The sequence below is a fragment of the Hyalangium gracile genome (assembly GCF_020103725.1).
Lineage (GTDB): Bacteria > Myxococcota > Myxococcia > Myxococcales > Myxococcaceae > Hyalangium > Hyalangium gracile.
Genome location: NZ_JAHXBG010000005.1, coordinates 1 through 57,671 on the forward strand (window position 1 = coordinate 1; position 57,671 = coordinate 57,671).

General features: G+C 69.1%; 39 protein-coding genes (1 of these 39 running past the window's edge). 21 read left to right on the top strand and 18 right to left on the bottom strand.

What is annotated here, in order from left to right; translation table 11 throughout:
- Positions 1-356: 356 nt before the first annotated feature.
- The 6 genes from KY572_RS11145 (at position 357) to KY572_RS11170 (ending at position 7,445) form a co-directional block, all read left to right on the top strand.
- A complete protein-coding gene (locus KY572_RS11145; protein WP_224242547.1) occupies positions 357-2,405 on the top strand; it encodes a methyl-accepting chemotaxis protein in 2,049 nt (682 codons plus the stop codon).
- Between the two features lie 87 nt (positions 2,406-2,492).
- Entirely contained in the window at positions 2,493-2,990 is a 498-nt protein-coding gene (locus tag KY572_RS11150; RefSeq protein ID WP_224242548.1) for a MarR family winged helix-turn-helix transcriptional regulator, read from the top strand.
- Positions 2,987-4,333, top strand: a complete 1,347-nt coding sequence (locus KY572_RS11155; protein WP_224242549.1) for a S41 family peptidase — start codon at positions 2,987-2,989, stop codon at positions 4,331-4,333. The genes KY572_RS11150 and KY572_RS11155 overlap by 4 nt, the downstream gene beginning before the upstream one ends.
- 205 nt (positions 4,334-4,538) lie before the next feature.
- The gene (locus KY572_RS11160; RefSeq protein WP_224242550.1) at positions 4,539-5,828 is read left to right on the top strand and encodes an amidohydrolase family protein; all 1,290 of its coding nucleotides are present in this window, start codon (positions 4,539-4,541) and stop codon (positions 5,826-5,828) included.
- 126 nt (positions 5,829-5,954) lie between these two features.
- A complete protein-coding gene (locus KY572_RS11165; protein WP_224242551.1) occupies positions 5,955-6,779 on the top strand; it encodes an OmpA/MotB family protein in 825 nt (274 codons plus the stop codon).
- Positions 6,780-6,806: 27 nt separating this feature from the next.
- Complete coding sequence (locus tag KY572_RS11170; protein WP_224242552.1) at positions 6,807-7,445, top strand: hypothetical protein; 639 nt, start codon at positions 6,807-6,809, stop codon at positions 7,443-7,445.
- A 44-nt stretch (positions 7,446-7,489) separates the two neighbouring features.
- Here KY572_RS11170 and KY572_RS11175 read toward each other — a convergent pair whose 3' ends face one another.
- Together KY572_RS11175 and KY572_RS11180 are read right to left on the bottom strand one after the other, a co-directional pair.
- On the bottom strand, positions 7,490-8,005 hold the full coding sequence (locus KY572_RS11175) for an FHA domain-containing protein (RefSeq protein ID WP_224242553.1): 516 nt from the start codon (positions 8,003-8,005) through the stop codon (positions 7,490-7,492).
- A 179-nt stretch (positions 8,006-8,184) separates the two neighbouring features.
- A complete protein-coding gene (locus KY572_RS11180; protein ID WP_224242554.1) occupies positions 8,185-8,808 on the bottom strand; it encodes a TlpA disulfide reductase family protein in 624 nt (207 codons plus the stop codon).
- A gap of 57 nt (positions 8,809-8,865) precedes the next feature.
- On the opposite strand from KY572_RS11180, the gene KY572_RS11185 reads away from it, so the two are divergent.
- Positions 8,866-9,735 (top strand): TraB/GumN family protein, encoded by an 870-nt coding sequence (locus tag KY572_RS11185; protein WP_224242555.1) that lies wholly within the window; start codon positions 8,866-8,868, stop codon positions 9,733-9,735.
- A 4-nt stretch (positions 9,736-9,739) separates the two neighbouring features.
- On the opposite strand, the gene KY572_RS11190 is transcribed toward KY572_RS11185, so the two are convergent.
- Positions 9,740-11,668: a hypothetical protein gene (locus tag KY572_RS11190; protein WP_224242556.1), complete on the bottom strand. Its 1,929-nt coding sequence runs from the start codon at positions 11,666-11,668 to the stop codon at positions 9,740-9,742.
- Positions 11,669-12,058: 390 nt separating this feature from the next.
- Positions 12,059-13,114 carry a ribonuclease T2 family protein gene (locus KY572_RS11195; protein WP_224242557.1) on the bottom strand — a complete coding sequence of 352 codons (1,056 nt, stop codon included), beginning with the start codon at positions 13,112-13,114 and terminating at the stop codon, positions 12,059-12,061.
- A gap of 141 nt (positions 13,115-13,255) precedes the next feature.
- Here KY572_RS11195 and KY572_RS11200 point away from each other — a divergent pair, with 141 nt between their 5' ends.
- The 6 genes from KY572_RS11200 to KY572_RS11225 all read left to right on the top strand — a co-directional run bounded on the left by KY572_RS11200 (position 13,256) and on the right by KY572_RS11225 (position 27,133).
- Positions 13,256-17,881 (top strand): molybdopterin cofactor-binding domain-containing protein, encoded by a 4,626-nt coding sequence (locus KY572_RS11200; RefSeq protein ID WP_224242558.1) that lies wholly within the window; start codon positions 13,256-13,258, stop codon positions 17,879-17,881.
- Between the two features lie 34 nt (positions 17,882-17,915).
- Positions 17,916-19,427: a hypothetical protein gene (locus KY572_RS11205; protein ID WP_224242559.1), complete on the top strand. Its 1,512-nt coding sequence runs from the start codon at positions 17,916-17,918 to the stop codon at positions 19,425-19,427.
- Positions 19,428-19,474: 47 nt separating this feature from the next.
- Positions 19,475-21,160: a multicopper oxidase family protein gene (locus tag KY572_RS11210; protein WP_224242560.1), complete on the top strand. Its 1,686-nt coding sequence runs from the start codon at positions 19,475-19,477 to the stop codon at positions 21,158-21,160.
- A 153-nt stretch (positions 21,161-21,313) separates the two neighbouring features.
- Entirely contained in the window at positions 21,314-24,253 is a 2,940-nt protein-coding gene (locus tag KY572_RS11215) for a carbohydrate binding domain-containing protein (RefSeq protein ID WP_224242561.1), read from the top strand.
- A gap of 283 nt (positions 24,254-24,536) precedes the next feature.
- A complete protein-coding gene (locus KY572_RS11220) occupies positions 24,537-26,480 on the top strand; it encodes a hypothetical protein (RefSeq protein WP_224242562.1) in 1,944 nt (647 codons plus the stop codon).
- A 206-nt stretch (positions 26,481-26,686) separates the two neighbouring features.
- On the top strand, positions 26,687-27,133 hold the full coding sequence (locus KY572_RS11225; RefSeq protein ID WP_224242563.1) for a hypothetical protein: 447 nt from the start codon (positions 26,687-26,689) through the stop codon (positions 27,131-27,133).
- On the opposite strand, the gene KY572_RS11230 is transcribed toward KY572_RS11225, so the two are convergent.
- The 3 genes from KY572_RS11230 to KY572_RS11240 form a co-directional block, all read right to left on the bottom strand.
- Positions 27,127-28,107 carry an aldo/keto reductase gene (locus KY572_RS11230; RefSeq protein ID WP_224242564.1) on the bottom strand — a complete coding sequence of 327 codons (981 nt, stop codon included), beginning with the start codon at positions 28,105-28,107 and terminating at the stop codon, positions 27,127-27,129. The genes KY572_RS11225 and KY572_RS11230 overlap by 7 nt on opposite strands.
- A gap of 90 nt (positions 28,108-28,197) precedes the next feature.
- Positions 28,198-29,001, bottom strand: a complete 804-nt coding sequence (locus KY572_RS11235; protein ID WP_224242565.1) for an ABC transporter permease — start codon at positions 28,999-29,001, stop codon at positions 28,198-28,200.
- 5 nt (positions 29,002-29,006) lie between these two features.
- Positions 29,007-29,753 (bottom strand): ABC transporter ATP-binding protein, encoded by a 747-nt coding sequence (locus tag KY572_RS11240; protein ID WP_224242566.1) that lies wholly within the window; start codon positions 29,751-29,753, stop codon positions 29,007-29,009.
- Positions 29,754-29,861: 108 nt separating this feature from the next.
- Here KY572_RS11240 and KY572_RS11245 point away from each other — a divergent pair, with 108 nt between their 5' ends.
- A complete protein-coding gene (locus KY572_RS11245) occupies positions 29,862-30,722 on the top strand; it encodes an SIR2 family protein (protein WP_224242567.1) in 861 nt (286 codons plus the stop codon).
- A gap of 7 nt (positions 30,723-30,729) precedes the next feature.
- Entirely contained in the window at positions 30,730-31,278 is a 549-nt protein-coding gene (locus KY572_RS11250) for a non-canonical purine NTP pyrophosphatase (protein ID WP_224242568.1), read from the top strand.
- Between the two features lie 169 nt (positions 31,279-31,447).
- Here the strand turns inward: KY572_RS11250 and KY572_RS11255 are convergent, their stop codons facing one another.
- Entirely contained in the window at positions 31,448-34,510 is a 3,063-nt protein-coding gene (locus tag KY572_RS11255; protein ID WP_224242569.1) for an ATP-binding protein, read from the bottom strand.
- A 310-nt stretch (positions 34,511-34,820) separates the two neighbouring features.
- On the opposite strand from KY572_RS11255, the gene KY572_RS11260 reads away from it, so the two are divergent.
- Positions 34,821-35,642: a hypothetical protein gene (locus KY572_RS11260; RefSeq protein ID WP_224242570.1), complete on the top strand. Its 822-nt coding sequence runs from the start codon at positions 34,821-34,823 to the stop codon at positions 35,640-35,642.
- Position 35,643: 1 nt separating this feature from the next.
- Here KY572_RS11260 and rnr read toward each other — a convergent pair whose 3' ends face one another.
- Together rnr and KY572_RS11270 are read right to left on the bottom strand one after the other, a co-directional pair.
- On the bottom strand, positions 35,644-38,562 hold the full coding sequence (gene rnr, locus KY572_RS11265; RefSeq protein WP_224242571.1) for a ribonuclease R: 2,919 nt from the start codon (positions 38,560-38,562) through the stop codon (positions 35,644-35,646).
- A gap of 117 nt (positions 38,563-38,679) precedes the next feature.
- Positions 38,680-40,074, bottom strand: a complete 1,395-nt coding sequence (locus KY572_RS11270; RefSeq protein WP_224242572.1) for a protease inhibitor I42 family protein — start codon at positions 40,072-40,074, stop codon at positions 38,680-38,682.
- A gap of 158 nt (positions 40,075-40,232) precedes the next feature.
- Here KY572_RS11270 and KY572_RS11275 point away from each other — a divergent pair, with 158 nt between their 5' ends.
- From KY572_RS11275 to KY572_RS11285, 3 genes are all read left to right on the top strand, one after another.
- On the top strand, positions 40,233-41,465 hold the full coding sequence (locus KY572_RS11275) for a molybdopterin molybdotransferase MoeA (protein WP_224242573.1): 1,233 nt from the start codon (positions 40,233-40,235) through the stop codon (positions 41,463-41,465).
- 111 nt (positions 41,466-41,576) lie between these two features.
- Positions 41,577-42,245 (top strand): GTP cyclohydrolase II, encoded by a 669-nt coding sequence (ribA, locus tag KY572_RS11280; RefSeq protein WP_224242574.1) that lies wholly within the window; start codon positions 41,577-41,579, stop codon positions 42,243-42,245.
- Positions 42,246-42,426: 181 nt separating this feature from the next.
- Positions 42,427-43,167 (top strand): MBL fold metallo-hydrolase, encoded by a 741-nt coding sequence (locus KY572_RS11285; protein WP_407659950.1) that lies wholly within the window; start codon positions 42,427-42,429, stop codon positions 43,165-43,167.
- 24 nt (positions 43,168-43,191) lie between these two features.
- Here KY572_RS11285 and lipB read toward each other — a convergent pair whose 3' ends face one another.
- From lipB to lipA, 4 genes are all read right to left on the bottom strand, one after another.
- Positions 43,192-44,274 carry a lipoyl(octanoyl) transferase LipB gene (gene lipB, locus KY572_RS11290; RefSeq protein WP_224242576.1) on the bottom strand — a complete coding sequence of 361 codons (1,083 nt, stop codon included), beginning with the start codon at positions 44,272-44,274 and terminating at the stop codon, positions 43,192-43,194.
- Complete coding sequence (locus KY572_RS11295; protein WP_224242577.1) at positions 44,271-46,001, bottom strand: ClpX C4-type zinc finger protein; 1,731 nt, start codon at positions 45,999-46,001, stop codon at positions 44,271-44,273. The genes lipB and KY572_RS11295 overlap by 4 nt, the downstream gene beginning before the upstream one ends.
- A 47-nt stretch (positions 46,002-46,048) precedes the next feature.
- The gene (locus KY572_RS11300) at positions 46,049-47,332 is read right to left on the bottom strand and encodes a dihydrolipoamide acetyltransferase family protein (protein ID WP_224242578.1); all 1,284 of its coding nucleotides are present in this window, start codon (positions 47,330-47,332) and stop codon (positions 46,049-46,051) included.
- A gap of 62 nt (positions 47,333-47,394) precedes the next feature.
- Positions 47,395-48,324: a lipoyl synthase gene (gene lipA, locus KY572_RS11305; RefSeq protein WP_224242579.1), complete on the bottom strand. Its 930-nt coding sequence runs from the start codon at positions 48,322-48,324 to the stop codon at positions 47,395-47,397.
- Positions 48,325-48,487: 163 nt separating this feature from the next.
- Between lipA and KY572_RS11310 the strand changes: the two genes are divergently transcribed.
- Positions 48,488-49,300 (top strand): DUF72 domain-containing protein, encoded by an 813-nt coding sequence (locus tag KY572_RS11310; RefSeq protein WP_224242580.1) that lies wholly within the window; start codon positions 48,488-48,490, stop codon positions 49,298-49,300.
- On the opposite strand, the gene KY572_RS11315 is transcribed toward KY572_RS11310, so the two are convergent.
- From KY572_RS11315 to lpdA, 3 genes are all read right to left on the bottom strand, one after another.
- Positions 49,263-52,430 carry a hybrid sensor histidine kinase/response regulator gene (locus KY572_RS11315; RefSeq protein WP_224242581.1) on the bottom strand — a complete coding sequence of 1,056 codons (3,168 nt, stop codon included), beginning with the start codon at positions 52,428-52,430 and terminating at the stop codon, positions 49,263-49,265. The genes KY572_RS11310 and KY572_RS11315 overlap by 38 nt on opposite strands.
- Positions 52,431-52,447: 17 nt before the next feature.
- The gene (locus tag KY572_RS11320) at positions 52,448-53,443 is read right to left on the bottom strand and encodes a sugar ABC transporter substrate-binding protein (RefSeq protein ID WP_224242582.1); all 996 of its coding nucleotides are present in this window, start codon (positions 53,441-53,443) and stop codon (positions 52,448-52,450) included.
- A gap of 249 nt (positions 53,444-53,692) precedes the next feature.
- Positions 53,693-55,090, bottom strand: coding sequence for a dihydrolipoyl dehydrogenase (gene lpdA / locus KY572_RS11325; RefSeq protein WP_224242583.1), 1,398 nt, complete (start codon positions 55,088-55,090; stop codon positions 53,693-53,695).
- 72 nt (positions 55,091-55,162) lie between these two features.
- Between lpdA and KY572_RS11330 the strand changes: the two genes are divergently transcribed.
- A complete protein-coding gene (locus KY572_RS11330) occupies positions 55,163-56,344 on the top strand; it encodes a hypothetical protein (RefSeq protein WP_224242584.1) in 1,182 nt (393 codons plus the stop codon).
- A gap of 1,202 nt (positions 56,345-57,546) precedes the next feature.
- Here KY572_RS11330 and KY572_RS11335 read toward each other — a convergent pair.
- Positions 57,547-57,671 carry the 3' end of a sensor histidine kinase gene (locus tag KY572_RS11335; protein ID WP_224242585.1) on the bottom strand. 1,225 nt of this gene lie beyond the right edge of the window, so 125 of the gene's 1,350 nt are visible here — the last part of the coding sequence; its start codon lies beyond the right edge, outside the window; the stop codon is at positions 57,547-57,549.

A 57,671-nucleotide genomic window follows, 5' to 3' on the forward strand; every position in this document is an offset into this window, starting at 1 on the left:
GCGTGCTCCTGTTTTCGATGCCGACCGCTTGGGGTCGGTGAGTATGGCTGACCCCTACTGCACCCCCCATGCCATGACATGAAGGGAGCTGGCGACCAAGGTATCCCCCAAGGGTTTCAAGGGTTTGGGCACGAATTGGGAGAAGCCCCGCGCGCCGGGTGGAGACAGCAGACACCAGGAGCCCCTGGTGACTGCGGTCACCACCGGTGACAACCGTCATCGGGGGGCTGGCCGGCCACCCGTGGCCATCGTCGCCCGCAGCCCATGCGGGCGGGCGCTCCCCGCTCGCGCGATCGCCAGCGTGCGCCATGGTCTACTGACGGGCCCCCCGGCATCTCCGGTCGACACACGAGACCATGGCCTTCCGAAACAGCATCGCCACCAAGCTGCTCATCGCCCTCTGCGGCGTCATCACCCTTGCCCTCTGCCTCCTCGTCTTCGTCGTCAACGAGCGGTCTTCCCAGGTCGCCGAGGCGCAGGCGACGCAGACCGCGACCGAGGTGGCCGAGCGTTACTCGGTCATGATCAAGGCCCGGCTCGATGCGGTGATGATCCCCGTCAGGACGGTGGCGCAGGCCTTCATCGCGCAGAAGGTCACTGGCGCCACCGATCGCCGGCATGGCGACGCGTTGCTGCGGAAGGTCGCCGAGGGCAACCCCGGGCTGCTGGGCACCTGGACGGTGTGGGAGCCCAACGCCTACGACGGGCGGGATGCGAGCTTCGTGAACACGCCCGGCACGGATGCCACGGGGCGATACATCCCCTACTGGAACCGCGGCACGGGAGAGATCCGGCTCGAGCCCACCGTCGACTACCACCACGAGACCCTGGGGGGACCGAGCGACTACTACCTGCTGCCCAAGCAGAGCGGGAGGGAGATCATCATGAACCCCTTCAGCTACACCGTCGCCGGCAAGCCGACGCTGATGACCAGCGCCATCGTTCCGCTCCTGCTCGACGGCAAGTTCCTCGGGGTGGTGGGCGCGGACCTCGCGCTCGATCAGATCCAGCAGGAGATCCTGAAGATCCACCCCTTCGAGAAGGGCCACCTGCTCCTCGTCTCGAACAACGGCGCGTACGTCTCGCACCCGTCGCCGGAGCTTCGCGGCCAGCCGCTGGGGAGCTCACGTTCCGAGGAGCTGGTGAAGTCGACGCTCGCGAGTGGCGGCACGACCACGGCCCGGATCGACTCGGAGCTCCTGGGGGGCGAGGCGATCCAGGTCGTGATTCCCTTCCGGGTGGGAAACACCACGACACCATGGGCGCTCGCGGTGCTCGTGCCGCTCGACCAGGTGCTCGCTCCGGCGCACGAGCTGCGCCGCTTCACCATCACGCTGGGCGTGCTCGGGATGGGGGCTCTCGGCCTGGCGGTCATCGTCGTGGTCCGCCGCATCACCCGTCCCCTGAGGACGATCTCCACCGTCGCCGAGCGCATCGCGGAGGGCGATCTCACCGGGAAGCTCGACCACCGCTCCAACGACGAGATCGGCGTCCTGGCGGAAGCGTTCCGGTCGATGCAGCAGCGGCTGGCCCAGGTGATTGGAGAGGTCCGCACGGGCGCGAGCGCGCTCTCGTCCGCGTCCGCGCAGCTGTCGACGATGTCCCAGTCCCTCTCCACCGGCACGAGCGAGCAGGCCGCGACCGCCGAGGAGGTGACGTCGAACCTCCAGCGGATGAGCACCTCCATCGCCCAGAACGCCGAGAGCAGCCGTCGCGTCGAGACGATCGCGCGCGAGGGGGCGACGAGCGTCGAGGCGTGCAACCGGGCGGTCACCGAGACGGTGGAGGCGATGAAGCAGATCGCCTCGCGCATCTCCATCATCGAGGACATCGCGTACCAGACGAACCTGCTGGCGCTCAACGCCTCCATCGAGGCCGCGCGCGCGGGTCCCCAGGGGAGAGGCTTCGCGGTCGTCGCCTCCGAGGTGCGCAAGCTCGCGGAGGGGAGCCAGGCCTCCGCGAAGCAGATCATCGACCTGGCCTCCAGGAGCGTGAAGATCGCCGAGCGCTCGGGGGCGATGCTCGGCCAGCTCGTCCCATCGATCGGGAGCACCACCCAGCTGATGAAGGACGTGGCCCTCGCGTCCAACCAGCAGGCATCGGGTGTCGGCCAGATCAACCACGCGATGCTGAGCCTGAACCTGGCGACGCAGCGCAACGCCTCGGCCGCCGAGGAGCTGTCGAGCATGGCGGAGGAGCTGGCATCGCAGGCCGAGAGCCTGCTGCAGCTGATGGGCTTCTTCCGCGTGAGCGAGGCCGCGCGCCAAGGCCCCATGGGAGGCTCCGTCGCCCCGCCGGGCGCCGCGAGCCAGCCCCCCGGCACGCCCAGGCCCTACCCACACCCGCCGCCCGAGAGCGCGGCGGGTGGGCTGGGGCCCGCGGCCATGCGTCGCTGGCGACGGTGACGTCAGCCCCATAGGGAACGCCACCTCCGAAGGGGGAGGGGCCGCCTGGGCTTGCCGAATTATAACAGCACTTATATATCCGCCCCGATGTCAGCGCCTCAGCCCCCTACGCTCGGCACACTCCTCAGGCACCTCGTCGAGACGCTCGACGACGCCGTCGAGCAGGCCTATGCCCACGCCGGTCTGGACTACCGCCCGCGCTACACCCCGGTCGTGCGGGCCCTGCTGGCGCTCGGGCCGACCTCGCTCCGGGAGATCGCCCAGCGCGCCGGAATCACCCACTCGGCGGTCAGCCAGACGGTGTCGCAGATGGTGGCGCGCGGCCTGGTCAGCCTCCAACCCGGGAAGGACGCGCGGGAGCGGATCGTCTCCCTCACGCCCGCCGCCGAGGCGATGCTCCCCGCGCTCGAGCGCCAGTGGGCCGCGACCAATGCGGCCGCCGCGGGCCTGGACGGCGAGCTCTCCGCCCCGCTCTCTCGAGTGCTCCGCGAGGCGATCGCGGCCCTGGAGCGCCGGCCGTTCTCGGAACGGATCGACGAGGCGGCGAAGCGACTGGAACCTCACCGAAAGAAGGTGCGCTCATGACCCCGTGCTTCGTGTCACGCTCCCTGCTGCTGGGGATGCTCGTCCTGGCGGCAGTGCCCTCCCCGGCCCTGGCGCAGCAACGCGTGCCAGCCCGCCCCGCGGCATCGGCGCCCGCCCGGCTCACCACCGCCGATCGCGCCGCGGCCTTGAAGGGCATCCAGGCCGCCATCGAGAAGTCCTATGTCTTTCCCGAGCTGCGGGCGCCGATCATCCAGCGGCTCCAGCAGGCGCGGCAGGCCGGGCGCTATGAGCAGGACGATCCGATCCTCTTCGCCGAGCGGATCACCGAGGACCTGAGGGCCGCCAGCCGCGACGGCCACATGTCCCTCAGCGCTGCTCCAGGGCAATACGCCGCCGCCCTGGCGCCTCCGGCGAGCGAGGAGGGTTCGGAGGCGTTCCATCGGCGCCGGGCCATCCGCTTCCATCACGGCCTGGCCGAGCTGAAGCTCCTTCCCGGCAACATCCGCTATCTGAGGATCACGGGCTTCGAGTGGGTCCGCGACGAGACAGGCGCCGCCTATGACGGCGCGATGCGGTTCCTGCGGGACGGCGATGCGGCGATCATCGATCTGCGCGGCAATGGCGGCGGCTCGAGCGCGGCGGTCCAGTACCTGACCAGCCACTTCCTGGACGAGGACACTCTGCTGATGACGTTCCTGCAAGAGTCCGAGCCGCCCAATCAGTCGCGAACCCTGAGCCACCTCCCCGCCGGACGCATGAAGGGCAAGCCGCTGTACGTGCTGATCGACGGCGGGGTGGCCTCCGCCAGCGAGGAGTTCGCCTATCACGTGCAGCAGTTCAAGCTGGGCGAGCTGGTCGGAGCCAGGACGGCTGGCGGGGCCAACAACAACGCGCTGCTGCCCATCACCCCGGGCTTCATCCTCAGCATCTCGGTGGGGCGCCCCGCGCATGCGCTCAGCAACACGAACTGGGAAGGCGTCGGCATCCAACCGACGGTGGAGGCTCCGCCCGAGCAGGCGCTGGACGTGGCCCTGTCGCTGGCCTTGACCCGTCTTTCGCGGGAGCGCGCCGCCGATCCCGTGGCCCTTGCTGAGTACGACTGGGCGCGCATCCAGGTCGAGGCGCGCCGTCATCCGCCCGTCGTCGCCCCGACCCGGCTGAAGACCCTGGCCGGCCGCTACGGCGAGGTCAGCGTCACCTTGCGCGACAACGCCCTGTGGCTGACCCGGCCCGACCGCCCGACACGGCGCCTGTCACCCCTGACGGCGGACGGCCTGTTCGCGGTCGACGGCATGGACTTCCTGCGTGTGCGGTTCACGGCGCGGAGCCTGGAGCTGCAGTGGCAGGGAGAGCCCGCGCCTCGGGTCTACGAGAAGGGCTGAGGCGCGTCACGCTCCGGTCCCCGGAAATGCAAAACAATTCCCCCGGGCGCGTCCTCTCCGGTGACAGCCTTGCTCCCTGACTCTGCAAGGGGTTGCACCGATGGTCTGTCCCTCCACGATCTCGCCAAGGACACTGCCGATGACGCTGCGCCCCTGAGAGCCTCGGGGTGCTCGGGGAGTGCTACCTTGGCTCACAGGAGGTGTCATGAGCCGGTTCGTCAGCGTGTGGTCGTTCCTCTTCCTGGCCGGAATCTCGGCGGCCCAGCCCGCGCCCCAGAGCGCGCCACCGAAGCCTCGGGTCGTCCGCGCCGCCCGGCTGCTCGATGTGCGCACCGGCGCCTTCCTCCAGAACCCGGTCATCGTGATCGAGAACGAGCGGATCTCCGCGGTGGGCTCCGGGCTCGCGATTCCGGAAGGCGCGGAGGTGATCGATCTCGGCGGCGCCACCGTGCTGCCAGGGCTGATCGACGGCCACACGCACCTGCTGGCGCGGATGCCCGAGACGCCCGAGGGCTATGCGCAGGATCTCATCACCAAGTCCCAGGCGTTCCGAGCCCTGGAGGGCGCGGCCAACGCCCGGGCCACGCTGCACGCCGGCTTCACGACCGTCCGGGACGTCGAGAGCGAGGGCGCCTTCTACGCGGACGTCGCGCTGCGAGATGCCATCCGCCAGGGGCTCGTGGAGGGCCCCAGGATGCGGGTGTCCACCCGGGGGATTGGCGCGGTGGGCACCTACTACCCGACGGGCCTCTCACCCGATCTGAAGGACCGGCCCACCGGCGCGCAGCTCATCAGCGGCGCCGAGGAGGCGCGACGCGCGGCACGGGAGCAGCTCGGCCATGGCGCGGACCTCCTCAAGCTCTACGCGGACTGGCACCACCCTACCCTCACCGTGGAGGAGATCCGGGCCATCGTCGAGGAGGCGCACAAGGCCGGCCGCAAGGTGGCCGCCCACGCCGTGACGAGTGAAGGCATCCGCAACGCCCTGGCAGCCGGCGCGGACTCCATCGAGCACGGGCATGAGGCGGACCGCGCCGCGCTGGAGCTCATCAAGAAGCACGGGGCCTTCCTCGTCCCCACCATCGGCTACTTCGAGGCGTCCGTGGCGGAGGCGACCAGCGAGCAGGCACGGCGGGCAAGCGACCAGCGGCTCCAGTCCCTGCGCAAGATGGTGTCGCTCGCGCACAAGCTCGGCGTGAAGATCGTCAGCGGCTTCGACGCGAGCTCGGCACGCAACCAGGGACGCAACGCCTGGGAGGTGGTGGCGCTCCACCGGGCCGGGCTGCCGCCCATCGAGGCGATCCGGGCGGCCACCACGCGGGCCGCGGAGCTGCTCGGGATCCAGGAGCACGTGGGCACGCTGGAGCCCGGCAGGTACGCCGACCTGATTGCGCTCTCTGGCGACCCGCTCGCGGACGTGACGGAGCTGCAGCGCGTGCGGTTCGTGATGAAGGGTGGACGGGTGGTCCGAGACGAGCTCCGCCCCCGGCCGTGAGCATTGGGGCACAGCGAAGTTGAAGGACTGCGATCCCATTGCGTCATTTCATCCATGGCACGCACTCCGGCCCGTTTTCGCGCACATGGGGACTCTGACAAGAGTCGGCCCCCTGAGGAGGAACGCATGAACCGGACGATCGTGTCGTTGGCTACCGTGGGGCTTCTCGTCGGTTGTGGCGTGCCGAAGTCGCAGCTCGACGCCAAGGCCATGGAGGCGGAGAACCTCCGCCGGCAGTACGGAGACGAGTCGGAGAAGGCGAAGTCGCTCGAGGAGAAGGTGGCGAAGCTCTCGGCGGAGCTGGAGGCCGCGCAGAAGGAGCGCTCGAAGTCCGACGAGGCGCTCGCCGCCAGCGAGGCCCGCACCCGCGAGCTCCAGAAGAAGGTGGAGGAGCTGTCTGCGCTCAACGAGTCGCTGGCGCAGAGCAAGGACAAGCTGGAGAAGGCCCGCGCGGAGCTGGAGAAGAAGTCCGAGCAGTACGAGTCCCTCGCCAAGAGCCTCAAGGACGAGATCAACGCCGGGAAGATCGAGCTGTCCGAGCTCAAGGGCCGGATGGTGGTGAAGATGAAGGACAAGATCCTCTTCTCCTCCGGCAGCGTGAAGATCAACCCGGAGGGTCAGGCGGCGCTCGCCAAGGTGGCCGAGGCGCTCAAGGACGTGCCGGGCAAGCTGGTCCGCGTGGAGGGCCACACGGACGACGATCCCACCGATCCCAAGGGCCCCTTCCCGAGCAACTGGGAGCTGTCCACCACGCGCGCCCTCGCGGTCGTGAAGCTGCTGCAGGACAAGGGCGTGCCGGCCGACAAGCTCTCCGCCGTGGGCTATGGCCAGTTCCACCCCATCGCCTCCAACCGCACCGCGCAGGGCAAGAGCCAGAACCGCCGCATCGAGATCGTCCTGGCACCCGAGGATCAGGCGCCGGGCACGAAGACGAAGGCGGCGAGCCGGTAGGCCAGGACCACCACGGGAGACAACACCATGAACGTTCGACTCGCCTGGACCGCCGCGCTCGCGGCGGTGTGCGCGTCCGGCTGCGCCGCGCAGAACTCGAAGCTGCCGACGCTGGACATGCGCTTCTATGAGACGCCCGCCAACGCGATGCCCAAGGAGCGCATCCACGAGCAGTTCATGCTCAACGCGACGCTGCTGGGAGACGCCAACCTGCGCTACCTCAAGCCCGCCGAGCTGCTGAAGGCGGCGGAGACGGGCTCGGCCCGGGGCGATCCCCAGAAGCTGATGCGCGCCGCGCGCACGCTGGTGCCCGGGGATGGCGTGGTGCTGCTGGGCACGGTGCGCAACGCGGCCACCGGCGGAGGCAGCGCGAACATGGCCATCTACTCGCTGGCGCTGGCCTGCGAGAAGGCGAACCTGGACGAGCCGGGAGACCTGCGCGGCTGCAAGGGCTACGTGCTGCGCGTGACGCGCACCTGGCCCGCGGAGGTCTACGAGCTCAAGGACGCCACCGTGTCGCTCATCCCCGAGGGAGGCACGGCCCACGGCCGCATCCGCGCGAAGAGCGAGCCGGGCGCGTTCAAGGCCGAGCTCGAGGGCGAGTTCGCCGCGAGCCTCGTCGAGCTGGGGACGGGGAGCCCGGTCGCCTCGGACTCCGCGCCGTAGGGCATGCCGCCGGGAGGCCAGCGCCACGAGCCGCGTGGCCTGGCCTACCCGTCCCCCGCGACCGTGCGCGTGAGCACCCAGCTCGCGAAGGCCTCGGGCTGCAGGAAGAGCACCTTCACCTCTCCGAAGCGCAGCCGCGTGCCACTGGCCAGCGGCGCGGGGATGCGCGCGTCCACGCGGGCGTCACCCACGAAGGTGCCGTTCTGGCTCTCCGCGTCGTGCAGGTGCCACACCCCCGTGCGCTCGTCCTGCTGGAAGGCGGCGTGGAAGCGGCTCACCGTGGGATCGTCCAGCATGATGTCGTTGTTGGCGGCCCGGCCCACGGTGATGCCGAAGCCCAGCCCCGTGGGGCGCGCATGCACGCCCTTGCGCACCTCGAAGATGAGCGGCTCGGAGGCCGCGGAGCGCTCCGGCGCGCTCCCCGGCTGCGTCACCCACGCCAGCTGGTGTGCTTGCGCGGGCGGTGTCTCCCAGATCAGCAACGGCGCGCGCACCTGCACGATGAAGCCCGCGGGATCGCGCAGCGCCGTCCGCGTCAGCATGGAGAAGTTCAGTGGCAAGGCCCCGTTCCTCCTCGACGTCCCCGCGGCACCCTTCGCCCGGGCAGTGGCTCCACTCTGAAGCCTGCGCCCCGGGCCTCGCAAGCGCGGCCCCCGTGGAGGTGTGCGCTCGTAGGCATCGCTTCTCCCTGGAGTGCATTTTCACCGTCGTCTGGAAGTCTGCGGGGGGTTGACGGGAGCTACTTGCGCTGCCGTACCCGCTCCACCTCCTTGCGCAGCTCCTTCACGATCTCCTCGTCCTTCTCGGCGGTGATCCTCGAAGGCTGCTCCATCTTCTCGAACTTGCGCGAGAAGAGGAGGAACGGCGGAAGCGTGAACGTGTTGCGCTCCATTCCCTCGGGGCGAAGCCGCTCGTTGGACAGGGCCAGGAGCTTGAGCTCCTTGTCGATGAGCATCGGGTACGTGACCCCCATCTCCTTCGCGATCTCCCGAATCACCGCCATGTCGTCCGCGTTCTTCGGCATGTCCACGTTGATGGCGAGGACGACCACGTCCTTGCTGCCGCGATAGCTCTTGTGGAGCCCCTCCAGGTACTTGAGGACCGAGTGCTCGGGGGAGATGGTGCTCCAGAGCGAGACCACCACCACCTTGGCGTCATGGTCGCCCAGGCGCACGTCCTTGCCGTCCAGCGTGGTGAGGGGGATCTGCGCCGCCGGGATGGTGACCTTCTGGCTGGCCAGCTTGACCACCGTGGGCGCGTCATCCGCCGGAGCAGTGCTGCTGGAAGGCTCAGGTGCGGAGGTGGATTGCTGCGCATGCACCAGGGTGGTGGTGAGCAGGCACAGCAGGAAGGTGAAGCGCATGAGCGACCTCTGAAAGGGGGAGGCGCATTCTATGCAGCCAGACGGTATGAAGCCGGCATGGATCATGTCCGCCGGCTGCTCCTCCTGGTCCTCGTGTCCGCTACCGCGTGCCGCTCCGCGTCCCCCAAGCCCGCGACCGCGGAGTCCCCTCCCCCTCCTCCCGTCACGACGGCCGCGGAGCCCGCGAAGGTGGAGCCGCCTTGCGCCGACGGCTTCATCGACCTCGAGCGCTGGCTGTCCGAAGGGCTGCTCGTGCTCGGGGAGTACCATGGCACCGAGGAGCTCCCCCGCGCGGTGGCGGAGACCGTGTGCGCCGCTGCCGCCAACGGAAAGAGCGCGTGGCTCGCGCTGGAGCTCCCTCGGGACGAGCAGCCCCGCATCGACGCCTTCCTGGCCGCGGGGAATGAGGCGCCGCTGCTCGAGGGCCCTTTCTGGCGCCGTGACTACCAGGATGGCCGGAGCAGCCAGGCCATGCTCGGACTGCTGCGCGAGGTGAGGCGGATGCGCTCGGCGGGACGCGACGTGCGCGTCCTGGCCTACGACATCCCCTCCACGGGAGGCACGGCGGGAGAGGATCGCGATGCGCAGATGGCCGCGTTCGTCGCGCAGGCGCGCACCCAGGCCCCCGCCGAGCCGATGGTGCTCCTCGTGGGCAACATCCACGCCACGCGCCGGCTGAAGATTCCCCGCTCGATGGTCTGGCACCTGGTGAAGCTGGGGGTGCCGCTGAAGACCTTGAACGTGGCCTCTCGCGGCGGCACCGCGTGGATGTGCGGTGCCACCTGTGGCGTCGCGCAGCTCGCGGGCGAAGATCTCGGTCCCGACCGACGTGTCCTCGAGACGCCCGAAGCCGCGAAGGCGGGGTACGACGGGCTCTGGTACGTGGGTACCGTCACCGCGTCCCCGCCGGCCTGGAAGAAGCCGTGAGCGCTCAGGCGGCGGCGCGAGTGGCCTGCTCGCGGGCCTCGCGCGCCACGCGGAGGGCCTCGTTCATGTTGCGCTCGGCCTGAGCGGCGTTGACGACGGAGCCCGCCGCGGCAGGCGGCGCTCCACCGGGCACCCAGCCGATGCCCGCCGCCGGGTCCGCTCCCGTCTCGCGCAGCGCGTCCTTGGCCGCCTCCTGGGCGCGCTGGAAGGCCTCGACGGCCCTGTTGGCGGCTTGCTCCGCGCGGGCTGCGGCCTGGGCCGCGCGAGCCGGATCCCCCGAGGCCGCGGCCGCGCGAGCCTCACGGGCGGCCGCCTCGGCCTGAGCGCGGGCGAGCGCGGAGTCCGACTCGGCCTGACCTGCCCGGCGACGGGCCGCCTCGGGGCCCGACGGCGGCGCGGGGCTGTAGTACGCGGCCTCGCCCTCGTGGCCGGGCACGTTGAGCACCGGGCTGGCGCCGGAGAGATCCGCGTTGCTGGCGTGGCCCTCGTTGAAGGGCATGCGGTGCGCCATGTAGCCCTGGTTGAAGTCGTGGGCGGGGATCAGCTCGCCGATCTGGGTCAGGTTGTTCTGCAGGAGCGGGTTGGAGGTCCGCGGATCGTCGTGGATGAAGTGGAAGGTGGCGCGGTCGCCGCCGCCCTGCATCTGGCGCAGGTAGGCATCCGTGTAGCTGCCCAGGCCGGCGTTCATCGGCACGGTGTCGAAGGTGTTGATGTAGTGCACGTACTGCGGGCCGTAGGGGTAGCTGGCCGCGGCGCCGCCGAACGTCTCCACCTTGATGCGGCTCATCATCTTGTCCACCGCCGCCTCGCTGAGGGGCGGCTGGCGCTCGTGGAGCAGGTACTCCTTGGTGGCGGAGAGCGCATTGGAGGTGACGAGCGCGCCCTGGCTGTGGGCCATGAGGTGGACGGGGCGACCGGCCTCGAGATCCTTCACCACCTGCAGGGCCAGCGCGGAGGTGGCGCTGTTCGGCACCCTGCCCGTCTTGTCCGTGAGGCACTGGACCAGATCCCCGACGAAGCTGCCGAGCGGATGGTCCTCGGCGGTGGAGTTGTGGATGCCGTAGACGTTGGCGCCCAGCTCGTTGGCCACGGTCTGCATGCTGCCGTACTGGACGTTGGCGGTGTTCTGGATGCCGTTGACGTAGATGACCGTCTCGGTGGCCGGCTTGCCGTTGGTGGGGCCCACGGGCGTGGTGGAGTACGCGTCCGTGCCAGACGCGTAGGCGGCGCCGCCCGCGCCGATGACGGCGCCATCGAGCTGACGCTCCGGCACCTGGCCCTCCTGATCGACGTAGCCGATGGGCCGAGGCTTGGAGGCCGTCCCGCCCTCGGCCACCGCGGAGGTGGGAGTGGCGGTCGGCGTCGGGGAGGCGTTCGCGGTCGGTGTGGCGGTCGGGCTCGGAGAAGAGGCCACGGGCGTGGGCCGGGGGGTGACCGGAGGAGTCGTGGGGCCCGGCGTGAAGCTGGACTGGCCCTGCTCCAGGGCGCGCGCGGCGGTGCTGGCCTGGGTGCTCGCGGCGGAGGCCTGGAGGGTGGACGTCTTGGCCTCCGTGAGCGACTTCTGTGCCTGCCGCAGGGAGCTCTCCACGGCCGGACGCTGCGCAGGCGTGGCGGTGGTGAGCTCACGCTTGAGGGCATCGACACTCGCCTGGGCCCGCTGCTGGGCCACCTGTGCCCGCCCCTGGGCTGCCTTGGCCTGATCCGCCAGGCGCCGGGCCTCCGCCGCGGTCCGAGCCTTCAGGGCGGCCTCGGCGGCCTTACGCGCCTCCTCGGCGGCCTTGCGTGCCTCCTCGGCGGCCTTGCGTGCCTCCTCCGCCCGGTCCGAGCCACTGCTCCGATCGCTCTTCTCACTCCGGCCCGACTTCTCGGACTGGCCCGTGGAGTTCGTGCCGCTGGAGCTGCTGGAACGGTTGGAGCGGATTTCGGTCGACATGGGGGCCTCTCGGGATGTGCAGCGCAAGGGGTGCGCGGAATGCTGCGGTGCACACCTCCACTGCAACCGGGAGACCAGCCTCAAACCCTTGATATCAGGAGGATTTTTTCACGAGCCCGCGTGATGGGAGCGCGCATGCGCAGTCCATGTGTCCCACGCCAGGGACACCCCCAGGGCGTGGGACGGTCTCGCGGCCACTGACACGTCAATGACATGTCAATGACATGTCCTCAACGCCTCACACGCCCCCCGTCTCCCGCCCGCCCCTCTGAGAAGACAACTGGCACGTACGTTGCTCAAGGCTTGATACAAAAACTTCCGAGGAGCTCTCTCCTGATACCTTCTCAAGCCCGGGACACGCTCGACTCCATGGCATTCTCAAGAGGTCGCTCAGAGGGGCACGGTGGTGCAGCAGCCTGACTTCGCGCAGCGCAGATAGCCCTGCGAGACGCAGGCGGAGTCCTCGGTGCAGGCAGGCCCCTGCCCCGGGTTGCCGCACTGGCCGCCCGTGCCACCGCCGGAGCTGGAGCCGCCTGAAGAGCACTGACCCGCAGCCTGAATCGTCACGTTCTGGCAATTATTGACGAAACAGCCGTTGTCATAAGAGGAGCTCGTCGCGTTGCTCGGACAGGCGGTCCGGGTCACGAACGGGGGCGAGTTCGTATTCGCCAGACAGATGCTGACCTGCGACAGGTTGCAGCTGGAGTCGCAGCTGAGCATGACGGACTCGGGAGAGCCGAAGGCCGCCCGCAGCTCCGTGGCAGCCACCGTGCCGCCCACGCTCTTCGTCAGCAGTCCGGGGGTGCCCTGATCACCGGGCAGGCTCTTCAGCGCGGAGATGGCCGCGGAGAAGTAGGTGCCGGAGTCCAGGCCGGTGCAGCTGCCGTGCTTGGGCCACTCGTGGTCCGCCAGGAAGTAGTCGTCGGACACGTAGCCGGGGCCGTAGATCTTCATGTCGTCCGGAATGGTGGAAGTATCCGGGTCGCAGCCGGGGGCCGGGTTCTTCGTGTTACAGGAGCCATAGGGAGCGCAGTACTGGGGCCAGCTGGCGCCCGCCTGCTTCGCCTGCGCATCCGTGTAGTTCGGCCACAGGCCATGGATCGTCAGGTGGGTGGCGCCAAAGCTGCCATCCAAACCCTGGCACTCCTCCTTGCCGGAGTGGCCGCAGCAGAAGTTGGGCTCCCAGGAGAGCGCCAGCACATAGAGCCCGAAGGTGGCCGCCACGCCGGGGCCTCCGTTGGGGCTGCCCGAGGCGCTCTGCTCGGTGGGAGTGCTGCCGGACTCCACGGGGCGCAGGTTGAACTCGCGGGCCACCAGGCGGGGCTCGGCGCGGACGGATGAAGTGCCCCCGCCCGTCGATGGCGAGGGCTCGGAAGGCGCGGGCGTCGCACGGACACAGGCGGACAACACGCTGAAGAGGACAAGGCTTGGGACGATGTGGCGCATGAGAAGACCTCCGTAAATGGAAGCGTGGCCACCCTGGAACTTCCGTTCCCAAGGCATGGCCACTTCTTGCTGTGAGAGTAAGAACAAGACTACTCTGTCCTGAATTGAACACTAGTATTGAATGATCACGTAGGGGGGCCCATGCCCAAAAAACTGTCGTTCTTCCTCAATGGCAGACCCGTCACGATCGACGACCCGTCTCCGGATCTGCTGTTGATTGACTATCTGCGCTCCCCCGAAGTGGCGCTGGCGGGCCCGAAGAAGCCTTGTGGCCAGGGTGGCTGCGGTGGCTGCACCGTCATCCTCTCGAGCTGGAACGAGAAGAAGCGCCGCCCCGAGCATCGCGCCATCAACTCCTGTCTGCGCCCCGTCCTCGCCCTCGAGGGAATGGTGGTGACCACGGTGGAGGGCACGGGTGCCGCGCGGCGCCCCAACCCGAAGAACCTGTCCCACTCGGCCGTCTACTTCCGAGAGGGCGCGCTGCCGGAGAGGAAGGAGATCCCTCCCCCGCCGGCGATGGTGGAGGCCCACGAGGCGGCCAACAAGAAGCGCCTCGAGGTGATTGCCCGCGTCAACGCGAAGTCCCGGCCCAAGGCCCTGAGCGCGTCGCTCCGCGAGGTCGTACCGCACCACCCCGTGGAGTTCTCGCATGAGGGCATGAACCCGGTGGCCCACCGGCTGGCCATGAACAACGGCACGCAGTGCGGCTACTGCACCGTGGGCTTCGTGATGAACATGTCCGAGTTCATCGTCAACAACCCCAAGGCCACCAAGCGCGAGATCGAGGAGATCTTCGACGGCAACCTCTGTCGGTGCACGGGCTACCGCTCCATCCTCACCGGCATGAAGACCTTCGCCTCCGACTGGTCCCAGGAGGATGCGGACAACCGGATGCAGTGCTTGCCGGATGACTACGCCGCGCAGCAGCTCCCCGCCTCGAGCGTCGTGATCCCGTTCCCGTCCGAGGCCCAGGCGCCCGCCACGGGCATCTCGCTGGAGGATGAGTCGCGCGTGTGGCGCACCCCCACCAGCCTGTCCGAGCTGGCCAGCCTCATGCGCCAGTACCAGGGCCGCAAGGTGCGCCTGGTCCACTCCAACACCGCCTACGGCATCTACAAGGAAGAGTATCTGGAGGCGGAGATCTACCTGGACATCCGCTTCATCCCCGAGCTGAGCGCGCAGCCCAGGGCGACGGACACCGGGCTGCGAGTCGGCGCGGGCATGAGCTACAGCGACTTCATCCGGGCCCTGGAGAGCACGATGCTCTCCGTGGGCGAGGCGAAGGCCCGGAAGAGCGAGGAGACGGACTACCCGGAGACGACGCGGCTGGGCGCCACGCGCTTCATGGCGCGGCGGACCGCCGGGCGCATCGTGCGCAACGCGGCGTCGCTGGGCGGCAACACGATGCTGGTGCTCAAGCACATCGCCGAGGGCACCGGTGAGCCGTTCCCGTCCGATGTCTTCACGGTGCTGGTCGCCATCGACGCGGAGATCGAGTACCTGGACACGCAGGAGGGCGAGAGCGCCAGGCCCCGCCGCGCCACGGCCCAGGAGCTGGTGGAGCAGGTGATCGCCACGCCCGCCCTGGCGGACTCCATCGTCCTGCTGGCCTACCACGTGCCCTTCGGCAAGCGGAACGAGGTGGTGCTCGCGCAGAAGGTGGCGCTGCGGGACGTCAACGCGCACAGCATCCTCAACGCGACCAGCCGGCTGCGGCTGTCGAAGTCGCTGCAGGTGGAAGAGGCCGTGCTGGTGTTCGGCGGCATCGCGCCCTACCCGTGGCGCGCCCGGAAGACGGAGCAGGCGCTGGTGGGCAAGGAGCTGTCCCTGAGCGCCGTCCCGGCCCTGGCCCGGAGCCTGGCCAGCGAGGCGGGCGTGGAGCTTGCGCGCTGGACCCGGCGCATGCAGGGGCTGCCCTCGGAGGGCTTCACGGACGAGTACCGGACGCAGCTCGCCACGGCGTTCCTCTACAAGGCGGTGGTGAACGCGCTGTCCGAGCGGGGCGGCGACATCCCCCAGGAGCTGCAGTCCGCCGGAGAGATCACCTGGGGCCGCTGGGGCGTCAGCGACGGCACGCAGGACTACAAGAAGCAGTTCTACAAGGCGCCCGTCGCCCTGCCCTACATCAAGGACACCGCGATGCAGCAGGCCTCCGGGCAGCTCCACTACACCCAGGAGCTCCCGGTCCCTCCGAAGACCCTCAATGCCTCCTTCGTCCAGAGCCGGCGGGCCCTGGCCACCTTCCACTTCGTCATCCCTGGCAAGAGCAGGGAGGCCAGCGAGAGCGAGCTGCGCCAGCACCTGTCGAGCGTCCACGCCGGCTTCGTCGATCTCATCACCGCCTCGGTCTTCAAGGACGGAGGGCTCAACAACCAGGGGATGGGCTCCGACCAGCCGCTCTTCGCCGATGGCGAGGTCAACTACGTGGGCCAGTCCATCGCGCTGGTGCTCGCGGGGACGGAGCAGGAGGCCGAGCGGATCGCGAAGTACGTCACCGATCAGTGCATCGCCTACGAGGCGGTCAAGCCTCGGATGAAGCCCCGCATCGGCATGAAGAAGCTGCCGGACTGGTGGTGGCAGCCCGTCTTGACGCTGGACGATGCCATCCGCCTGGGGAGCATCTACCCGGACTACCCCACCCAGGCCCCCTTCGTGTCACACATCTGGAAGGTGACGCGCAACGGGAGCCGGTTCGACTGGGTCACCCCCAAGGACACCCCCGAGGGGCGGATCGACCGGACGATCGTCAACCGGGAAGGGACTCTGGACGGCATCCCCTGCCAGATCGTCGAGAGCACGCAGACGTGCGGTGGCCAGGCGCACTTCTACATGGAGACGCAGGCGGCGATCGCCGAGCCCCTGGACAACCATCGCATGCTGCTGCGGCCTTCCTCGCAGAGCCCCGCGGCGATGCACCAGACGGCCGCCATGGCGCTGGGTGCCAGCTACAACAGCATCGAGGTGCAGGTGGCGCCGGTGGGCGGTGGCTTCGGCGGCAAGACGGAGCAGTCGCGCTTCGTGGCGGGGGCGGCGGCCATCGCCGCGCACGCGACCAAGCGGCCGGTGCGCCTGGTCCTCTCGCGTGAGCAGGACACGTCGATGATCGGCAAGCGCCACCCCTACTTCGGCCAGTACCAGATCGCCATCGATCGCGGCGAGGTGAACCCCGAGGACAAGGGCCTCATCCGCGGCCTGCAGCACAAGATGTGGGGTGACGGCGGCGCGTTCTACGACTGCTCGTTCGTCGTCTCCAACTGCATCCAGACGCGCTCGGACAACGCCTACCGGATCGCCAACTTCGAGTCGCAGATCGACGTGTGCCGCACCAACACGGCGCCGAGCACCGCGTTCCGGGCCTTCGGAGACGTCCAGGGCAAGCTGATGCTGGAGAACGCCGTGGACGACGCGGCCTTCTCCATCGGCATGCTGCCGGAGGACGTGCGCGAGAAGAACCTCTACGAGCGCGGGGATGTGACGCCGTTCGGCCAGGCGCTGACGTACTGCTACATGCGCGAGGTGTGGGCCTACCTCAAGAAGCAGTGCGACTACGAGACGAAGCGCCGCGAGGTGGACGAGTTCAACGCGACGAACCGCTGGCGCAAGCGCGGGCTGGCGATGATGCCCGTCAAGTACGGCTCGGGCTACAACGTGGCGATGCTGGAGCAGGCCGGCGCGGTCGTCTCCGTGTACCACTCCGACGGCAGCATCATCATCCACCAGGGCGGCGTGGAGATGGGACAGGGCCTGCTGACGCAGGTCCGCCAGATCGCCTCGTACGTGCTGAACGTGCCCATGGACAAGATCCAGGTGGAGGCGGCCCGCACGGCCGTCATGCCCAACCCCACCGGCACCGGCGCATCCACCGGAACGGCCTACAACGGCGAGGCCGTCAAGCGCACCTGCCAGGATCTCGCCTCCCGCCTGAGGGACTTCGGCTACGAGATGCTCAAGGAGAACGGGAACGACTGGTGCGTGACGCAGGGCATCGACTTCTGGAACCACGGCCAGGCGGGCTGGAACACCGAGGTGGAGATCCACGGGCAGAAGAAGCTCATCTGGCAGAACCTGGTGGCGCTGGCCTACCAGTACCGCGTGGGCCTGGTGGCCACCTTCACCGCGCCCATCCTGGGCGGTGAGACGCCGATGCCGTCGCTCACCTACAAGCCGATCGAGCAGCAGCCCGAGCTCGCCGACTACAAGGCGGTGCCGACGGGCAAGCCCGGCGCGTACGACTCGTTCACCGGCTTCACCTACTCGGCGGCGTGCTCGGTGGTGGAGGTGGACATCCTCACCGGCGAGGTGAAGGTGCTGAGCTCGGACATCGCCTATGACATGGGCTGGAGCTTGAACCCGGCCATCGACGTGGGCCAGGTGGAGGGCGCCTTCGTCCAGGGCATCGGCTACGTGCTGTCCGAGAAGCTGGCCTTCGAGCCTGACGGGCCGGAGGCCGGCCGCCTCAACTCGGTGAACACCTGGCGCTACAAGCCACCGGCCATCACCAGCATCCCGCTGCAGCTCAACGTGTCCCTGTTCCCCCGGGACTCGGTGGACGTGCCGGCCAGCCCCATGGAGGGCATCTTCTCCTCGAAGGAGATTGGCGAGCCGCCCCTGGTGCTGGCCACCAGCGTCTTCCTGGCGGTGAAGGCGGCCATCCGCGCCTCGCGCCTGGAGCGCAAGCTCAGCGGCCTGTTCCGCTTCGATGCCCCCGCCACCGTGCAGGAAGTGCGCAAGGCCTGCGAGGTGAGCGCGAACGATCTCAAGCCGTAACCCCCCTCCCCGCCGCACCTCAGGAAGAGACGACATGAACCCCAGAACAATCGCCGCCCGGCCCTCCCGGCGCGGCTTCCCGAAGTCCGTCCTTTTGGGCGCCACGGTGGCGCTGTCGACGATGTCCGGCGCGGCGTACGCCCAGGCCGCCGCGCCTGCTCCCGCCGCGCCTGCTCGCGCGGCGCCTGCTCCCGCGACCGGAGCCCCTCAGCAGGCCGGAGCCGCGGCCCTGCTGCGCAGGCCGGAGGGCTACAAGCTCGAGCAGAGCCCCTTCCCGGACTTCGGCTTCATGGTCCCGGTCTCCGAGTACCTGGAGAAGTACTCCGACCAGCCGCTCTTCCGCCTGAAGACGGACTACCCCACCACCAAGCCGAAGAAGCAGCCGGACTTCGTCACGAAGATCGACTTCCGGAAGAACCCTCTGGAGTACCTGCTGGCCGTGCGGGACTACTCCTTCGACGGCAACCTGCCGGACTGGGATCCCTTCAAGAACACGAAGCGTGGCTGGTACCACATCCCCTGGCTCCACCCGACGGCGACGGGGCCCGACGCCTATCCCCCGAACGGCGGCACCGAGGGCTTCCACGGGCTGATCAAGGAAGCGGCGATCGACCCGTTGCAGCTGGCGCCCGGCCAGAAGGGCAAGGAGGGTAACTACTCCGTCTACGCCATCACCCTCGTCAACGACATGGCGGGGTACACGCTGGGGCGGATGTGGAAGGACCCCATGAACCCGGACCCCCGGGCGACGGACAAGCGCTATGGCGGCGGCTTCCCCCCCGGCACGGTGTTCGCCAAGCTGCTGTTCACCGACGCGCCCCAGGGGACCGACAAGATCCCCTTCCTCGAGAACCCCCTCCAGTGGACGGCGTACATCACCGAGAGCTTCTCCGGCTCCAGCAAGCGCGTGGTGGGCAAGGTCAACCTGCTGCAGATGGACATCGCCGTGCGCGACGTGCGCGCCGAGGGGCCGGACGGCACCGGCTGGGTGTTCGGGACGTTCGCGTACAACGGCCAGGTCAACAACCCCAACAAGTTCCTCAACCTCGTGCCGGTGGGGATCATGTGGGGCAATGATCCGGAGAACACGGTGAACGCCACCACCCCGTTCCCGCCGACCCAGACGAGGATCAACACGGACCTGAAGCAGAACGTCATCTTCCCCTCCAAGGATCTGCCGCCGCAGCACCTGGGGTGGAACGGGCGACTGAACGGGCCCGCCGACCTGAACACCACCTCGTGCCTGAGCTGCCACATCATGGCGCAGTACCCCGCGGCGACGGCCCTGGTGCCGAAGGGCGCGGCTCCGGGTGGCGGCCCCACGCCGCCCCCGGAGGGCGGCTCGCCGGAGTGGATGAAGTGGTTCCAGAACGTGCCGGCGGCCACCTCCACGGATCCGCGGGTCTACTCCACGGACTTCTCGTTCCAGGTGGCCATGAGCCTGCAGAACTTCTACACGATGAAGAGCGGCGTGCTGCAGGGCTTCTACGCGAGCGAGTACCAACTGGCCCCGATCCAGATCAACCGCGACGGACTCCGCAAGTAGTCACCTCTTCCCACGCCTCACCCCTTCCCTCTTTTGGAGTCCGAAGCATGAGTCCCTTCTCACGACGTACCCTCCTCAAGGTTGGCACGGGCCTGGCGGCGAGCCTCAGCCTGCCCAACCTCACCGCCTGCTCGGGTGACGACTCCGAGCCCACGACGCTCACGGTCGATTTCACCACCCTCACCCTGGGAGACCGCCAGGTGAGGCTGCGCACGTACAACGGGGCCCTCGGAGGCCCGACGATCTACACCAGGCCTGGCGCGAAGCTCCGGATCAACATCGACAACAAGCTCCCGGAGTACGACTCATCGGCCTGGAAGAACCTCTCCGGTGTGTCGCACACGGTGATGATGAACATCCCGCACGATCTCAACACCACCAACCTTCACGTGCACGGGCTGGAGGTCATCCCGCACCTGTTCGAGCCCGTCGGGACGTCCGATCCGTCGTCCCACATGATCGCGATCAAGCCTGGCGAGAAGAAGGAGTACACCTTCGAGATGCCGGACGATCACCCGACCGGGCTGTACTGGTATCACCCGCACCACCACGGCTCGACGTCCGTGCAGGTGGCCAACGGCCTGGCGGGGCTCATCGTCGTCGAGGGCGCCATCGATGAGGTGAAGGAGATCGCCGCCGCCCGGCAGCAGCTGATCGCCATCCAGGACGTGGGCCTGTTCGAGTCCAAGAGCCAGCCGGGCCTGTGGAGCTACGATCCTCCGCAGAACGCCATCTACAGCACGGACACCGGCACCAGCTCCTTCAAGGATGCCCAGGGAAACACCCTGGGCCCGGCCGACAGCGGCTTCACGACGGGCGACTTCCCGCTGCGCATCTTCCTCAACAACGGCTCGCCCATCTACGAGGAGAAGCACAACCCGGAGGCCGTCACCAAGCCCAAGGGCATGCAGCTCTCCGTCCCGCGCTACCAGATGCGCCCCGGCGAGGTGGTGCGCTTCCGCATGCTCAATGGCTGCACGGACAACATGATCCCCCTCGTCGTGGAGCAGCACACGATGTACCTGCTGGCCATGGACGGGGTGAACTTCCCCGCCCCGAGAGAGCGCCAGTACGTGAACAACACCACCTTCGGGCAGCAGCAGGTGCTGCTCGCTCCCGGAGGCCGCGCCGAGTTCCTCATCAAGGGCGCCAAGGAGCCGGGCGTCTACAGGATCATGCAGCTGGCGCAGACGCAGCAGTTCCTCGAGAGCCAGGCCAAGGTGCTGGCCGAGATCGAGATCTCAGGCGAGCCCATGGACATGGCGCTGCCGACGAGCCTGCCCCTGCCGAAGCGGCACTACCCGCTCATCAAGCCGGACGAGGTGAAGCGGACGCGCGACATCAGCTTCGACATGCACTACCCGCCCCAGAAGAACCTGCTGGTCGGTCTGGACTTCGCCATCAACGGCCAGCTGTATGACGAGACGGCCATCCCCGTGGAGGTGGAGCTCGACACGGTGGAGGAGTGGGTCATCCACGACAATGGCCATCACGCGGGTGGCTCGGGCGAGGGGCACCCCTTCCACATCCACACCAACTCCTTCGAGGTGATCTCCGTCGGAGACGAGATGATGGAGCCCGGGACGATCCAGGACACCGTCTGGGTGCCTCACAACACGGAGGTCCGGATCCGCATCAAGTTCAAGCAGTGGAGCGGCAAGGACGTCTTCCACTGCCACATCATTCCGCACGAGGACGCGGGGATGATGCAGAACGTGCTCATGAAGAAGTAGCCGCTGGCGCGTGAGCACGAGGTGATCGCGGTGGAGAGGCATGCACTCTCCACCGCTTCAGATTTTCGGTTCTTCTGTAAATCCGGCTTTTTCTTGAAAGCGGATTCCAGTTTCTTCACTGTGCGTGACCTCTGAGGAACAGAGGGGGACGCCATGATGCAGTGGAGAGCCTGGGCCTTGATGGGGCTGCTGCTGGGAGTGAGCCTGCCGGCAGCCGCCGGTACGGCGACGGTCTACTACTACACGCCGTACAAGGGCTGGAGCAGCGTCTATCTCCACCACAATGCCGGTGGTGGCTGGACGAGCGTGCCAGGCACGGCGATGAGCTCGGCCTGCACGGGCTGGGTCGTCCACGTCCTCACCACGGGGAGCGGCAGCACCTTCCAGGCCGTCTTCAACGATGGCCAGAACCACTGGGACAACTACAACAACCAGTCCGGCGCCAACTACGTCGTGCCCACGCAGGGCACGCACCAGGTCAAGAACGGCCAGCTGCTCGCCAACGCGGGGACGCCCTGCACGGCGGACCCCCAGCCCCCCACCGAGGTCTACTACTACACGCGCACGCGCGGCTGGAGCACCGTCAACATCCACTACGCGCCCACTGGCGGCACGTGGACGACGGCGCCCGGCGTGGCGATGAACGAGCCGGCCTGCACCGACTGGGTAAAGAAGACGATCAACCTGGGCGCCGCCACCGGCATGAAGGCCGCGTTCAACAACAACAGCGGGAGCTGGGACAACAACGGCGGGGCGGACTACTCCCTCGGGACGGGGCGCATCACGGTCAAGGATGGCGTCGTCACCGCCAACGCCCCGACGCCGTGCGTGGTCCTGCCGCCGGACACCACTCCCCCCACGACGCCCACGGGAGTCACCGCCTCTGCGACGCAGACGCGCATCGATCTGGCCTGGAGCGCCTCGACCGATGATCGCGGCGTGACGGGGTACGAGATCTCCCGCACGGGCGGAACCCAGGGGCCGAGGACGTTCACCTCCACGGGCACCGGCTACAGTGACACCGGTCTGACGCCCCAGACGACCTACAGCTACACCGTGAAGGCCGTCGACGCGGCCGGCAACAAGTCCGCCGCCAGCGCCTCGGCCTCGGCCACCACGGGCAGCGCCCCGCCTCCGCCTCCCGCCGGGCAGCCGCTGGGCGGGGACATCCGCGAGGACAGCATCTACTTCGTGCTGACCGCCCGCTTCTACGACGGCGACGCGGCCAACAACCGCGGCGGCAGCATGCACGTGAAGTCGGGCAACGCCGCCAACAACGACCCCATGTTCCGAGGGGACTTCAAGGGGCTGATCCAGAAGCTGGACTACATCAAGGCCCTGGGCTTCTCCGCCATCTGGATCACCCCGGTGGTGCTCAACCGCTCGGACTACGACTACCACGGCTATCACGCGTGGGACTTCCACAAGGTGGATCCGCGCCTGGAGTCCCCGGGCGCCACGTATCAGGACCTGATCAACGCGGCCCACTCCAAGGGCATCAAGATCATCCAGGACGTGGTCTACAACCACTCCAGCCGCTGGGGCGCCAAGGGGCTGTGGAGCGCCAAGGTGTACGGCGTGCGCGACAGCCAGTGGAGCTGGTACTACGACGCGCCGGTGTCCGGCTTCGAGTACGACGGGCTGACGATCGAGCCGAGCACCGGCAAGTCCTATTACAACGGGGATCTGTGGTCGACGGCGGAGCCCGCGGGCAACACCTGCCGCAGCTGGGGCGTGCCGACGGGGAGCTACAGCCAGGAGGGCTACCGCATCTACAACTGCCAGTGGCCCAACCCCACCTCCGGCATGTTCCCCTCGCAGTACTTCCACCAGTGCTGGATCGGCAACTGGGAGGGAGAGGACTCGCGCAGCTGCTGGATCCACGAGGATCTGGCGGACTTCAACACCGAGAGCACGCCCGTCCAGAGCTTCCTCATCGGCGTGTACAACAAGTACATCGACATGGGGGTGGACGGCTTCCGCATCGACACCGCGGTCCACATCCCGCGCGTGACATGGAACCGGCGCTTCCTGCCCGCGGCCCACCAGTACGCCGAGCAGAAGTTCGGCGCCAAGGGGAAGGACTTCTTCATGTTCGGCGAGGTGGGCTCGTTCGTGAACGACAAGTGGAACCGGGGCTCGCCCAACCACTCGGCGCAGTTCTTCACCTGGAAGGAGCGCAGGACGTACAGCGCGGATGACACGGTGGCCGCGCTCGAGCAGTACAACTACGAGCAGTCCATGGGCACCGCGAACCAGCCCACCTCCACCAACGCTTTCCTCCAGGGCAACAGCTACCACGCCCCGGATCACAGCCAGTTCTCCGGCATGAGCGTGATCGACATGCGCATGCACATGAACTTCGGCGAGGCCAGCAACGCCTTCTGGAACGGCAAGGACTCGGACGACAGCTACAACGACGCCACCTACAACGTGGTGTACGTGGACTCGCACGACTACGGCCCCAACAAGTCCTCCACCCGCTACATGGGCGGCACCGAGGCCTGGGCCGAGAACATGAGCCTGATGTGGACCTTCCGGGGCATCCCCACGCTCTATTACGGCTCGGAGATCGAGTTCCAGGCGGGCCAGAAGATCGACTGCGGCCCCACGTGCGCGCTGGCCACCACCGGCCGCGCCTACTACGGGGACAACCTCGAGGGCAGCGTGACGGCCTCGGACTTCGGAGTGGTGGCGTCCGCCTCCGGCAAGGTCGCGGAGACGCTCAGCAAGCCGCTGGCGAAGCACCTGCAGCGGCTGAACCAGCTGCGACGGAGGATCCCTGCCCTCCAGAAGGGCCAGTACTCCACCGATGGAATCTCGGGAGGCATGGCCTTCAAGCGCCGCTTCACGGACACCGCCCGAGGCGTGGACAGCTTCGTGCTGGTCACCATCTCCGGCGGCGCCACCTTCTCGGGCATCCCCAACGGCACCTACAAGGACGCGATCACCGGCGACGTGCGGACCGTGACGAACGGGGCGCTGACCGCCAGCGTCGCCGGCAAGGGCAACATGCGCGTGTACGTGCTCGACCTGCCCGGCAACCCGGCTCCGGGCAAGGTGGGCAGTGACGGTCCCTTCCTGAAGCCCTGAGGGCCTGTCCGGCCGAAGCACCACGAACTGGTATGCTTGTCATACCAGTTCGCAAAAAGGTCGGCCGGCAGCGCGCGTCCTCCGCTGCGTTCGTTCCGAACGCGCCTGCGTCCCCTCGAAACGCCTGGGTTCCCCATCCTCCACGGCTCTCCGAGGGTTTACGCGCTCATGGTCCCGCGCCAGGCACTGGTACGGGCGTTGCTCTGTGGCCGACCGCCAACGCGCCACGGAGCAAACCCGCTCGCCCCGGCGCTCGCACGAGAGAACGACCATGAGAGAGACGATGAGCCGACTTCACTGTTGGAGTGCGTGGGTACTCGCCTGTTGTCTGATGGCGACGGGCTGTGGCGGCGTCACCGAGCCGGGCGCCGAGACGCCCCCCGAAGCGGTGGAGCGGACCGAGGCGCAGGAGCTCACGGGCGCGGGCCCCGCCCTCCAGGGAGTCACCACCGCCAACGACGCCACCACCTTCAACGCCGGCTGCACGGACGGCAAGGTCTTCGACGCGGGCCTTTGCTACCCGCGCTGCGACGCGGGCTACAAGGGCGTGGGCCCCGTGTGCTGGCAGCACTGCGCCGAGGGCTACACGGACGACGGCGCCTTCTGCCGCAAGGACGCTCACATCTTCGCCAAGAGCACCTACGGCCGTGGCGCCGGGACGCCGCTCCAGTGCGGCGCCGGCATGCAGTACGACGCCGGGCTGTGCTACCCCACCTGTGCCGCGGGCTACTACGGCGTGGGCCCGGTGTGCTGGCAGAGCTGCCCCGCCGGCTACACGGATGACGGCGCCTTCTGCCGCCGGGATGCCCGCATCATCGGCGCCAACACCTCGAGCTGCCCCTGGTACGACGCGTGCGGTCTGACGTTCGCTCGTGGCTGCTCGCAGTGCCCGGCGGGCTACGCCAACGACGGCTGCACCTGCCGCATCGACGCCCACATCTTCGCCAAGGCCACCTACGGCCGCAGCCTGGGCCAGGTGCCGAACACCTGCCCCGGCGGGACGCATCAGGACGGCGCGCTGTGCTACCCCTACTGCGCTTCCGGCTACTACGGCGTGGGTCCGGTGTGCTGGCAGAGCTGCCCCGCCGGCTACACGGATGACGGCGCCTTCTGCCGCAAGGACGCGCAGATCTACGCCAAGGCCACCTACGGCCGCGGCGCGGGCGTGGTGCCCACCACGTGCACCTCCTCCAGCTTCACCCGCTCGGCCACCGGCGCGGGGCCCTGGGGCACCTTCACGATGATCGTCGCCTCCGATCCGCAGTTCCCCTGGCGTGGCAGCTCCTGCTCTCCCAACGAGTCCGAGACGAGCTGCTCGCTGCGCGAGAACCGCCACCAGGTTGACGCGATGAACAACATCCAGCAGGCGCAGGGGCCCTCCTCGCAGATCGGCGCGTGGCCTTCCGGGCCGGGCCTCTCGCGCGGCGCGGGCGCGCCCATCCGGCGGCCCGAGGGCGTCATCGTCAACGGAGACCTGACCGCCTACTGGCACGACTGGCAGGTGGATCTCTTCGAGGAGTACTTCAACAACCCCAAGAGCCTGAAGTTCCCGCTGTTCCCCGGCCTGGGCAACCACGACTACGCCAACAACGTGCCCGAGCCCGGGGTGGACTCCGGCTGCTGGTGGCTGCGTGACGGCGCCTATACCGGGTACGGCCTGGAGGGCTGCTCGCGCAACGCGGTGGACTTCATGAAGGCGACCGTGCAGTGCAACAAGGTGCCCAGCTTCCCCGCCTCCCTGGTGCGCGACTTCGATCAGAAGAGCCTGGCCTACTCCTGGGACATGGGCGGCTACCACTTCGTGCAGCTCCACAACTACCCCACGTATACCCGGACGAAGATCGGCATCTCCTCCTCCATCCCCTGGCTGAAGGCGGACCTGACGCGCGCCACCGCCGAGGGGAAGAAGATCGTCCTCAACATGCACGACTACGGCGAGCACATGGCCGTCACCGACCCGGAGTTCCTCGCGGCCATCGCCGGGCAGCGCGTGGTGGCCCTCTTCGCCGGCCACGCCCACCATCTGAACGGCTTCAACGAGACGGTGCCCAACACCAACATCCCCGTCTTCCGCAGCGGCTCGACGGACGAGCACAAGTTCCTGCTGGTGGAGTTCGCCGACACACACATGAACGTGGCCGTCATCGACAGCACGGCCGGAGCCCCGCGCTTCCTCGACACGTGGGACTCCAGCAAGCTGCGCACGGTGGTGTTCCCATCGCCGTGAGGTAAACGACGGGTGCGCCCCTGCTGCCCGCTGTGGGCAGGGGCCTCCTGGATGCCCTTGCAGTTCCTTCCCAAGGAGCCTGCAAGTTTTTCAGGGTAGAAGGCCGTCCCGCTGACAATCCTGAGTGTTTCTCTCTGGATGCGCGTTGGCCCTCGCGTTGCACCGTCCACCCCTCGAAATCCCGGAGGGGTGAGGCGAGGTACGCAATGGTGACGACGATGTCCTTCACGGAGGCAATCGCAGGAGTTTCGGACGAGCTGTACGCCCAGGCGATGGCTCGCATGGCGGACAAGCGCTGCCAGCTGCTCGGAGTGCCGGGGCTTCACGCCAACGCGCGCACGAGCATGGCCTTCGAGGTGAAGCTCGGCCCCGGCGGTGTCGCGAACCTCTCGGTGAAGCGGTACTGCTCGGGCTTCACGCTGGACTGCAATGCCTGGATCGAGTCCCCCATCCCGGGGACGCTCCTGTCCGGTCACATCCAGTCCAGTGATGGAGGCGGCACGGCGTTCGTGGACGTCCACGCGGGACAGCGCATCCGGTTCGAACTCAAGACGAACCTGTGGGCCCGCACCGAGCTCTCGCTGCACCTGCGCAGCACGCCGGCCCTGCCCGCGGGGACGGTGCTCAAGGTCTGCATGGACATCCGCTACTGAGCACCCGCGGAGGGCTGCTGGCGGAGGAAGTCCTCGAGCTCCTGCTGCTCGGCGGCTGAGAGCCGGAAGTCCATGGCGCCGATGAAGCCCTCCACCTGCTCGGGGCTGCGCGCGCCGACGATGGCCGCGGTGACGACGGGGCGCCTCAGCGTCCACGCGATGGCGACCTCCCCGGGTGAGCGCCCGTGCCGCGCGCCGATCTCCCGCAGCCGCTCCACCAGCGCCAGGTTGCGCGTCAGGTCCGGCTCCTGGAAGTCGGAGCTGCGGCGGCGCCAGTCATCCTCGGGAAAGGCGGCCACGCGCTCGCGCGTCATGGCGCCCGTCAGCAGCCCCGAGGCCATGGGCGAGTAGCCGATGACGCCGATGCCGTTGCGCTCGCAGAACGGGAGGACGTCCGCCTCGATGTCACGGTGGATGAGCGAGTACGGCGGCTGCAGCGAGGTGATGGGCGCGATGCGCTGGGCGAACTCCAGCTGCCTGGCGTTGAAGTTGGAGACGCCGATCCAGCGCACCTTGCCCTGGCGCTGCAGCTCGGCCATGGCCTTCCAGCCCTCCTCGAGGCCCTCGAGCGAGTCTTCCTCCAGGGGCCAGTGGATCTGGTAGAGGTCGATGGTGTCCACCTTGAGGCGGCGCAGGCTCGCCTCACACTCGCGGCGGATGGAGTCCGCGCCGAGCTCGTTGCGCACCTGGCCCTTGGAGTCCCAGACCAGGCCGCACTTGGTGAAGAGGTACGGGCGGCCCGAGCGGCCCTCCAGGGCCTTGGCGACGACCTCCTCCGAGTGGCCGAGCCCATACACGGCGGCGGTGTCGATCCAGTTGATGCCCAGATCGAGCGCGCGGCGGATGGAGCGGATGGACTGATGATCGTCCTGGGGCCCCCACGCGAAGGCCCAGCCTCCACCGCCGATGGCCCACGCCCCGAAGCCGATGGGGGTGATGTGAAGGTCCGAGTTGCCGAGCTGCCGCTTCTGCATGTCCTGCCTCCCGTTCGATGGAGGCCCTGACTTCCACGTCGAGGCTCGAGGGGCAATTTCCCCCATGGCCAGGGCCTCCGCTCACGTTCTCTAGCTCACGCTCTCTGCGCTGTAGCGGGCAATGAGGCCGGTGCGCACCGCATGGCGGAAGACACGCATGAAGAACGCGCACGCCAGCACGATGTAGACAAGGGCCAGCCCCACGCCCCAGAGCAGCGTGGTGCCCGAGAACCCACCGCCCGCGACGATCGCTCGCATGCCCTCGAACACGTAGGACGGCGGCAGCAGGCGGGCGATGAGCTGCATCCACTCCGGCAGCGTGGCGATCGGATAGAAGACGCCGGCGAACGGCGATACCACGGCGGGGATGGGCCAGACGAACCACTCCGCGGACGGCCCGAGCCGGAGCACCACGGCGCTGCCGAAGATGCCCAGCGCGATGCCGAACAGGAAGAGCACGAACAGGAACGGCACGATCATGATGCCGTAGAAGAACAGGGACAGGCCGAACGCCGCGCTCGCCACCACGACCATCACGATGAGCCCCACCGAGCTGGTGGCGATGCTGGAGAGCACCAGGCCGCCCACGTACTCCGAGATCGAGATCGGCGTGGCGAAGACGTTGAGGAAGTTGCGCGACCAGACGTCCTCGAAGAACGCCATCGTCACGCCCTGCATGACGCGGGTGAGGAAGTCCCACAACAGCACCGCTCCCAGCAGCGACGGCAGGAGGTTCACGCCCGTGGCGGTGAAGGAGCTGAAGTACTTCGTGATGAAGCCCCAGAGGATGATGTCGATGGCCACCCAGACGAAGAGCGGGAAGATGCGCGAGAGGCTGCCTCGGATGAGGAAGAACTGACGCAGGACGACGGCGGCGGCGCGGCGGAGGGACATGGTGCTCAGGACCGCCCCAGCGTGAGGGGCTCTCGGGCCACGGTGATGAACAGCTCCTCGAGGGTGGCCTTACCGTGCTCGCCCGGCAGACTCTTCGGATCGCCCTCGAGCAGGACCTTTCCCCGCGAGACGAAGAGTACGCGGTCGCAGACCTCCTCCACCTCGTACATGTTGTGCGAGGTCCACAGCACGCCGCTGGTGCCTCGCGAGGAGAACTCGCGGATGCGGGCACGGATGTCCCGGGCCGTCGCGGGATCGAGCGAGGCCGTCGGCTCGTCGAGCAGCAGGAGCTGGGGGCTGTTGAGCATCGCCTTGGCCAGGGCCACCCGCGTCTGCTCTCCCGAAGAGAGCACTCCGCACTTCACGTCCCGGAACTTCACCAGATCGAACTCCGTGAGCAGCGCCTCGATGCGCTCGGAGAGCTTCTTCACGCCATAGAGGAGCCCGAAGACGCGCAGGTTCTGCCGCACGGTGAGGTTGCCCGGCAGGGGCGCGTAGACAGCGGCGAAGTTGGTGCGCTCGAGCGCCTGGGTGCGCCGCCGCGCGAGGTCCACGCCCTCGATGTGGATGGTCCCGGAGCTGGGCTCGAGGACGCCGAGGATCATGTTGATGGTCGTGGTCTTCCCGGCGCCGTTGGGCCCCAGGAGTCCGACGATCTCGTTGCGGCCCACCTGGAAGGAGATGCCGTCCACGGCGACGGTGGCGCCATACTGTTTGCGCAGCTCCTGGACCGAGAGCACGGTCGAATTCATGTCCGTCCGCCCTTATCGCGCGCCCCGGGCATCGTCCATCGGAGTCACGTCCAATGCTGGCCTGGCGAACATGGCACCGGGTTTCGGGATGGGCTTGAATGCCGCTCCATGTCCTTGCTGACACTCCAGAAGGCACTTCCCCAGCTCCGGAAGGCGTACAAGGAGCGCCGCCTGATTCCCTTCCTCGGCGCGGGGTTCTCGGCGCCCCTGCGGCTCCCCACCTGGAGCGGGCTCATGAAGTGGATGGGCGAGGGCCTCCAGTTCACGCCGCCGGAGCTCTTCGAGGTGCATGGCAATGCCCAGCAGCTGGCCGGCTACTTCGACCTGGAGCACCCTGAGAAGCTGCCGGGCTTCATCCAGGAGATGGAGCGGCGCTTCCATGCGCCCGAAGTCGAAAGGCGGCGTCGGACCTCCATCCAGCATCGAGCGCTCGCGGACTGCGAGTTCCGGACGATCTACACGACCAACTTCGAGCACCACATCGAGCGGGCCCTACGAGACAGGGACAAGAAGCGGAAGGTCTCGGTGCTCGCCCGGCTCCAGGACTTCATGCGTCCCGTGGATCCGGCCGCGTGCAGCGTCATCAAGTTCCACGGAGACCTGGCATTCCCCGAGACGATCGTCCTGACCGAGAGCCAGTTCTTCGATCGCCACCTCCTGGAGGCCGCGCCCGATCAGCGCCTGCGCAACGATCTGCTCGGCAATGCCTTCCTCTTCCTCGGGTACAGCTTCAGCGATCCCAACATCCGGTACATCTGGCACCGCATGTACCGGCTCCGCCAGGAGAGCATGGAGGGCGCGGACAAGAGCGCCTCGCCCCCACCGGAGCTGCGTTCCTACTGGGTCACCTTTGGCGCGGGCCTCGTCCAGCCCCGGCTGCTCGAGGAATGGCACATCGATGTGATCGAGCTCGACGCGAGCGACAAGTCCAAGAGCGTCGCCGAGCTGCTCAACGCCCTGCACTCCTGAGGCACCGATGCCCACCATCTACTTCAGCACGTCGAACGAGCAGAAGTACGAGGACGTGAAGCAGTGCTTCCTCAGCTGCAAGAACCCTCCGCGGATGCTGTGGCAGAAGGTACCGGAGATGCTCTCCGGCGATCTCGAAGAGGTCGTCCGCACCAAGGCGCTCGAGGCGTACAAGCGGGCGCAGGTACCGCTCTTCGTGGAGCACGGCGGGCTCTACATCGAGTACCTGAAGCAGCTGCCGGGTCCGCTGGTGAAGCCATTCTGGGAGGCGCTGGAGGGAGACCTCTGCGCCATCATCCCCCCGGGAGCCTCGCGCCGCGCCCACGTCATTCAGCAGGTCTGCTACTGCGATGGACGGAAGCTCCAGGTCTTCGAGGGACGCATTGACGGCCGCATCGCCGACCAGAAGGAGGGCACGGGCATCCACTGGGAGCCCGTGTTCATCCCCGACGGTCAGCACAAGACGATGGGGCAGATGTCGATCGCCGAGAAGGTGACCTACAGCGGCAACGCCAAGGCCTACGCGCAGCTCCGGCGCGCGCTCCGCATCCGGTAGCCCACCGCTACCTGAGGTTGGCGTCTCCAGGTGACACGGTCAGGGGCTATCACACCCCCTCGTCCTGGGCGCCCGCAGCGATGACCTCCCACCAAGAGCGGAACATGCTCTGGGTCGTCCAGAACAACCTGTTCAACGAGCGCGGGTTCCATGATTCTGAACCGGATCCCTAGCCCAGCGTGTGCAGCTCCGGCTCCAGCAGCCGGAGCCAGCCGCGCAGGTCGGAAGAAGCCCCCTCCAGGGGGACATTCCGCGCATGCTCCAGCCGCCGGCGGAACTCGGCCCGGCTCCGCTCCGCCTCCGGGCTCCCGGGCGCCGCCGCGCGAGCCTCCACCAGATCCATCGTCGCGTACAGCAGCGTCGCCAGCTCGCGCAGCACCGGATCGTTCTTGATCTCGGGCGCCGAGCCCAGCGCGGAGAATCCCCGGCGCGCCTCGGGCACCGCCCCTCGCGAGGCCTGCACCGCGGCCAGGTGCAGCGCGAACCGCAGCGCGTGCCAGCGCGACACCTGGGCCAGGATCGACGTGGCGCTCATCAGGTGGGACTCGGCCACCTCCAGCGCTCCAGAAGTCAGGAAGGCCCGGCCCAGCTCGCCCCGCGCGCACCCTTCCACGATGCGCATGCCGAGCTGCCGCGCCAGCTCCACCACCGCCTCCAGGTGCTCGCACGCCTCGGCGGGACGATCCGCATCCATCAGACAGCAGCCCAGGTTCAGCCGCGCGAACGCCTGGCCCGAGCGGCTGCCCGCGCCCAGCGCCTTGGCGAGCGCCTCCTCCAGGAAGCCCACCGCCTCCGACGTGCCCCCGGACTCGCCGATGGCCAGCGCCAGGTTGTTGAGGAAGAGCACCTCGAACGTCAGATCGCCCACCGCCCGGAACAGCCCCAGCGCCGCATGCAGGTGTGGCACCGCCGCCCCCGGGCCGCTGCGCACCTGCTCGATGATGCCCAGGTTGCCCACCGCGTAGGCCTCCAGCCACCGATCCCTGCCGGACGGCAGGCTCCGCGCCTCCTGGATGAAGCTCCAGGCCGCGTCCATGTCTCCCTCGTGCCGAGCGACGATCGACAGATCGACCAGGAGCCGCTTCTCGCGCACCCCCTCTCCCAGCGTGTGGAAGAACGCGCGCGCCTCCTCCAGATCCTTCCGAGCATTGGCGAGCTGGCCCGTCTCCAGCCGGGCCCGTCCCCGCACCGCCAGCGCCTCGGCCCGCAGCAACGAGTCCTCCGAGAGCGTCGACGCCTGCTCCAGCGCCCGATCCAGCCGATGCAGCGTGATGCCCACCGGCCCGCGGGAGGTGATGTCCGGCTCGAGCGCCACCAGCGCCTCCAGCGCCCGCTTCACGGACTCCGGTGTCGGCGGCCACGAGGCCAGCGCGTGATCGCACACCGCCAGCAGGTTCTCCCGCTCCAGCGTGAGCCGACGCAGCGCCTCCACCCCACCCCCTCGCGCCGGCCCGCGCAGCTCCCGGGCCGTCGCCAGGTAGTACTCCGCGTGCCGGCCAAGCAGCGCCTCGCTGTCCCCCGTCTCTGCCAGCCGCGCGGAGGCGTACTCACGGATGCTCTCGTACATGCCCAGGCGCAGCTCGCCCGGCAGCCCCTCCGAGGCCCCCGCCCGCAGCAGCGACTTGGACCGCAGCGCCTGGACGATCTCCAGCACGTCCGGCCCACCCGCCGTGGGCGCGAGCACGGACTCGGCGGCCTCCAGGGTGAAGCCTCCTCGGAACACCGAGCACTGCGCCAGCACGTTCTGCTCCGTCACATCGAGCAGGTTCCACGACCAGTCGATCGCTCCCCGGAGCGTCGCCTGCCGCGTCACCGCGTCCCGCTGCCCGCTGCGCAGCAGCTCGAAGCGCTTGGACAGCCGATCCCGGATCTGCCCCACGCTCAGCAACGCCGTGCGCGCCGCCGCCAGCTCGATGGCCAGCGCGATTCCATCCAGCCGCCGGACGATGTCCGCCACCAGCGGCGCCTCCGCCTCCGTCAGCGTGAAGCCCTCCCGAGACGCCTGCGCCCGCCGGACGAACAGGCGCACCGCCTCCGAGCGGGAGATCGTCTCCAGCGTGTGAGCCCCCTCGTCCGGCAGCCCCAGCGGGGCCAGATCCAGGATGCGCTCCCCGGCCAGGCGCAGCGACTCCTGGGAGGTGACGAGGAACCGGGCTTGCGGCGCCAGCACGATCCACCGCCGGAGCGTGGCCGGGACGTGCTCCAGCAGGTGCTCCAGGTTGTCCAGGATGACCAGGGCCGGCCCGCGACCGCTCAGCGCCCGGCCGAGCTGCCCCACCAGCTCCTCCCCCGCGCCGCTCGTCAGGTGCACGCCCAGCGCCTGACCGACGACATGGCAGACGTCCTCGAGCGTCTCCGCCTCGGTGAGATCGCACCACCACACGCCGCCCTCCCAGGTGCGCGTGGTTGCCTCAAGGCTGCCGAAGTGCGTCACGAGCCGGGTCTTCCCCATGCCCCCCGGCCCCATGATGGTGATGAGCCGAGCCCCCTCCGCCAGCCACAGCCGCAGCGTCTCCAGCTCCTCCTCGCGGCCGATGATGTCCCCCGGGTCCTCCGGGAGGTTGCCGCGCCGCTCCTCTCGCACCCGCAGGGACTCGAACCGCCGCTCCGAGAGCGAGAGCGGGAGCACCTCCACCAGCGGGACGGGCTCGGAGATCCCCTTGAGGCGGAAGTCGCCGAGCACGCGCACCGTCGGGCGGCCCAGGCGATCCAGCATGCCGGCCACCTGCGCCCACGCCGCGCCGCTCAGGAGCACCTGCCCGCCGTGGCCCGCATCCGCCACGCGGGCCGCGACGTTCACCATGCGCCCCACGTAGTCCACATTGCCCGTGCGGGGATCCACGCGCAGCTCGGGCTCGCCTACATGCACGCCCATGCGCAGGCGCAGCCCGCGGTACAGCAGCCCCCGAGCCCCCCGCTCCTCCGCGGTCTCGGGCCAGGCCAGCAGCTCCTCCGGCCAGGGAGCGTCCAGCAGCCCCTCCTGAACGTCCAGACACCAGCGCACGGCATCCGCCACCGTGGGGAAGGCGACCATGAAGGAGTCGCCCTGCGTCTTCACCTCATAGCCGGAGGAGGACGCCAGCAAAGAGCGCAGGATCCGATCATGCAGCTCCAGCGCGGCGCGCATGCCGGTGCTGCAACGCTCCCACAGCAAGGTGGAGCCCTGGATGTCCGTGAAGACGAGGGCCACCGTGCCGGACGGGGCTTCCATGGGCATGGCGAGAGCGTTCATGACCGGCTTCTGGCCCCGCGAGACCGTGCACCTGGAACGGTGCCGCAAGGCCCCTCACAAGAGAGGCATCCCCGCGCTACAGGCATCCCCGGATATCGGGAACTGGACGGAGGATCTGCGTGCTGTTGAGCAGCGCACGTCGCTCCCGTTCGGAAGCGAAAACCGGATCATCCAGGAAACGGAGGCACACTTCATTACCGCGTCACGGTTGCCATCTTGTCCCACTGAAAGGACCCCCATGACAGAGATGACCCCCCAGGCGCGGAGCCGTGCTGGAGCGCAGTGCCGAGCGAGTGGAGCAGGCAGGTGGATGCTGGCCGCGGCGTTGCTGGTCGCCGCGACTGCGGGCTGTGGCCCCGTGGAGGACTCGTCCGAGCCCTCCTCGCTGAGCACCGGGAGCCAGGAGCTCGACTCGATGAACGGGCTCAGCGCCAACGGGCTCAGTGCCAACGGCTTGTCGGCCAACGGGCTCAGCGCCAACGGGCTGGCCACCAACGGGCTGGCGACGGCGAGCTTCAAGGCCTGGTTCGGAGCGGATCCGGCCCTGGGAGACATGGTGATGCGCTACCTCGTGAGGTGCGCCGTCCCCGCGGGAGAGACGCGGTCCCATGTCGATGCGAGCACGGGCCAGCGCTACACGTGGAGCGGGAGCCTCGGCCTGGCTCCGAGGTGGGCCCGTGGCGCCGTCGCCAGCCGCACCGAGCAGCAGATCATCAGCGCCTGCCTGATGGCGCATGTGAACCGGTATGGAGAGAGCGTCCCCATCTCCGTGCTGGGGCACGACGCCGACGGCGACATCATTCCCTACAGCCGCCGCGAGCTCGGCAACTACGTGGCGCGAGAGGCCTGCTTCTTCGGCAACCTCTTCACGCAGGAGGGGCTCTACTTCGGCACGGACCAGCTCGTGGGCAACCACTCCATGTACCTGACGCGGGCCTGCGCCGGGCTGGGAGGCGGCTCCGCCACGGCGTGCGCGCCCATGCGCTTCGTCGGCGACTGCTGGTCGAGCTGCGTGCGCGATCCCCGCGGCCCGTTCTACTGGAGCTGCAGCCACAACGGGGTGAGCTACCCGGCCATCACCACCCGGATGCGCGCCGCGGACTACGTGGAGCTCTTCAAGGACAACGACTGACTCAGCGCCCGCGGCGCCCGGGCTTGAACTTGCCGCGGGACTTCGAGGGCTTCCCTCCGCCTCCCGCGCCCTTGCGCTTGCCCGCGGGCGCGGCCCGGCTCGACTTCTTCCCACCGGGTGCGGCCTTGCGCGCGGGACGCGTCTCCCGAGGCTCGCGAGACGGCAGCTCGAACGCGGCGCGAGGCGCCTCGGTGGGCTGGCGCTCCTCGCTCTTGTTCGCGCGCCGGGCCGCCAGCGCCCGAAGGCGATCGAACCCCGGTGGCGGTGTCGGCGGAGGCGCATCCGCCATGAAGGCCGCCAGCGGATCTCCCTCGGCGATGGGGTGGGGCTCGGGACGCCACGTCGAGCCCGGCGCTTCGGCCTCCCGCGCTCGCTCCGCCTCCTGCACCGGGCGCACGACGAAGCGCCGCCGCGGCGTGCCGTCCGCCGGCTCGGGTGCCGCCGCTCGAGGCTCGGGCCGCCGAGGCTCCTGCTCCCGCCCGGCGCCGCGCTCACCCTGCCAGCGCTTGCGGTCGGCCTTGCTCGGAGCCGCCTCCTCCCGCTGGCCGGCTCGCACGAAGCGCCGGCGCTTCTCCTCGAACCGAGGCGCCTCCTCCCGAGGTTCCTCGCCCTTGCCCCCCCGCCCTCGCGGCTCCTGGGACACCACGCCGAACCGGGGCTCCTCCGCGTCCGGCCGCCACGGCCCGAACCGGCTCCCGGGACGCCCGGGGCGCTGGGCCCGCTCGCGGCGCGTCACGGGCTTGCCATCGATCTCCAGGGGCTCGAAGTCGATCTGCCGCCGCTCCGGGCTCACCGACGCCAGCCGCACGCGGCACTTCTGCCCCACGCGGATGCGCCGCCCGTCCGGGAACACCAGCGCGTGCAGCATCTTGTCCAGCTTCCCGCCGAACCCGAGCGTCTCGAGCTTGACCAGGCCCTCCACGTGCTCGGTGTCCAGCTCCACGAAGCAGCCGAACTCGGCCAGGCCGGAGATGGTGGCGTCGAACTCCTCGCCCACGCGGTCCTTCATCAGCAGCGTGGCGTAGAAGGACACCACCTCGCGCTCCACCTGCATGGCGGCGCGCTCGCGCTCGGAGCTCTGCTCGGCCATCTCCTCCAGCTGGGCCTCCTCGCGCTCCAGGTGCGCCTGAGAGCGCTTCTTGCCCTTGCGCACCCAGTGCGCCTTGAGCAGCCGGTGCACCAGCAGATCCGGGTAGCGGCGGATGGGCGAGGTGAAGTGCAGGTAGTGCTCCGCGGCCAGGCCGTAGTGCCCCACCCGCGAGGCCGAGTACACCGCCTGCATCATCGAGCGCAGCAAGAGCTGGTTCAGCGCGCGCTGCTCCGGGTGGCCCTCGAGCTGGGAGATGAACGCGTCCAGCTCCTTGGAGGACACCCCGTCCTCGAAGCGCAGCTTGAAGCCGTACGCCTGCGCCAGCGCGGCGAAGGCGGCCAGCTTCTGCTCGTCCGGCTCGCCGTGGAAGCGGTAGACGGTGGGCAGCCCCTCGTCCTGGAAGAACTTCGCCACCGCCTCGTTGGCGGCCAGCATGCACTCCTCGATGAGGCGGTGGCTCTCCTTGCGCTCGCGCTTGTCCATGCGCTCGGGCAGGCCGTCCTCGCCCATCACCACCTTGTGCTCGGGCAGATCGAAGTCGATGGCGCCCCGCTCCTTGCGCATCTTCCGGAGCGCGCGGGACACCGCCAGCAGCCGCTCGAAGAGCGGGCGCAGCGAGTTGCGGTGGGGCACGTCCTTGCCGTCCAGGACGTCCTGCACCTCGTTGTACGTGCACCGGGCCACGCTGCGCATCACGCCCGGGTACAGCTCATAGGAGCGCAGCTGGGCGCGCGCGTCGAACACCATGTCCGCCACCATGCACAGCCGATCCTCGTCCGGCCGCAGCGAGCAGATGCCGTTGCTCAGCCGCTCCGGCAGCATGGGCAGCACGCGGTCCGGCAGGTACACCGAGGTGGCCCGGCGCAGCGCCTCCGCGTCCAGCGGCCGGCCCTCGCGCACGTACTGCGTCACGTCCGCGATGGCCACCACCAGCCGCCAGCCCGAGCCGTGGGGCTCGGCGTACACCGCGTCGTCGAAGTCCCGCGCGTCCTCGCCGTCGATGGTGATCAGCGGCATGGTGCGCAGATCCCTGCGCCCCTCGGCTCGCGCCTCCTCGTCGGTGACGGCCGGGCCCACGCTGTCCGCCTCGTCCATCACCTCGGGCGGGAACTCGTCGTTGAAGCCCTGGCCGTAGGCGATGGAGAGCACCTCGGCGCTCGGATCCCCGGGCCGGCCCAGCGAGCCGGCCACCTCGCCGAACAGCCCCTCGCCCTCGTCCAGCATCCGCGCGCCCACGCCCAGGCGCACCTTCACCAGGTCGCCCTGCCGCGCCATCTGGGTGCGCGGGACGCGGATGGGGCCCGGCAGCGTGTTGTCGCTCGGCAGCACCAGAGCGTGCCGGCCCTGCTCCGAGTACACCCCCACCACCAGCTCTCGGCGCCGCTGCACCACATCCACCAGTCGGCCCTCCAGCCGCCCGGGGCGCCCGGACACCTCCACGAGGACGCGATCGTTGTCCAGCGCGCGCGCGGCCTCCGCCGGAGGCAGGAACACGTCCTCGCCCTCGCCGGACAGCGGCCGGACGAAGCCGAAGCCATCCCGGTGGACGCTGAGGATGCCCTCCACCTGCGTGCGCTCGGCCCTGGTGGGGATGGGCCCCTTGCGGCCCTTGCGGCGCTCGGGCTCGGCGGGCTCGGCGCGGCGGTGCTCGAGCCGGAAGCGCTTGCCCTCCTTGAGGATGTGGCCCTGACGGACCATCTCCCGCAGGGTGCGCTTGAGGGTCGTCTGCTGCCCGGCGTGCATGCCGGCCAGCCGCAGGAGCTCCTTGACTCCCAGCGGGTGGTCGGCGTCGGAGAGGATCTGTCTCAGCTGCTCAGGGGATGGATTCACAAGGAACCTGGGCGCGGGCCCTTCCGCTCATGAAACGGGTAGGCCCTGGCCCGCTGGACGGGAACCCCCCAGGCAGCCGTGCTCGGCCCCTGGGCTGCTCCCGGTCCTGTCAGCCGCTCACGGCTTGACGGTGACGTTGATCTTGAACGAGCGCTCCACGACGCCCGGAGTGAAGGCCTTCGCCAGGAAGAACTCCATCTCCGAGGTGCCGGGGTTGCGCGGGGTGAAGAAGAACTCGCGGGTGCCGGCGCTGCCACCCTCGTCCGGCTCGTAGCGCGCCTCGCGCAGGCCCACGCGCTTGGCCGCCGTGGGCTCGATGGCCCACGTGTAGCCGGGCTGCTCCTGGAGCCGCACGGTGAGGCCGTGGTTGAGCTTCACCTCCACGGAGGTGGGCACCTCGCCCTCCACGTGGACGATCTCCATGTCCTCGCGGGACACGCGGGCCTCGGGCGGACGCGGCTCGAAGTTCTCGACGAGGATCTTCCCGCCCCAGCCGGAGGACTTCTCCACCACGCCCGTGAGGAAGAGCAGCTGCCCCACGTACTTGCGCATGCCCTTGGTGCCCTTGCCCTCGAGGATGAAGGACACCTGCTGCCGGGTGCCGGCGTTGGAGACCACGAGCACGAAGTCCTCGCCCGTCATCTCCAGGTTGCCGCGCAGCGAGGCGAAGCCCTTGATGCCCGAGCCCATGCCGGCGCTCGTCACCATGGACACCTCGCCCGGGGACAGGAAGCGCAGCTTGGCCTCGGTCTCGGCCGGCGGGGGCGCGGGGGCCTCGGCCTCCGGCTTCTTCGCCGAGTACTTGCGCACGTCCACCGTGCCGCCGTAGTTCGTCGTCTTGCGGATCAGCCCGCTCACGGAGACCTTGTGGTCCACGTAGGCCGGCAGCACTTCCTGATCCGGGCCCTGGAGCAGGAACGTCAGCTCGCGCTTGTCGCGGCCCACCACCAGCAGGTGCGGCATGCCGTCGGTCACCACGAGCCGGCCCTTGAGGCTGCCCTCGCCGAACACGCCGCGGCCCTCGCCCGCCGACAGCAGCTGCTCCATCTCCCGCTTGGTGAGCGCGTCGCCCACCGGAGGCAGCTTGGTGGCGCGCGGCCGGGGCTTCTCCTGGGCCGGAACCGCCGGCGCAGACGAGCCGCCCTTGCCCTTGGCCGCACCCGCGGGCGCCTTGGCCTTGGCCTCGGCCTTCTCGCCCTTGGCGGCCTTCTCGCCCGGAGCCTTCTCGGCCACGGCCTTCTCGGCCTTGGGCGCCGCCTCGCCCTTCTCGGCGGTCTTGGTCTTTGGAGCAGCGGCCTTCGCGGCGCTCTTGGGCGCGCTCTTCGAGGCCGACTTCGTCGCGGGTGCTTTCCCCTTGGTCACTTCTGCCACCTTCTCCTTGACGGCCTTGACCACTTTCGTCGCCGTCTTCGCCACCCGCTCACTCGCGTTCTTGAGAAGCTCCAGCCGCGCGGCCTTGTCCTTCTTGGCAGCGGGGGTCGCCTTCTTGGCCCCAGACTTGGGCTTGGCCATCGACGCTGTCTCCTTGGGATCCCGTGTTATTTCAACGGGTTGGCGGATCTCCCCTGGCACGGGGGCGTGTCGCGCGATCAACGTCGCTTGTAACGGTGATCAGCGGGACTGTCAAACAAAGTCTTGAATTTCCTAGAGACTTCGATCTCAGTGCGCCCATGAGCACTGGATCCGATCTGCTGCCGGCGGAGGACGCGCGAGCCCGAGCGCTCGCCCTGGCCTCCCCTCTTCCCGTGGAGTGGGTGCGCCTCGAAGAAGCCCTCGGGCGAGCGCTGGGCGCGGACGTGCTCGCGCAGCGCACGCTACCACCGTGGGACAACTCCGCCATGGACGGCTACGCGGTGCGAAGCGCCGATCTCTCCGGTCCGCCGCCCGTCCGGCTGGCCGTGGGAGAGATCATCCACGCGGGGCAGACACCTCGCAGCGAGCTGCGCCCGGGCGTCTGCGCCCGGATCATGACGGGCGCGCCGCTGCCCGCCGGAGCGGACGCGGTGGTGATGCAGGAGCGCACCCGGCCCCTCCAGGGCGCCGAGGGCCCGGCCGTGGAGATCCTCGAGGCCGTGTCGGCGGGGAACTTCGTCCGCCCCCGAGGCGAGGACGCCCGGGCCGGCGAGCCGCTGCTCGGGCGAGGCACGCCGCTGGGCATCCCGGAGCTGGGGCTGATCACCGCCCAGGGCCTGCTCACGGTGCCGGTCCCGCGCCGCCCCCGGGTGGCCATCCTCTCCACCGGGGACGAGCTGTGCCGCGCCGACGAGGCCCCCGAGGGCCGCATCGTCGACACCAACGCCCCCTCCCTCGCGCTGGCGGTGGCGAGGGCCGGAGGGCTCCCCACCCTGCTGGGCATCGCCCGGGACACCCAGGAGGAGGTGTCCGCGCGCCTGGCGGAGGCCCAGGGCTTCGACGTGGTGCTCACCAGCGCGGGCGTCTCCGTGGGAGAGCGCGACTTCGTGAAGGCCTCCCTCCAGGAGCAGGGCGTGGAGATGAACTTCTGGCGGGTGGCCATCAAGCCCGGCAAGCCGCTGGCCGTGGGCCGCAAGGGCCGCACGCTCTACTTCGGGCTACCGGGCAACCCCACCTCCTCCCTGGTCACCTTCGAGCTGTTCGTCCGCCCGGTGCTCCGGCGGCTGCTCGGCCACTCGGACGTGGAGCCACCCCGGGTGGCCGGCCGCCTGGACGGCGAGCTGCGTAAGGCGCCCGGGCTGGCGCACTACATCCGTGTAGCGGCCAGCTGGCGTGAGGGCGAGCTCTGGGCCCGGCCGCTCGCCACCCAGACGTCAGGGGCGCTGCGCTCGGCGGCCTCGGCCACCCACCTGCTCCACTTCCCCCGGGAGGCAAGCAGTCTGGCTCATGGGGGGCATGTCGTTCTCTTGCCGGTCTCCTGGAGCGCGTGAGCAACGTTCAGTCCCCAAGGGCATCCAACCTGTTGGGACTCTGGGCAGTCCCTTGACTTGAACCCCAACGAACCCCGAAAAAGGGTTCCCCTCTTGGGAGAACGTCTCATCATGTCCGACACTCGTCCACCCCAGGTGCTCCCCTCGCGCAAGCCGACCCAGAACCTGGAGCGGTACTCGGAGGCGGACATCCCCACCGAGCGAGGAATGCTCCGCACGGTGGTCTTCCGGGACCGGCGTAACGGCCGCGAGCACATCGCCATGGTGGTGGGCGACGTGGCCAAGGAGGGGGTGCCCGTCCGGGTGCACTCCGAGTGCCTGACCTCCGAGGTGTTCGGCAGCCTCAAGTGCGACTGCCGCCAGCAGTTGGACCGGGCCCTGGACTTCATCACCCAGGGGGGATGTGGGGTAGTCCTGTACCTGCGTCAAGAGGGACGCGGCATCGGTTTGGGCAACAAGATCAAGGCCTATGCCCTGCAGTCCAAGGGGTACGATACGTACGAGGCCAACCGGCAGCTGGGTTTCGCGGATGATCTTCGCAGCTATGATATTGCAGCGGAGATGCTGCGGTCCCTGGATGTCCGGTCGGTGGACCTCATTACGAACAACCCATTGAAGATCGCCGGGCTGGTGGAGGAAGGCATGCCGGTGCGGCGTCGAATCCCTTCCCGGACCGAGCACAATCCGCATAACGTCGGATACCTGAAGACCAAGCGCGAGCGCACGGGGCACCTGATTGAGCTCTTCGCCGAGGAAGACACCGAAGCAAAAGCCGGCTGAGAAGCCGCTGCGGAAGTCCCGCGCCCAGGAGGCCGCGCGCCGGGTGAAGGCTGCGGTGAAGCGGGCCAACGGCGCACCGGCGAAGACGCACTTCCACGTCCGCTTCTGGGGCGTGCGTGGATCCATTCCCTCTCCCGGCCCGCATACGCGGCGCTACGGCGGCAACACCCCGTGCGTGGAGATGCGCGTGGGCGACTCGCTGCTGGTCTTCGATCTGGGCACGGGCGCGCGGGTACTGGGCGACTCGCTGATGGCCAAGGGGCAGCCGGTGAGCGCCTCGGTCTTCCTGTCGCACTACCACTACGATCACCTGCAGGGCCTGCCCTTCTTCAAGCCGATCTTCGTGCCGCACAACGCCTTCACGTTCTACGGCGCCACGCGCAACGGGCAGACGGTGAAGCAGATCATCTCGGGGCAGATGACGCAGCCCTACTTCCCGGTGACGGCCGACGGCGTGTTCCGGGCGCAGCTGAGCTACCACGACATCCAGGCCGGCGAGGCGCTCACGGTGGGCTCGGCGCAGGTGAGCACCCTGGAGCTGAACCACCCGGGCGGCAACCTGGGCTACCGCGTGGAGTGTGATGGCCGCTCGGTGGTGTACGCCACGGACATCGAACACGGCGGCGGCGACGAGGAGCGCTTCTTCGAGTTCGCCCGCGGCACGGACCTGCTCATCTACGACTCGATGTACACCGAGGACGAGTACTGCGGGCGCCGGGGCGGGCCACCGCGCACGGGCTGGGGCCACTCCACGTGGCAGGCGGCGGTGCGCGCGGCCAACGAGTCCCAGGCGAAGACGCTGGTGCTCTTCCACCACGATCCGGAGCGCGACGACACGGAGATGAACCGGCTGGTGCGCCAGGTGCGCAAGCACCGCCCCGAGGTCATCGCCGCGCAAGAGGACATGACCCTCACGCTGTGAGGGCGTGGCTCACGGGGCTGACGGCTACTCGGGGAGCGCCGTCGCGCGCTTCACGCCCTCGCGCAGGCCGCGGTACTCCAGCCGCTCCAGCGCGGTGCGGACGTCCAGCCACTCGTGGGCGTCGTGCTCGGCGCTGAGCCGCACCTCCTGGCCCTCCGGACACCAGGCCGCGAACGCCGTCTCCTCCACCAGCATCGGCGGGAGGATCTCTCCCAGCGCGAAGGCATGCTGGTAGTCCAGCGCTCGCACCGGGACGTCCAGGCCGGTCTCCTCCTTCAGCTCCCGCGCGGCGGTCTTCTCCGGCGTCTCGCCCGGCTCCACCCGGCCGGTGATCGTCTGCCAGAAGCCTCCGCGCTCGGGGATGCGGCGCACCAGGAGCACCCGGGCGTCGGCCCCGCGTCCTCGCAGCAGGGCAATGCTCACCGTGCGCACGGGGATGCCGGCGTCGCGGCGCTCGCTCTCGAAGACGGAGCAAAAGTGGCGGGCGAGCGTCTCCTCCACGTCCGGCACGGAGACGCGGTGGCCCAGCTCGCGCTGCATGGAGGTGACTCCCGCCTCGCGGATGCCGCACGGCACGATGAGGTTGAAGTGCGGCAGGTGCGTGTTGACGTTGAGCGCGAAGCCGTGCGTCGTCAGCCACCGGGAGATGTGGATGCCGATGGCGGCGATCTTCCGAGCGTCCGGCGAGCCCTCCTGGCCCAGCCACACCCCCGGCCACTTGGGGATGATGCCGGCCTGGAGCCCGTACTCGGCGAGCGACTGGATGATGCAGCGCTCCACGTCGCGCACGTAGCGCCGCACGTCCTGGCGCTCCTTGGGCAGCAGGAAGATGGGGTAGCCCACCACCTGGCCCGGCCCGTGGTAGGTGACGTCGCCGCCCCGGTTGGTCTCGAAGAGCTCGACACCCTCGGTGCCCAGCTGCTCGTCGTTGGAGAGGATGTTCTCCCGCTTCGCGCCCCGCCCCAGGGTGAGGACGGGCGGGTGCTCCAGCAGGAGCAGCGAGTCTCCGATGAGCCCCTGCTTCCGCGCCTCCGCGAAGCGCTGCATGAGCGTGAGGCCGTCCTCGTACTCCACGCGGCCCAGCCTGTAGACCGTGAGCGTGTTCACACCGTTCCCTTCCGTCGGCCCCGCCGGCTCGGCTTCTTCGCCGTCCCCTTCCCCACCGCGCCCCGGCTCTCGGCCTTCTTTCCCGACGCCTGCTTCTGCTCTCCCTCCAGGCTCCAGGAGCCCGCCAGCACTCGAGCCAGCAGGGCATTCAGCTCATGCCCGGCGCGAGCCGAGCGCGCGGCCTCCGTGGCGAAGGCGGAGAGCACCCCGTCCGACAAGGAGAGCTCCGCGCCGCGCAGGGCCAGCCGCCGGCGAGCGATCTCCAGGAACTCGGCCTCGGTGGGCACCTGGAGCGGGATGGCGACCTGGACCAGCTCGAGCAGCTCCAGCGGCACCGAGTCGAGCACCGCCGCCGACAGGACGCTGGTGGTGAACACCGGCAGGCTGCCCGTGGCACCGCGCAGCACGAGGCTGGGCGCCTCCAGCGAGCCCCGAGCGCTCATCAGCACCGTCCGCTCCGGGTACCGGGCGATCAAGGAGGAGAGCCGCGTCCAGTCGTCGGACATGTACCGGTCCACATCCTCCAGGAGCACCACCTCGCTGCCGCCGCCCTGCTCCAACGTGTCGAGCGTGACGATCGTCCCGCGATCCTCGCGCTCCAGCTCCCGGAACCAGACGGTCTTCCCGGTGCCCTCGGGGCCGATCACCAGCAGCCGGCGCGCACCGGCCTGAACGGCCCGCTCCAGCAGCTCCCGGGCCTCCTGCTGGCCGATGAGGGGCATCGCCTCGGACGAGGCGCTCTTGCGCCGGGCGGCCCGAGGACGCGCCACGGCCGTGTCCTCCAGGGAGAGCAGCCCTCGGGACTCCGTGACGCACGCGGCGCAGATGAAGGAGCCGGTGGGGCCCGCGACCAGCTCGCCCACCTCGGCGCTCGGACGACAGCAGAAGGAGCACCAGGCATCGATCGCCGGATCGGCCCGGGTCGGTCCTCGATCGATCAGGCCAGGCTCCTCCGCGCGCGACTCCTCCGCCGGAGCGTCCTCCTGGTACTCCTCTGCCGCGGGAGCCTCCCGTGGCTCGGAGGCGGGCTCATAGGCGTCGATCTCCACATCCGCCACCAGGGCTCTGACGTCTCCCACGACGAGCGGCCTCACCTGCAGCGTCACGTCGGTGGCGTGGCCCCGGGGGAGCCCCACGGCCTCCTCCTCCTCCGGTCGCTCCGACTCCTCGACCGGGCGCAGCTCGAGCTCGTCCCGCGCGTCAGACTCGTCGACCGACCACTTTCGCGGAGCCATGTCATCCTCCTGGGCGTGCTGGCGCGCCCACTCGAGCGCCCGGCGGCTCGCGTCCTGGAGCTCCGGGGCCTTGGCGGCTCCGGCGCGAGGCTCCTCGACGTTCCAGCGCCGCACCTCGTCCTGGACCTCAGCCTCCACCTCGGAGGCCCCCGCGTTCCGCAGCGCCTCCTCGATGAGCCGCTGACGCTCGGCCAGCTCTTCGGGGGCCGACCTCAGCTGCCGCACCCCTGCTTCGGACCCGTCACCCTCCGTCTGGAGAGCCCCGGCGATGGGGCTGTCCGACAGCTGCTCCAGCCGCCCGAGTTCCTCGGCGACATCGCTCCGGCTCGGGTCCAGCTTCCGGGCATGCCGCAGCAGGTGGAGCGCACGCGGCATGTTGCCCGAGCGCCGGAGGAGCTCGGCCGCCTTGCGCAGCTCGGAGATGGCGCCTGCCTTGTCGCCCCTCAGCTCCGCCGCCTGGGCGGCGCGGATGTGGTCACGAGGATTGGCCATGGAAGCAGCGTAACCCGGCCCCAGGCCCGGCGCTTCGTCCAACCGACCTAGGACATGGCGAGGAACAGCATGTCCGGGTTCTCGAGATACTTGATGACCTCGTAGACGAACTCGGCGGCCACCGAGCCGTCGATCACCCGGTGATCGCACGACAGCGAGAGGTTCATCATCTCACGCACGACGATCTCGTCGTCCTTGACCACCGGGCGCTTGCGCAGCCGGTGGACGCCGAGGATGCCCACCTCGGGGTGGTTGATGATGGGCGTGGCGAACAGGCCGCCGCTCTGGCCCAGCGAGGTGATGGTGAACGTGCCGCCGGTCAGCTCGTCCATCTTCAGCTTGCGCTCGCGGGCCGCGACCCCCAGGCGAGCGATCTCCTGGGCCAGCTCCCTCAGCGTCAGCCGGTCCGCGTTGCGCACCACCGCCACGGTGAGCCCGTCCGGCGTCTGCGCCGCGATGCCGATGTTGTACTCGCCGCGGACGACCAGCTCCTGCGCCCCCTCGTCGAAGTTGGCGTTGAGGTGGGGGTACTTCTTCAGCGCGGCGATCACCGCCTTCACGATGAACGGAAGGTAGGTGAGCTTCGTCTCGTCGCCCGTGGCCTGGAGCTGCTGGTTGAGGCGCTTACGCAGGGCCACCAGGTCCGTGCCATCCACCTCCTCGACGAAGGCGAAGTGCGGCATGGTGAACTTCGACCGCACCATCTTCTCCGCGATCTTCTTGCGCAGGCCGCGCATCGGGATGCGCTCGTCGGCGCGGCCGGCGGCCACCGGGGGCGCCGGAGGAGGCGCGGAGGGACGCGCCTGGGCCGGAGCCTCGGAGACGACGTTGCCCGAGGACTTGCCCTCCAGGGCGGCGACGACATCCGCCTTCGTCACCCGGCCCTGCGGACCGGAGCCGGAGATCTCCGCCAGGTTCAGCCCGTGCTCGCGGGCCATGCGGCGGGTGAGCGGCGTGGCCAGCACCTTGGTCGCGGGGACGGCGCCGTTCCCATTCTTCGCGGCCAGGGGCTCGGACTTCTCCGGGGTGGCGGCGGGAGCAGCGGGGCCGCCGTGCGCGCCATGGCCCTCGGCCTGGGCGGGAGCGGCGCCCTCCACGTCGAGGGTGACGAGGAGCTGGTGGACCTTGGCCATCTCGCCCTCCTTGCCGTGCGTCTTGAGGACGCGGCCGGCCTTGGGGCTGGGCACGGTGACGGTGGCCTTGTCGGTCATCACCTCGGCGATCACGTCGTCTTCCTTGATCGAGTCGCCTTCCTTCACGTGCCACTTGACGAGCTCGCCCTCCATCACGCCTTCGCCGAGGTCGGGGAGCTTGAATTCGAAGAGAGCCATGGGGTGAGGGTTCCGTCCTTCTTGGGGGGAAACGGGACTCGAGGTGGGACTGCCGGGAAGGGCTAGCCGATGCGCTCCAGGCGCTCGCGCTCCATCAGGCCCTTCATGAAGAACTCGGCGGCGCGGTAGCTGGAGCGCACCAGCGGGCCGCTGGCCACGTAGAGGAAGCCGTAGGACTCGGCGAGCTTCTTGTACGACTCGAACTGCGCCGGAGTGACGAAGCGCTCCACCCGCAGGTGGTACTGCGAGGGCTGCAGGTACTGGCCCAGCGTGAGCACGTCCACGCCCGCCTCGCGCAGATCCTTGAAGGTCTGCTCCAGCTCGGCGTCCGTCTCGCCCAGGCCCACCATCACGGAGCTCTTGGTGTAGAGCCCCTCGGGGCGCTTCTTGAGGTACTCGAGCACGCGCAGGGACTGGCGGTAGGTGGCGCGGCGGTCGCGCACGGTGGGCGTGAGGCGCTCCACGGTCTCCACGTTGTGGGCCACCACGTGCGGGCGGGCCTCGGCCACCGTGGTCAGGTCCTTCTCCACGCCCTTGAAGTCGGGGATGAGCACCTCGACGATCGTCTTGGGCGACTCGCGGCGCAGCTCCCGGATGGCGGAGGCGAAGTGGCTGGCGCCGCCGTCCGGCCGGTCATCGCGGTTCACGGACGTGACGACGATGTACTCCAGGTCCATCTCCTTGACGGCCTGGGCCAGGTGGATGGGCTCCATCGGATCCAGCGGCGGCGGCGCGCCCACCTTCACGTGGCAGAAGCGGCAGGCGCGGGTGCAGACCTCGCCCATCAACATCACCGTGGCGGTGCCCCCGCCCCAGCACTCGGCGATGTTGGGGCAGCGCGCCTCCTCGCACACCGTGGACAGCTTCGTGCGGCGGACGATGGACTTCACCCGCTCGTAGCCCTCTCCGTGGGGCAGGCGCACCTTCAACCACTCGGGCTTTCGAGTGCTCTCGGAGACCTGGGGAAGAGGGAACCGATCGGGAGTCGCCATGGGTCGCGGGCCTTCTAAGGTGGGGTCAAAAGCAGGGTCAAGCAGGAAGCCTCTAACGCGGAGCGTCAGCTGTGACAAAGGCTTCTGGAACGTCCCGGTTTGCTTAACGCCGGACGGCCCGGCCAGCACTGCGGCACCCTCGGGCGATGCCCAGGTTGTTCGCATGGAGACGGGGCGCATCCACCTGGGCACCAGCGGGTACGTGTACAAGCACTGGAAGGGGATCTTCTATCCCCCCAAGCTGCCAGCCAGCCGCTGGCTCCCCTACTACGCCCGCGTCTTCTCCACGGTGGAGCTGAACGCCACGTTCTACCGGCTGCCCACCGCGGAGGCCGTGGACTGCTGGCGCGATCAGGTGCCGCCGGGCTTCAAGTTCGCCTGCAAGGGCAGCCGCTTCCTCACGCACATGAAGCGGCTGACGGACGTGGGGCTGGGGCTGGAGCGCTTCTTCGAGGTCATCCACCGGCTGGGGCCCAAGCTGGGGCCCGTGCTCTGGCAGCTCCCGCCGCACATGAAGAACCCGGATCCGGAGCGGCTGAACCACTTCCTCTGCCACCTGCCGCACGACCTCCAGCACGCCTTCGAGTTCCGCGACGCCGCCTGGTACCACCCGGAGGTGCTGGAGGTGCTCGACGAGTGGGGCGCCGCCGTGTGCGAGCATGACCTGTGCCCCGAGCCTCCCTCCTTCGTCACGGGAGGCTGGCGCTACCTGCGCTTCCACGGCACCACGTCGAAGTACTCGGGGCTCTACGGCCGCAAGGCGCTGCACACCGTGGCGAGGGATCTCGATGGCTGGCGGCGCGCGGGCTACACCGCGTGGGTCTACTTCAACAATGATCTCCAGGGACACGCGCTGCTGGACGCGTTCGAGCTCGCGGATCTGCTCGGCGAGCCCGTGCACCTGCCTCCGCACGCGCCTCCTGTAGAGGAGGCTCCCCTCACCTCGCTTCCGGCTGCTGCTCCAGGAAGCCCCTGAGCGTGGCGAGCACCTGGGTCAGCTCCCGCTCGACGGTGGAGACCCTCGCCGGGACGACCGACGTGTCGCGCTCCTCCAGGGCGACCTCGAGCTGCCGCGCATGGTCCCGGAGCAGCTCGGCGCCGACGGTGGCCGCCAGCCCCTTCAGGGAGTGCGCCGCGCGCACCGCCCCCTCCGCGTCTCCCTCGTCGCGGGCGGTGCGGAACTGCTCCAGACAGGCGGGAGCGTCGCCGAGGAAGATCCTCGCCACCTGCCGGTACAGCTCCGTGTCCCCGTCCAGGTTCATCAGCGCGTCGGCCATGTTCACGTGACGGGAGCCCGGCTGAGCCGCCGCCTCGGACACGGCGGCGCTCCCGGGTGACTCGGGCGCCTTCCCCTCGCCCCCGGTGCGCTGCGCGAGCCACCTGCCCAGGGTCTGGTAGAGGCGATGGGCGTCGATCGGCTTGCTCAGGTGATCGTCCATGCCCGCCTCCAGGCTGCGCTCGCGGTCGCCCTCCAGGGCGTTGGCCGTCATGGCGATGATGGGCAGCCGGGCGAAGCGGGGGTTGCGCCGGATGCGGCGGGTGGCCTCGTAGCCATCCATCATGGGCATCTGGCAGTCCATCAGGACGGCGTCGTAGCGGCCGTGCTCCAGGCGCTCGATGGCCTCGCCACCATGGCAGGCGATGTCCACCTCCAGGCCGGCGCGCCGCAAGAAGTGCAGCGCCACCTCCTGGTTCAGGCGATTGTCCTCCACCAGGAGGATCCGCCCGCCGCGCAGGTGGCTCAGCACGGGCTGGGCGCGCCGCTCGCGGCGGCGAGACTCCAGCGTCGTCCGAGTGGAGGAACGCCCCAGGGCCTGCAGGATGGAGTCCAGCAGCGTCGACGCCGTCACCGGCTTGTTCACGTACGCCTGGACGCCGGCGGCGTGGGCCTTCTCGGCGATGACGGGGCGCTCGTCCATGGACGCCATGATGACGGTGGGCACGCGCACCAGGTCCTGGCGCTGGTGGAGCCGCCGGCTGGTCTCGATGCCGTCGATCCCGGGCATGTGGTAGTCGAGCAGCACCAGATCATAGGGCTGACCGTTCACGCCCCGCGTCACCTCCTCCAGGGCGGACTGGCCTCCCTCCACGGTGCGCACCGTGAAGCCGAACGAGGCGCACATGGAGCCCAGGATCTCGCGGGAGCTCGCGTTGTCGTCCACGACCAGCACCCGCAGATCGCGCGGCGCCACCGGCTCCTGTGCGCTCCGGCCGTCCTGGGGGGTGGCGAGCCGGGCCAGGGAGAGCTCGAACCAGAAGCAGCTGCCCTTGCCGGGCTCGCTCTCCACGCCCATGCGCCCGCCCATCAGCTCCACCAGCCGCTTGCTGATGGCCAGGCCCAGCCCGGTGCCGCCGTACTGGCGCGTCACCGAGCTGTCCGTCTGGAAGAAGGACTGGAAGAGGCGCGGCAGGTGCTCCCGCGCGATGCCGATGCCCGTGTCCCGCACGGAGAACCGGCAGAGCACGCGGCCTTCCTGCTCGGACACCTTCTCCGCGCGGACGACTACCTCTCCCGCGGGGGTGAACTTGAGCGCGTTGCCGATCAGGTTCTGGAGGATCTGCCGCAGCCGCAGCGGATCTCCCGCCAGGCCGCCCGAGAGCTCCGGCGCCACATCGAACAGCAGCTCGAGCCCCTTGTCCCGGGCGGTGCTGGCGAACACGTCCGCCAGCCCCGAGATGAGCTCGTGCAGGGACACCGGCACGCGCTCGATCTCGAGCTTGCCGGCCTCGATCTTCGAGAAGTCCAGGATGTCGTTGATGATCCCGAGCAGGCTCTGCGCCGAGCGGCTGGCCTTGACGATGTACTCCTGGCTCTCGTCCAGGGACTGGGCGTCGAGCGCGAGTTGCGTCATGCCGAGGATGGCATTCATCGGCGTGCGGATCTCGTGGCTCATGTTGGCCAGGAACTCGCCCTTGGAGCGGTTGGCCTGCTCGGCGGACTCCTTGGCCTGGCGCAGCTCCTCCTCCGAGCGGCGGCGGGCGTGCAGGTTCTCCAGCGAGGCGTTGAACCAGCCCACCATCTTGCCGATCTCGTCCTGGGACTCCGGCGGTGGCAGGGGCTGCACCTGCTCCAGCCGATCCTGCTGGATGTGGCGGAAGCCCTCCGAGATGGCGCGGATGGGCGCCACCACCTTGCGCGAGTAGAAGACGGCCACCGCGCCGATGGCGCCGAAGCAGGCCAGCAGCAGCGCCAGGCCCGCGCTGCCGATCCGCGACATGGGCGCCGTCAGGCTGGCCTGGGGCAGGATGCTGACCACGTGCCAGCCCAGCGGGTCCAGGCGCAGCTGGTTGAGCAGCACGTCCTGACCGGCCAGCGTCAGGGCCACCGTGCCCTGGTCTCCCTCCAGCAGGGAGCGGAACTCGGGCATCACCGGCTGGCCGATGAGCGCCTTGTCCGGGTGGAAGAGCAGGCGCCCGTGGCTGTCGATGACCATCAGGTAGCCCCCGGCGCCCAGGTCCAGGTTCCTGAAGTGCTCGTACAGGTAGTCCACCGAGTAGTTGATGACGATGATGCCCACCGTCTGCAGGTCCGGGCTGCTGGGGTTCACGCGCCGCAGCAGCCGCGTGACGACGAGCACCTTGCGGTGGGAGGACGCCGCGTTGATGTTGTCCTCCACGCCGTGCCAGACGATGAGCTGCCGCGAGTCGAGCGTGTCCTGGTAGAGCCGCTTGCGCAGCTCCGAGTCGACCTGGGAGGTGTCCAGCACGTCGCCCACGTGGAAGTGCCGCCCCCGAGGCGTGAACAGATCGATGGACACCAGCCCCTTGAGGCTGCCGTAGCCGCTCAGGATGTAGCCGACGCGCGCCTGGGTGACGAGCGAGGAGTAGCCCCCATCATCCTCGGAGGGCGCGTCCGCGCCGGCCAGCGCGTTGCCGATCTCCTCCACGCCGGCGATGTTGGTGGCCAGGCTCTCCACCTGCTCGGACTGGAGGATCAGGTAGTCGCGCTGGTTGCTCAGCAGCCGGGCGTTGTAGTCGCTGGCGAGGCTGACGATGGCGGAGCGCGCCATCTCGTAGGAGGTGACGCCGAAGACCAGCAGCGGCGCCACGCTCACCGCCAGCAGGTAGCCAATCAGCTTGATCGTGATGGAGGATCGGAGCGCCAAGGGCCACCTGTCTGGGACTACCGCAGCTTCTCTGCCATCACCAGACGCGTCTCGACGAGGACGAGCTCGGGCAAGGGCTCGCCATCGATCGCGCGGCGCGCCAGGAGGATTCCCTGGTAGCCCTGCTCGGCGGCCTGCTGATCGACGGTGACCGCCATCCGCCCGGACTTCACGGCCTCTCGCGCGTCCTCCAGCGCGTCATAGGCGGCCACCTTCACGCCCTGGCGGCCGGACTCCTTGATGTACTTGAGCGCGCCCAGCGCCATCATGTCGTTGGCGCAGAACAGCAGGCCGATGTCCGGATGGACGGAGAAGAGGTGGCGCGTCACCTCGTAGCCCTCGTCGATCTTCCAGTTGGCCGTCTCCGTGGCCACCACCTTGATGAGCGGGTTCTCCTTGAAGGCGCGCTCGGCACCGGCCTTGCGCTGGCGCGCGTTGTCGGCGCTGCGGATGCCCTCGAGGATGGCGGCCTGGGTGGGCTTCTGGACGCCCTGGGCGATGATGCGCGCCGACTCGTAGGCCGCCTTCTCGTTGTCCACGCTGATGAAGGGGACGTGGGCCAGCCCCAGCTTCTTCATGGTCTCCGGCTCCAGCCGGTTGTCGATGTTGACGATGCGGATGCCGGCCTCCTGCGCGCTCTTCAGCACGGGCACCAGGCGCACCGAGTCCCCCGGGGCGATCGCGATGGCATCTACCTTCATGCGGATCAGCTCCTCGACGATCTGGATCTGCTGCTCGATCGAGGTCTCCTGGGAGGCCGTCTTCACGAGCAGCTCGATGCCCAGCTCCTTCTCCGCGCGCCGCGCCCCCTTCTCCATGTCGATGAAGAAGGGGTTGGTGAGCGTCTTCATCACCAGGGCGATCTTCTTGCGCTCCGGGGTCGTGTCGGAGCGACTTCCCGCGGCGGCCTTCGCGGGCTCGGTGACGCCCGCCACGGAGACCTTGCCACCTTCACTGCAGGCTCCCAGCAGCAGGAGCATCACGAGGACCGAAGCGAATCGCACGACGTGCATGGGGGTGTCTCCCGACCAGCGCAGAAGGACTCAGCGTTCGGTTGCAAGGATCGTACACGCAACCCCCAGCTCCGGGGAGCCCTGGCTCGGAGGCGCCCGAGCCCCCAATGAAAAAGCCTGGAAGCCTGAGAGGTTCCCAGGGCTTCCAGGCTCGAGAGTGGCTGCGACCGTCCGTGCGGGCGCCCCCACTCACAGCGCGGGCAACCCCGTGGCATTCCACATCGGGGAGGCGCGCCGTTGGATTTTGCATCAGATGTGGATCGGGTGACCCAGCGTCGCCTCGGCGCCTTCCTTCATGATCTCGGAGAGCGTGGGGTGCGCGTGCATGGTGTGCGCGAGCTCCTCGGTGGTGATCTCCAGGCGCAGGGCGACGCAGGCCTCGGCGAGGAGCTCGGTGGCGTGCGGGCCCACCAGGTGCACGCCCAGCACCTCGTCGTACTTCTTGTCGGAGACGACCTTGATCATCCCGATGCCCTCGTTGGAGATGGAGGCCTTGGTGACGGCGCTGAAGGGGAAGACGGCCGCCTTCACGTCGTAGCCGCGCTCCTTGGCCTTCTTCTCGGTGAGGCCCACCGAGGCCACCTCGGGGTAGCAGTACGTGGCGGACGGGACGTGATCGTAGTTGATGGGCTGGGGGTTCTTCCCGGCGATGTGCTCCACGGCGAGCACGCACTCGGCGCTGGCCACGTGCGCCAGCATGGCCGTGGGGATCACGTCGCCAATGGCGTACACGTTGGGCTCGGAGGTGCGCATCATCGAGTCCACCTTGATGAAGCCACGGTCCGTCTGGATGCTGGTGTGCTTCAGGCCGATGTCCTCGGTGACGGGGGCGCGGCCCACGGCGGACAGGAGCAGCTCGGCCTCGATCGTCTTGGTCTCGCTGCCCACGGACATGGTCACCTTCACGCCGGTGGCGGTGTGCTCCACCTTCTCCACCTTGGCGCCGGTGTGCAGATCGATCTTGCGGCGCTTGAAGTGCCGCTCCAGCTCCTTGGAGGCGTCGATGTCCTCGATGGGCAGCAGGTTGGGCATGTACTCGACGATGGCGACCTGGCTGCCCACGTGGTTGAAGACGGAGGCGAACTCGCAGCCCACCGCGCCCGCGCCGATGACGATCAGGCTCTTGGGGATGCGGTCGACCAGGAGGATGGAGTCACTGTTCAGCACCCGCTTGTGGTCCACCTGGACGTTGGGAAGCGACTTGGGCACCGAGCCGGTGGCGATGATGATGTTCTTGGTCTCCAGGGTCTGCTTGGAGCCATCCTCGGCGGTGACCTCCACCTTGCCCTTGCCGGCGATGCGACCATGGCCCTTGACGACCGTGATCTTGTTCTTCTTCATGAGGAAGTCGATGCCGTTGGCACCCTTGGTGACCACCTTCTCCTTGTGCTTCTGGGCGTTGGCCCAGTTGATGGTGGGGTTGGTCACGTCGATGCCGAAGTCGGCCGCCTCGTGGATGTGGTGGTACAGGGCCGCCGTCCACAGCAGGGACTTGGTGGGGATGCACCCACGGTGGAGGCAGGTGCCGCCCAGCCGCTTGTCCTTCTCGATGAGGGCCGTCTTCAGGCCGAGCTGGGCCGCCCGGATGGCTCCCACGTAGCCGCCAGGGCCAGAACCGATGATCACCACGTCGAACGTCTCAGCCACACTCGCCTCCGTTGAGTAGAACGCGCGGGGGGCTGATAACCCCCGCACACGGTGGGAATCAAGGAGTTTGCATTGCGCCGCTTTCCGCTCCGAACGCTTCTGCTGATGGTCCTGGCGTTGATCGTCTTCGCGCGCCTGTACTGGGCCACCCATTCCAAGCAGCCCAAGGAGGCTGGGGAGCCCCCCTCCCCCGGGCCGGGAATGCAGGTGGACGTGGTACCTCCCTCGGGCCCTCCCAAGGGGGCTCCCAAAGCGCCCGCCCCCGGCGGGGGCCCCTCCTCCTCGGCTTCGCCCGCCTGCGTCACGCTCGACCGGACGTTGGACGCGGTGGTGCGCAACCCGGAGGATGCCGCCGCCCTGGCAGAGGCCCAGCGGAAGCTGGAGGCCTGCCTGGAGCCCCCCGTGCGGGCCTGCGAGCTGGGCGCCGCCCTGGCCGTCCGGGCTCCGATGGCGGCGGGCGACACGCCGGCCCGAGGGCTGCTGAAGGCGCTGTGCCAGCGGTGCCCCGCCGAGACGAATGCCTGCGCGGGCGGCGTCGCCCGGGTGCTGATGGAGGGGTCCACGGGCCACACCCGGGACACGGCCGAGGCGCTCTGGTACCTGGAGAACGCGGGCCCTGGCACCCCGGCGGCGTGCGCGGCCCTGGTGCGTCTGGCCCTGGTGCCGGCGGCGACGACGGGAGGGAAGTTCCAGGAGCCGCTTCGGCCGCTGCTGAGCGCGCTGGCTCCGAGGTGCGCGGGGGCGGGACACCTGCCCGCGGCCGTGGTGAGCGCCGCCGTGGTGCACCAGGGGGCGCAGGCCGGCGAGCTGACCGGACTGGCGACGGCCCCGGCTGGCTCGCCCACGCCCATGACTCCCGCGCAGATAACGGGGGCGGAGGCCGGCAGCCACGCGTTCGATGGGAAGGAGAGGTCCGGGGTGGACCTGGGCAACGGGCGGACGCCCCGGTGGGAGGCGGACGGCGCGCTGCGGGGCCAGTTCGAGCCACCGCTGAAGCAGCTCACTTCGCTGCGCGTCCGGGCGAAGGGAGCGGGGAGCCTGCGCGCCATCGTCCGGCTGCCACCGGGGGTGGGCATGGAGGATCAGGAGCGCGACACGTTCTTCGTGAACCCCACCGTGTGCCAGTTCAAGGGAACCGGCCAGTGGGAGACGTGCACGCTCCCGGTGCCGCTGCTGGACGTGGAGGCGATCAGCGTGTTCCCCGCGCTTCCGAGGATCGCGTTCTACGAGTTGGAGGCGAGCGGGACGCGGTAGGAGGCCGCTGGAGCCATGCGTCGATCCTCGCCACGCGCCGTGACGTGGACGCTGCTGGAGTCGCGCTGGTAGGTTTGTACGTCCTTCACGGGAGGGCCTCATGCGGGGGCTTCAAGCCGGAATCGTGCTCCTTTCAGTCCTGGCGATGACTGGCTGCCCCTCTGAATTCGGCAAGGACGGCCGCGTGTCCAAGGCCGTCCACAACGATTCGCAGGAGAACCTGCTGAACCTCACGCGCTGTTCGGAGGCGAGGAGAGCGGAGGTATGCGAAGGCCCCAATAGGGATCCCTTCGAGTGTCAGAAGTGCGGCGGTACATGAACTGGCGTCCACTCCTGCCTGTCTGCGTGGGCGTCCTGCTCATCCTGCCGCTCCTGCTTTTGCTGGGGATGATCCTTCGTCCAGAGACCGGGTCAGAGACTCCCACCAGAGTACGCATCAGCCCGGTGCTCGACGGCGAGCAGCGCGCTCGGTTGCTGACGTACAAGCGGCCCTGCCTGTCGAGTGCTGAGTGCGAACCACCGCTGGGCTGCTTGTATCAGTCCCGTTACAGGCACGCGTTCTGCACCGACAGCCAATGTGCCACGGATGCGCAGTGCCCTGAGGGCCAGGCCTGCCGCGAGCTCGCCACGAAGAGGGAGGGGCCACTCGTGCGCCTCTGCATCCCCGTGGGTGCGCGTCAGGAAGGAGAGAATTGCTTCCCCGCCCCGGAGGATCAGGAGAGCGCCTGCGCAGCTGGGCTTCTGTGCGCTGGGATGAATGGCTGGTGCGCCCGCACTTGCCATCCAGGTGCGCAGGGGGAGTGTCCCGAGGGCTTCTTCTGCGCCGACACCACACCCCAGCCCGCCTGTCTGCCCACCTGCGAGCAGCGAGGATGCCCAGCAGGCCAGCAATGCATCCGGTTCGATGAGGGCTCGTCCATGTGCGCGCACGTCTATGGCACCAACTGCCAGCAGTCGCCTTGTCCAGAAGGACAGCGCTGCAGCGTGTTCGGCAACCCGGCGCAACCCGGGAAAGCGTGGTTCGAGTGTGTCGAGCGCTGCGGCAAGAACCTGCCCCCTTGCTCCGCGGAGAGCTTCTGCGACGACTATCAATGCCTGCCGCGCTGCGATCCCCAGGGAGCCGACATCTGCGCCGAGGGCTTCCGGTGTCGACAGCCCTGGCCGGACCTGCCCTTCGCGTGCCGACCGGATTGGTAGCCGCGTCAGCGCGTGAGCCCGGACAGCTGCAGCGGGAGCCTCAGCCGCGCGCGGCACCCCGCCCCCTCCGTCCGGTTCTCGAGGCGCAGCGTGCCCCCGTGGGCCTCGGCGATCTGCCGACTGAGCACCA

What these genes read in the sequence shown, in the direction of transcription:
- KY572_RS11260 (WP_224242570.1), top strand. Translation starts at nt 34,821, where the DNA reads ATGCTGGCCGCGGCGTTGCTGGTCGCCGCGACTGCGGGCTGTGGCCCC.
- KY572_RS11310 (WP_224242580.1), top strand. Translation starts at nt 48,488, where the DNA reads ATGGAGACGGGGCGCATCCACCTGGGCACCAGCGGGTACGTGTACAAG.
- KY572_RS11150 (WP_224242548.1), top strand. Translation starts at nt 2,493, where the DNA reads ATGTCAGCGCCTCAGCCCCCTACGCTCGGCACACTCCTCAGGCACCTC.
- KY572_RS11165 (WP_224242551.1), top strand. Translation starts at nt 5,955, where the DNA reads ATGAACCGGACGATCGTGTCGTTGGCTACCGTGGGGCTTCTCGTCGGT.
- KY572_RS11295 (WP_224242577.1), bottom strand. Translation starts at nt 46,001, where the DNA reads ATGGCCAATCCTCGTGACCACATCCGCGCCGCCCAGGCGGCGGAGCTG.
- KY572_RS11205 (WP_224242559.1), top strand. Translation starts at nt 17,916, where the DNA reads ATGAACCCCAGAACAATCGCCGCCCGGCCCTCCCGGCGCGGCTTCCCG.
- KY572_RS11225 (WP_224242563.1), top strand. Translation starts at nt 26,687, where the DNA reads ATGGTGACGACGATGTCCTTCACGGAGGCAATCGCAGGAGTTTCGGAC.
- KY572_RS11230 (WP_224242564.1), bottom strand. Translation starts at nt 28,107, where the DNA reads ATGCAGAAGCGGCAGCTCGGCAACTCGGACCTTCACATCACCCCCATC.
- KY572_RS11185 (WP_224242555.1), top strand. Translation starts at nt 8,866, where the DNA reads ATGGATCATGTCCGCCGGCTGCTCCTCCTGGTCCTCGTGTCCGCTACC.
- KY572_RS11300 (WP_224242578.1), bottom strand. Translation starts at nt 47,332, where the DNA reads ATGGCTCTCTTCGAATTCAAGCTCCCCGACCTCGGCGAAGGCGTGATG.
- KY572_RS11200 (WP_224242558.1), top strand. Translation starts at nt 13,256, where the DNA reads ATGCCCAAAAAACTGTCGTTCTTCCTCAATGGCAGACCCGTCACGATC.
- KY572_RS11270 (WP_224242572.1), bottom strand. Translation starts at nt 40,074, where the DNA reads ATGGCCAAGCCCAAGTCTGGGGCCAAGAAGGCGACCCCCGCTGCCAAG.
- KY572_RS11320 (WP_224242582.1), bottom strand. Translation starts at nt 53,443, where the DNA reads ATGCACGTCGTGCGATTCGCTTCGGTCCTCGTGATGCTCCTGCTGCTG.
- KY572_RS11250 (WP_224242568.1), top strand. Translation starts at nt 30,730, where the DNA reads ATGCCCACCATCTACTTCAGCACGTCGAACGAGCAGAAGTACGAGGAC.
- KY572_RS11215 (WP_224242561.1), top strand. Translation starts at nt 21,314, where the DNA reads ATGATGCAGTGGAGAGCCTGGGCCTTGATGGGGCTGCTGCTGGGAGTG.
- KY572_RS11195 (WP_224242557.1), bottom strand. Translation starts at nt 13,114, where the DNA reads ATGCGCCACATCGTCCCAAGCCTTGTCCTCTTCAGCGTGTTGTCCGCC.
- KY572_RS11190 (WP_224242556.1), bottom strand. Translation starts at nt 11,668, where the DNA reads ATGTCGACCGAAATCCGCTCCAACCGTTCCAGCAGCTCCAGCGGCACG.
- KY572_RS11180 (WP_224242554.1), bottom strand. Translation starts at nt 8,808, where the DNA reads ATGCGCTTCACCTTCCTGCTGTGCCTGCTCACCACCACCCTGGTGCAT.
- KY572_RS11220 (WP_224242562.1), top strand. Translation starts at nt 24,537, where the DNA reads ATGAGCCGACTTCACTGTTGGAGTGCGTGGGTACTCGCCTGTTGTCTG.
- KY572_RS11155 (WP_224242549.1), top strand. Translation starts at nt 2,987, where the DNA reads ATGACCCCGTGCTTCGTGTCACGCTCCCTGCTGCTGGGGATGCTCGTC.
- KY572_RS11145 (WP_224242547.1), top strand. Translation starts at nt 357, where the DNA reads ATGGCCTTCCGAAACAGCATCGCCACCAAGCTGCTCATCGCCCTCTGC.
- KY572_RS11210 (WP_224242560.1), top strand. Translation starts at nt 19,475, where the DNA reads ATGAGTCCCTTCTCACGACGTACCCTCCTCAAGGTTGGCACGGGCCTG.
- KY572_RS11245 (WP_224242567.1), top strand. Translation starts at nt 29,862, where the DNA reads ATGTCCTTGCTGACACTCCAGAAGGCACTTCCCCAGCTCCGGAAGGCG.
- lipA (WP_224242579.1), bottom strand. Translation starts at nt 48,324, where the DNA reads ATGGCGACTCCCGATCGGTTCCCTCTTCCCCAGGTCTCCGAGAGCACT.
- KY572_RS11240 (WP_224242566.1), bottom strand. Translation starts at nt 29,753, where the DNA reads ATGAATTCGACCGTGCTCTCGGTCCAGGAGCTGCGCAAACAGTATGGC.
- KY572_RS11275 (WP_224242573.1), top strand. Translation starts at nt 40,233, where the DNA reads ATGAGCACTGGATCCGATCTGCTGCCGGCGGAGGACGCGCGAGCCCGA.
- KY572_RS11235 (WP_224242565.1), bottom strand. Translation starts at nt 29,001, where the DNA reads ATGTCCCTCCGCCGCGCCGCCGCCGTCGTCCTGCGTCAGTTCTTCCTC.
- KY572_RS11170 (WP_224242552.1), top strand. Translation starts at nt 6,807, where the DNA reads ATGAACGTTCGACTCGCCTGGACCGCCGCGCTCGCGGCGGTGTGCGCG.
- KY572_RS11285 (WP_407659950.1), top strand. Translation starts at nt 42,427, where the DNA reads ATGCGCGTGGGCGACTCGCTGCTGGTCTTCGATCTGGGCACGGGCGCG.
- ribA (WP_224242574.1), top strand. Translation starts at nt 41,577, where the DNA reads ATGTCCGACACTCGTCCACCCCAGGTGCTCCCCTCGCGCAAGCCGACC.
- KY572_RS11255 (WP_224242569.1), bottom strand. Translation starts at nt 34,510, where the DNA reads ATGAACGCTCTCGCCATGCCCATGGAAGCCCCGTCCGGCACGGTGGCC.
- KY572_RS11160 (WP_224242550.1), top strand. Translation starts at nt 4,539, where the DNA reads ATGAGCCGGTTCGTCAGCGTGTGGTCGTTCCTCTTCCTGGCCGGAATC.